The following is a 41,119-nucleotide window of genomic DNA, read 5'->3' as shown; positions in this document are numbered from 1 at the left end:
GGGGTCCTGCATGCGGGTTGCATGCAGGACCCCCGCCGTTGAAGTCCCGATCAGCCGTTGATGACCTGGGGGACGCCGAGCGCTTTGAGGCCTTCGACGCCGAACTCCACGCCGTAACCGGACTGCTTGGCTCCGCCGAAGGGGATGCGCGGATCAACGGCGCCGTGCCGGTTGATCCACACCGTGCCGGCCTGGATCCGGGCTGCGACGTCGCGGGCGGCCTTCAGGTCCGGGGACCAGACGGAGGCGCCCAGTCCGACGTCGAGTCCGTTCGCCTTCTCCACTGCTTCGTCGATGGTGCTGTAGCGGATGATCGGCAGGGCCGGGCCGAACTGTTCCTCGGCCACCAGCGGGTTGTCGTTGTCGATGTCGGCTACCAGGGTGGTGGGGTAGAAGTAGCCGGGCTGGCTGGTATCCGGGTCGCCGCCCAGCAGGACGCGTGCTCCGGAAGCCTTCGCTGCCTCCACGAGGTTCGCCACGACGTCGTACTGGGCCTTGTTCTGCAGCGGGCCCAGGACGTTGTTCTCGTCCAGGCCGTTGCCCATGGGCATCGCCTTCGCAACCGCCACAAGTTCCTCGCAGACGGCGTCGTAGATGCTGTCGTGGACGTAGAGGCGCTTGAGCGCGGCGCAGGTCTGGCCGGTGTTCAGGAACGCGCCCCAGAAGATGTCCTGGGCGATGGCTTTGGGGTCGGCGTCGGGCAGGACGATGCCGGCGTCGTTGCCGCCCAGTTCCAGGGTGAGCCGCTTGACGGTGTCCGCGGAGGACTTGATGATGGCGCGGCCGCCAGCGGTGGAACCGGTGAACATGATCTTGCCGATGGCGGGGTGGTCGGTGAGCCGGGCGCCCACTTCGCGGCCGCAGGAAACCACCGAGAGGATGCCGTCAGGGAGTTCCTCGTTGAGGACCTTGACCAGGGCCAGGACGGACAGCGGCGTGTTACCCGAGGGCTTGACCACCACGGCGTTGCCCATGCGCAGGGCCGGGGCGAGCTGCCAGACGGCGATCATCATGGGCCAGTTCCAGGGGCCGATCGCGCCGACGACGCCGATGGGCCGGTAGTGCAGCTCGGCACGGGTCTCGCCGTCGTCCACGATGGTTTCCGGTTCCAGCGGCAGGCCGGCGGTGGCGCGGAGCCACGCGACGCAGGCGCCGACTTCGAAACGGGCGTTGGGGCCGTTGAGGGGTTTGCCCTGCTCGCGGGAGAGCAGTTGCGCGAGTTCCTCGGCGGAGCGTTCGACGGCGTCGGCTGCTTTGAGGAGCGCGGCGGACCTTGCGCCGTGGCCCAGGGCGGCCCATGCCGGCTGGGCTGCGACGGCGGCGGAGACGGCGTTTTCCAGGTAGTCGAGGCCGTGGATGGGGGCTTCGCCCACGGCTTCACCGGTGGCAGGGTCAAAGATGGTCCGGCCGGTGCCGGTGGCGGGGGCGATGGACGCGAGAAGCGCATCATAGGTTTCCAAGGGATACTCCACTTCGAGTAGGCAAGGACGCCAGCCGGTCGGCGTAGCGGGTTACTCCCAGTGTGGGTTGCACCCCGTTCCAGGCTCTTGTCTTTGTGCGCAGGACTGTTGTGCTGGAGCGAACGCCGGCGGGTGTGTGTCACACTGGCCCACTTTTGGGCGATTAACGACTGCCCCGGGTTTCCGGAGTCCCGCAGTGATAACTGGGCCAGTTTGGGCGGTCTTATTGGGCCGCGTGGGGGTCGGCGATGCCGATGTATTGGGTGGTGGTGTATTCGGCGATGCCTTCGGAGCCGCCTTCACGTCCGAGGCCTGATTGTTTGACGCCGCCGAAGGGTGCTGCGGCATTGGAAATGACGCCGGCGTTGAACCCGACCATCCCGAATTCGATCTGCTCCGCCACGCGGAGCAGCCGATTAAAGTCGCGGCTGTAGAGGTAGGACGCGAGACCGTACTCGGTGTTGTTGGCGAGCCTGATCGCGTCTTCCTCGGTGGTGAAGGTGGTGACGGGGGCGACGGGCCCGAAGATTTCCTGGCCCAGGATGGCTGCATCGTTGGGCACGTTGGCCAGGACGGTGGGCTGGTAGAAGTAGCCGGGCCCGTCCACGGGGGCGCCGCCGGTGACGGCTACGGCCCCGGACTGGACGGCGTCGGTGACGAGGGTGTGGACGTCGTCGCGGGCGCCGGCGTCGATCAGCGGCCCGACTTTACTGTCCGGGTCGGTGCCGCGGCCGGTGGTCAGGGCTGCCATGGCGGCGGCGAACTTCCGGGTGAATTCCTGCGCCACGGCTTCGTGGACGAGGAAGCGGTTGGCCGCGGTGCAGGCCTCGCCCATGTTCCGCATCTTCGCCGCCATCGCCCCTTCAACCGCGGCGTCCAGGTCCGCGTCCTCGAACACGATGAACGGAGCGTTCCCGCCCAGCTCCATCGAGGTGCGCAGGACGTTCTGCGCGGCGTCGGCCATCAGGCGCTTGCCGACCGGGGTGGACCCGGTGAACGAGACCTTCCGCAGCCGGGAGTCCTTCAGCAGCGGCCCGGAAATCCCCGAGGCCGAGGACGAGGCGACGACGTTCAGCACGCCCGCGGGCAGGCCGGCGTCGAGCATGGTCTGCGCGAAGTACTGCGCCGTCAACGGCGTGAGCTTGGCGGGCTTCAGGACCATGGTGCAGCCGGCAGCGACGGCGGGGGCGACCTTGCGGGTGGCCATCGCCAGCGGGAAGTTCCAGGGCGTGATGAGCAGGCAGGGCCCGACGGGTTTGTGCTGGACCAGGATCTTGTTTTTGCCTTCGGGCGTGGTGAGGTAGCGGCCGTAGTCGCGGACGGTTTCCTCGGAGAACCAGCGCAGGAACTCCGCCCCGTAGGTTACTTCGCCGCGGGCCTCGGCCAGTGGCTTGCCCATTTCCAGGGTCATCAGCAGCGCGAAGTCCTCCGCCCGCTCAGTCACGAGGTCGAACGCCTTCCGGAGGATCTCGGCCCGTACCCGGGGTGCGGTGCGGGCCCAGGAGGCCTGGGCGGCGTCGGCCGCGTCCAGCGCAGCGATCGCGTCGGCGCTCGTGGCGGAGGCGAGGGTGGCGAGGACCTTCCCGGTGGCGGGGTCGTGCACATCGAACGTGCCGCCGTCGGACGCCTCCACCCACTCACCGTTAATCAAAAGACCTGTGGGCACGGAAGCAAGGAGCGCGGCTTCGCGCTCCGGTGTGAGGGCAGGGGGCAGCGCAGCAGTAACTGTCATGGGAAGTCCTTAGGAAGGGAGGGTCAGTAGCTGGGACGGGTTTCGTCAGGGCCAGCCGCCGGGTGCGGTATGTATTTTGCGGCGAGGGCTTCGGAGCCGCGGGCCAGTATGGCGACGTCGGCGCCCACCAGGATGAAGCCGGCGCCGTTCGTGAGGTAATGCTGGGCCGTGTCCGGGTTGAAGGCGTTCACACCGGCGGGCTTCCCGGCCGCTGCGGCAGATGACAGGCAGTGTTCGACGGCGGCGCGCACCTCGGGGTGTTCCTGCTGTCCCAGCAGGCCCATGGAGGCGGCGAGGTCGGACGGCCCAATAAAGACGGCGTCCACCCCGTCCACCTTCAGGATGTCCTCCACCGCTGCCACGGCGGCGGTGGATTCAATCTGGACCGTGACGCTGATGGTCTCGTTGGCCCGGGCCAGGTAATCGGGTACCCGGTTCCAGCGGGCGGCGCGGGCCAGTGCGGAGCCCACTCCGCGGACACCCTGCGGGGGGTAGCGGGTCGCGGCCACCGCGGCTTCAGCCTCGGCCACGGAGTTGACCATGGGGATCAGCAGGTTCTGCACCCCAAGGTCCAGGTACTGCTTGATCACCACGGTGTCGTTGACCGGCGGCCGGACCAGGGTGTGGACCGGGTAGCCGTGGACGGCCTGCAGCTGGGCGAGGATGGATTCGAGTCCGTTGGGGCTGTGCTCGGCGTCCACCAGGAGCCAGTCCAGGCCGGCGCCGGCGCAGAGTTCGGCGATCAGCGGGCTGCCGGAGCAGACCCACATCCCGGCGAGCGGACGGCCCGCTTCAGCCAAGGCGGAGCGGAAAGTGTCCTCTACTCGAAACGGCATGTCACAACTCCCAGGGGGCCGTAGTCAGCGTGCACGGTGTCGCCCTTGTAGACCCACAGGGGACGGGTGAAGGACCCCGCCAGGATGATATCCCCGGCCTTCAAAGAGTCACCATGGGCGGCGATCTTGTTGGCCAGCCAGTGGACCCCGTTGGCAGGGTGGTCCAGGACTCCGGCGGCCACACCGGTTTCCTCCACGGTCTGGTTCTTGTAGAGGATGGCGGAGACCCAGCGGAGGTCCACCGCGTCCGGCTTGACCGGGTTGCCGCCGATCACCATGGCACCCATCGCGGCGTTGTCCGAGATGGTGTCCACGATGGTCCGGCCCTCCATCTCGATCCTGGAGTCCAGGATTTCGAGGGCCGGAACCACGTAGTCGGTGGCCTTCAGGACATCGAAGATGGTGACGCCCGGGCCCTTCAGCCCGTCTTTCAGGACGAACGCCAGTTCCACCTCCACCCGCGGATGCGTGTACCGGTCCCACTCCACGGAGCAGCCGGTTTCCAGCACCATGTCGTCGAAGATGGCGCCGTAGTCCGGTTCGGTGATGCCGGTGGCGGCCTGCATGGCCTTGGACGTGAGGCCGATCTTGCGCCCCACCAGGGTCCGGCCTGCGTCCTCGTTCCGGCGGCGCCACAGCTGCTGCACCGCGTAGGAGTCCTCCACCGTCATCTCGGGGTAGCGGGCGGTCAGGCGGGGGACAGGGGTGCGGGTCCGGCCGGCTTGCACCAGTTCGTCCGCGATGGCCTCAATCGTCGTCGGCTCCAGCATGGTTAGACCTGGACTCCCAGCTTGAAGCCCTCGGCAGCTTCACCCTCCGGCTTGCGGGTGTAGGAGAAGCCGTCGGCGCCCACGGTCACGGCCATCTCGGACTTTTCCTCGCGGACGATGACCGGCTGCGGGTTGCCGTCCAGGTCCAGGACCAGGGAAGCCTCGGTGTACCAGGACGGGACCACGGGGTTGCCCCACCAGTCGCGGCGCTGGTTGTCGTGGACGTCCCAGGTGATGGTGGGGTTGTCCGGGTCGCCGGTGTAGTAGTCCTGGGTGTAGATCTCGATGCGGTGGCCGTCCGGGTCCAGGATGTAGAGGTAGAAGGCGTTGGAGACGCCGTGCCGGCCGGGGCCGCGTTCGATCCGGTCGCTGATGCGCAGGGCGCCCATCTTGTCGCATATCTGGATGATGTTGTGCTTCTCGTGGGTGGCGAACGCGACGTGGTGCATGCGCGGGCCGTTGCCGCCGGTGAGGGCGGTATCGTGGACGGTCTGCTTGCGGTGCATCCACGCGGCGTAGGTGACGCCGTCGGAATCCTTGATGTCCTCGGAGACGCGGAAGCCAAGGTCCTCCAGGTACTTGCGGCCCTTGGGGACGTCCGGGGTCACCTGGTTGAAGTGGTCCAAACGGACCAGTTCACCGGCGGAGTAGAGGTCGTAGCGCTGGGTGAGGCGCTCCACGTGCTCCACCTCGTAGAAGAACTCGTAGGGGAAGCCCAGCGGGTCCTCCACGCGGACGGAGTCGCCGATGCCCTTGGTGAAGCCTTCCTTGCGGCGCTCCACCCGGCAGCCGAGCTCCTTGTAGTAGGCCTCGGCGGCGTCCACCTCGGCGGGGGACTTCACGCGGTAGGCGAAGGCCGCGACGGCGGCGATGGGGCCCTTGCGCAGCACCAGGTTGTGGTGGATGAACTCCTCCAGGGAGCGCAGGTAGATGTTGTTCTCGTCTTCCTCGGTGACGTGCAGGCCCAGGACGTCCACGTAGAACTCACGGGACCTGGCGAGGTCCGTGACCACGATTTCCATGTAGGCGCAGCGGACGATGTCCGGTGCCGGGACGGTGGGGGTGGGGACGAAGTTGGTCATTGGATTCTCTCTTCTTTGAAAGGTGGGTGGGAGCGCTTAGGCGCCGAATTTGGGGGTGTGGACGGTACCGAGCGTGATGTGCACGGCCTGCTGGTCGGTGTAGAAATCGATGGAGCGGTAGCCACCCTCGTGGCCCAGCCCGGAGGCCTTGACGCCGCCGAACGGGGTGCGCAGGTCCCGGACGTTGTGGCTGTTCAGCCACACCATGCCGGCCTCGACGTTCTGCGAGAAGTTGTGGGCGCGGGTGAGGTTCTGGGTCCAGATGTAGGCGGCCAGGCCGTACTTGGTGTTGTTCGCCAGGGCGAGGGCCTCGTCGTCGTTCTCGAACGGGGTGATGGCCACGACGGGTCCGAAGATTTCCTCCTGGAAGATCCGGGCGTCGGGGGCGACGTCGGCAAACACCGTGGGTGCGATGTAGTTGCCTTCGGGCAGGTGGTCGGGGCGGCCGCCGCCGGCCAGGAGCCGGCCTTCGGACTTGCCGATCTCCACGTAGGATGCCACCTTCTCGTAGTGCTCGGGGTGGACCAGGGCGCCCACCTGGGTCTTGGGGTCGTGCGGATCGCCCACCACGATGTTCTGTGCGCGGGCGGCGTACTTCTCGCAGAACTCGTCATAGATGGCGCGCTCAACCAGGATGCGGGAGCCGGCGGTGCAGCGTTCGCCGTTGAGGGAGAAGACGCCGAACAGGGCGGAATCGATGGCGGCGTCCAGGTCGGCGTCCGCGAAAACGACGCACGGGGACTTGCCACCAAGCTCCATGGAGAGGCCCTTGAGGTTGGCGGCGGCGTTCCGGAAGATCGTCTGGCCGGTGGTGGTCTCGCCGGTGAAGGAGATCAGCGGGACGTCCGGGTGCTTCACCAGCGCGTCGCCGGCTTCCTCGCCCAGGCCGTTGACCAGGTTGAAGACGCCGTCGGGAAGGCCGGCGTCCTTGAAGATGGTGGCCCACAGCGACGCGGAGAGCGGCGTGAACTCGGCCGGCTTGAGGACCACGGTGTTGCCGGTGGCCAGCGCGGGGGCCAGCTTCCAGGACTCGAGCATGAACGGGGTGTTCCACGGGGTGATGAGGCCCGCGACGCCGATCGGTTTGCGGTTCACATAGTTGATCTGCGAGCCCGGGACCTTCATGGCGTCATCAAACTGGGCCACGATCAGGTCAGCGAAGAAGCGGAAGTTCTCGGCGGCGCGGAGGGCCTGGCCCTTGGCCTGCGTAATGGGCAGGCCGGTATCGAAGGTTTCGAGTTCGGCGAGGCGGGCTTCCTGGGCCTCGACGGCGTCGGCGATCTTGTTCAGGATCCGGGCCCGTTCGCGGGGCTTCATCTTCGGCCAAGGGCCATTCACGAACGCTTCGCGGGCTGCGGCGACGGCGAGGTCGATGTCTTCCTTTTGGCCGGCCGCGGCGGTGGCGTAGTTCCGGTTGGACACCGGGTCCAGGACATCGAAGGTCTTGCCGCCCACGGAGTCAACGAACTGGCCGTTGATGTAGTGCTGGATGTGGGTGGGCAGGTCCTCAGGGACGTAGTGCTTGGAAGTTTCTACTGAGGTCGTCATCGTTGAAGTCCTTACTGGTGCTTTGCTTGGGCGAGATATGCGTCAAGGGTTGCCGAGCGGTGGAGCCTGGCGGCTTTTTCGATCTGCTCTGCGTCGGCTCCCGTTTCGATGAGCTTCAGCAGGTTTTCGTGTTCATCCACGGACTCGCGGGCGCGGCCCGGGACGAAGCGGAACGTGGAGGACCGGATGGCTGCGAGCCGGTTCCAGCCGCGGTGCACCAGGTCCAGGATGTGCGGGTTGGGGCAGTGCTCGAACAGGACGCTGTGGAAGTCCTGGTTGAGCTGCGTGAACCGCACGGGGTCGAAGTGGTCCAGGCACGCGCGCATCTCTTCGTTCACGGCGCGGGCCCTGGCCACGGCTGCGGGATCGATCAGCGGGGCGGACAGCGCTGTGGCGGCGCCTTCCACGATGCTGAGGGTCTGCATGGTGTAGAGGTATTCGGTGGGATCAATGCCGGCCACGGTGGCGCCCACGTTGCGTTCGAACGTCACCAGGCCTTCGGCTTCCAGCCGGCGGATGGCTTCGCGGACGGGGACCACGCTGAACCCCAGGTCCTTGGCGATGGAGCCCAGGACCAGCCGGTAGCCGGGGGTGTAGGTGCCTTCCACGATCCGGGCCTTGACGGCCTGGTAGGCCTGCTCGGACTTGCTGCCGGCAACCATGGTGGCCTCACTCATTGGTGCCTGCCCATTCGTTGTACTTTGCCTGCCATTCGGCGTTCATGGGGTAGAGGCCGTCCACGCTGTTGCCCTGCTTGACCATCTCGAAGATAAAGGTTTCTTCCTTCTCCTGCTGGATGCAGTCCTCCACCAGTTCGTCGGCGATGGCCGGGGGGATCACCAGGATGCCGTCGGAATCGGCCACGATGATGTCGCCGGGCTGGACGGTGGCTCCGCCGCACGCGATGGTGATGTCCGTGTCCCACGGGATGTGGCGGCGGCCCAGCACGGCCGGATGCGGATTGGCGAAGTAGGTGGGCATCTCCAGGTCCGCCACGGCGGAGTAGTCGCGGACGCCGCCGTCGGTGATGATGGCCGCGGCACCGCGGACCTGGGCACGGAGGGCCAGGATGTCGCCCACAGTGCCGGTTCCCTTTTCACCGCGGGCTTCCATGACCAGGATTTCGCCTTCGTTCACGGAGTCGATGGCCTTCTTCTGGGCGTTGAAGCCGCCGCCGTGGGTCTTGAACAGGTCCTCGCGGTTGGGGACGTAGCGGAGAGTGCGGGCCAGGCCCACCACGCGGCGGTCCGGGCGGGTGGCCTGCAGTCCGTCGATGCTGACGTTGTTAAGGCCCCGCTTGCGCATCTGGGAGGACAGGGTGGCGGTGGCGACGGACTCCAGCTTGGCTTTCAGCTCCGGGGTCAGGACAGGCCCGACGGCGGGAAGCCCCGCGGCTTCACGGGAGCCGTAGGCTTCCTCCCGCTGCAGGTCATCGACCTTGGGCCGGGCACCAAAGTCCGCGAACGCCGTCGTGCCTTCCTCAACGGTGGTGACCAGCCGGCCGGTGGACAGGCCGCCGTCGATCGTCCCCACTTCCACTTCCAGCACGTCGCCCGGCTTGGCGACCGAGGCGCCGGCCGGGGTGCCGGTAAGGATGATGTCACCTTCCTCGAGCGTGAGCAGCTGGGACAGGTCCGCGACGAGCCGGGCGAACGGGAAGAGCAGGTCCCCGGTGGTGTCGTCCTGGACCAGGTCCCCGTTGTGCCAGGTGCGGATGCGCAGCTTGGCGGGGTCGACGGCGTCTGCCGGGATCAGTGCCGGGCCCACGGGGGTGAACCCGTCGCCGCCCTTGGACCGGAGGTTGGAGCCCTTGTCCGCGTAGCGGAGGTCGTACACGCCGAGGTCGTTGCTGGCGGTGACGGCCGCGACGTGGTTCCAGGCGTCCTCAATCGAAACACGGCGGGCGGCCTTGCCGATCACCAGGGCGATCTCACCCTCGTAACCGAGCAGTTCGCAGCCGGCGGGCCGCTCAACGGGGCTTCCGCCCAGTGCCAGCGAGCTGGAAGGCTTGAGGAAGTAGGACGGCTGCGCCGGGGTGCGGCCCCGCTGGGCGGCCCGGCTGGGGTAGTTGATGTGCACTGCGATCACTTTGCGTGCTGCCGCCAGGGTGTCGCCGTTGACCTGCTCCAAAGCCTTCTCCTCATCAGGTACGAAATCGTATACGATCACTATCACCCATCAGGCGCGGTCCGTCAACCCCTGGTTTTCCGGGCTTTTGACGAGCAGGCCGAGGGCACTTGTCGCCCGGATCACATCGGGCGTACAGTGGAAGCCAGATTTACAGTTTCGATTATCGAATCGCGTGTTCTGATATAGAACATGCTTTAGCCCCGATAGTCATCCACAATGAAGTGAGGAAAGCCCGTGCAGTTCCACCACCACGGATACGTATCCGGTGACCCGCGTGTCCAGCCGGCGGCCGGCGTCGGCCTTAACCGCCCCGAGGAACTTCCCGACGAAGTGGACGTCCTCATCGTGGGCACCGGGCCTGCCGGCATGCTCGCCGCGGCCCAGCTGTCCATGTTCCCCAACGTAACCACCCGCATCATCGAACGCCGCCCCGGCAGGCTCGCCATCGGGCAGGCCGACGGCATCCAGGCGCGCAGCGTGGAGACGTTCCAGGCTTTCGGTTTCGCGGAGCGGATCATCGCCGAGGCGTACCGCATCACCGAAATGGCATTCTGGAAGCCGGATCCGGCCAACCACGCGAACATCATCCGGACTGCCCGGGCCGTGGATGACGAGATGGGCATCAGCGAGTTCCCGCACCTGATCGTCAACCAGGCCCGCGTGCTGGACTACTTCGCGGAATTTGCCGCGAACTCGCCCACACGCCTCAAGCCTGACTACGGCTACGACTTCGAGGGCCTGACGGTGACCGGTCAGGGCGACTACCCCGTCACCGTGACCCTCCGCCACACCGCCGGACCCAACGAAGGCCAGGAGCGGATTGTCCGCGCCAAGTATGTGGTGGGCGCGGATGGTGCGCGCAGCAAGGTGCGCCAGGCCATCGGCTGCACCCTTGCCGGCGACCAGGCCAACCACGCCTGGGGCGTCATGGACACGCTGGCCGTCACCGACTTCCCGGACATCCGGACCAAGTGCGCCATCCAGGGCGCCGAGGGCAGCATCCTGCTGATCCCGCGCGAAGGCGGCCACCTGTTCCGCATGTACGTGGACCTGGGCGAAGTGGACCCGAACAGCCAGCACTCGGTCCGCAACACCACCATCGAGGAGATCATCGCCAAGGCCAACGCGATCCTGCACCCCTACACGCTGGACGTCCGGAACGTCGCGTGGCACAGCGTCTACGAGGTGGGCCACCGGCTCACGGACAGGTTCGACGACGTCCTGCCGGCCGAGCGCGGCACCCGCACCCCGCGGGTGTTCATCACCGGGGACGCCTGCCACACCCACAGCGCCAAGGCCGGCCAGGGCATGAACGTCTCCATGCAGGACGGGTTCAACATCGCCTGGAAGCTGGGGCATGTCCTGGAGGGCCGCAGCCCGGAGAGCCTGCTGAGCACCTACTCCGAGGAGCGCCAGGTAGTGGCGAAGAACCTCATCGACTTCGACAAGGAATGGTCCACCATGATGGCCAAGAAGCCGGAGGAGTTCGAACACCCCTCCGACCTTGAAGACTTCTACGTGCAGACCGCCGAATTCCCTGCCGGCTTCATGACGCAGTACACGCCGTCCCTGATCGTTGGCAGCACCGACCACCAGGACCTGGCCACCGGGTTCCCGGTGGGCAAGCGCTTCAAGTCCGCACCCGTGGTCCGGGTGGGGGACACCAACCCCCTCCATCTTGGCCACCACGCCACCGCCGACGGCCGCTGGCGGATCTACGTCTTCGCCGACCCCGCCCTGCCGGGCACCAACTCGGCAACGGACATGCTCGCCGAGTGGTTCGCGAACTCGCCGGAGTCCCCGCTGGCCGCCACCCCTGCCGGCGCCGACCCGGACGCGTGGTTCGACCTGAAGGTCATCTACCAGCAGCCGCACACCGCCGTCGACATCAATGCCGTGCCCGCCGTCTTCAAGCCGCTGGTGGGCCCGTTCAAGCTGACCGACTACGAGAAGGTGTACGCCACGGATCCCAAGGCGGACATTTTCGACCTCCGCGGCCTGGACCGCAGCGGCGTGGTGGTGGTGGTCCGCCCGGACCAGTACGTGGCCAATGTCCTGCCGCTGACGGCAACCGCGGAACTGGGCGCGTTCTTCACGCCGCTGCTGAAGGCCGCCCCCGCGGCACCGCGTCAGGCCGTGGCGGCGGCGAGCCGGTAGTCGGCCGCGGCGTACACGCCGAGGATCCGCACCTCGGTGGTGAAGAAGTCCAGTTCCTCGAGGGCCAGCTTCAGCGGCAGGTCCTCGGGGTGGCCTTCGACGTCAGCCATGAACATGGTGGCGGCAAACTCGTTGCCCACCATGTAGCTTTCCAGCCGGGTCATGTTCACGCCGTTGGTGGCGAAGCCGCCCAGTGCCTTGTACAGGGCGGACGGGACGTTGCGCACGCGGAACACAAAGCTGGTGACTGCCGGTCCGGGAAGTTCGTCCCGGGCCGGCAGTGCCTTTTCGCGCGCCAGGACCACGAAGCGGGTGGTGTTGGAGGGGTCGTCCTCCACCCGGGAGGCCAGGACCTTCAGGCCGTAGATGTCGGCGGCCAGCGGGGGAGCGAGGGAGAGCTTGCGGGGATCGTTCCATTCCGCCACCTCCCTGGCCGAGCCTGCGGTGTCGCCGGCGATGACGGGCTTGAGGCCGTGCTCGCGGATCAGCTTCCGGCACTGGCCCAGCGCGTGGATGTGGCTGTGGACCTCCGTGGCGCCTTCAATGGTGCTGCCCGGGATGCCCAGCAGGTCGAAATGGATGGGCAGGAAGTACTCGCCCACGATCTGCAGGTTGGACTGCGGCAGCAGGATGTGGATGTCCGCCACCCGGCCGGCGATCGAGTTCTCGATGGGGATCATGGCCAGCTCTGCCTCGCCGCTGGTCACCAGCTCAAAGGCATCCTCGAAACTCGCGCACGGCACGCTTTCCATGTCCGGGAACATCTGCTGACACGCGATATTGGAGTTGGCGCCGGGCTCACCCTGGTACGCAATCTTGGAGGCCATGATCCGTATGGTTTCACGCCCCGGTGCCAGGTCCCAATCTCAGGCCCCCGGTTACTGCGGCGTGACGCGCAGCCAGAGGTATTGCCGGGGGAGGAGGGTGACGCCGTCGTCCAGCTGCATGGCTGCTTCGGAGAGAAGGTCGACGGCGGCAGGGGAGAATCCGCCGAACGTTTCCGCCGGGAGGGTCTGGGCGGAGTCGCTGAAGTTTGCCAGGGCCAGGATGGTGGGACCGCCCTCCGCCGCGCCCGGCCGCTGGTAGCCGAGCACCGCGCGGTTGTTGGTGCCGAAATCAATCAGCGTGGTCCCCGCCAGTTCGGGGGTGCTGGTCCGGACCTCAATCATCCGCTTCAGCCCGGCGTACACGGCTCCTTCCGGCGTGGCCGGGTCCAGGCGGCGGGCGTACTGCTCCGCGGGGAAATGCGGCCGGTGCACCCAGCGGCTGTCCTCCTCGTGGCCGGGCTCGGACGCGTACCCATAGTCGTTGACCTGCCCCACCTCGTCGCCCAGGTACAGCAGCGGGACGCCGCCGGTGCTGAACGGCACCGAATGGGCCAGGAGGATCCGTTCCACCGCCTCAGCCGGGTCCACCTCCATGCCGCAAAGGGACGCCGTCGTGCCTGAAATCCTGCAGTCGCCGGTCTTGGGGTTGTCCTGGAACGGGACGCCGCGGGCAAAGCTGCCCGGGAAACGGTTGACGTAGAAGGAGTTCAGGAAGCGGCGGTGGTCGAAGCCGTTGATGCCCAGTTCGGCGGCGTCCTCGTCGGCGAAGGTCCAGCCGATATCGTCATGGCTGCGGACGTAGTTCACCCACGCCGTGCCGTCCGGGATGTTGTGCCGCCGGTGCAGTGCCTGGGCCAGGAGCGAGACATCCCTGGTGGCCAGGGATTCCCAGATGAGTGCCATCTGCAGCGGGTTGTAGGAAAGCTGGCATTCCCTGCGGTCGATATAGAGCGCTACCTCGTCCGGGTGCACGATGGCCTCGGACTTGAACAGCAGCGCCGGCGCCGCCAGCCGGCACACCGCGTTGAACGCCCGGAGCAGTGTGTGCGCCTGCGGCAGGTTCTCGCAGGGGGTGCCCAACTGCTTCCAGATGAACGCCACCGCGTCCATGCGCAGGATGTCCACCCCCTGGTTGGCCAGGAACAGCATTTCGCCCGCCATGGCCCGGAAGACCTCGGGATTGGAGTAGTTCAGGTCCCATTGGTAGGTGTGGAACGTGGCCCAGACCCACCGGCCGTCCGCCATCTGGATGAAGGACCCGGGATGGTTCTCGGGGAAGATCTCCCGCACGTCCGCCTCGAAGGCGTCCGGCAGCGTCCGATCCGGGAAGATCCAGTAGTAGTCGCTGTAGTCCGGGTCCCCGGCGGCTGCCTTCCGCGCCCACTCGTGCTCGTCCGAGGTGTGGTTGAAGATGAAGTCCACCACCAGGCTGATGCCGTTGTCCCTCAGTTCCGCTGCCAGGGAGCGCAGCTGCTCCATGGTGCCCAGCTGTGGGTTGACCTGGCGGTAGCTCGAGACCGCATACCCGCCATCCGAGTGTGGTTCCGGCGCCAGGAACAGCGGCATGAGGTGCAGGTAGGTGAGGCCCAGTTCCTTGAAGTACGGGATGCGGGCGCGGACCCCTTCGAGGCTTTCGGCGTAGCGGTCCACGTAGCAGACGCCGCCCAGCATCCGGTTGGACTGGAACCAGTCCGGGTCCGCCTCCCGTTCGGCGTCCAGGGCCTTCAGCTCCTGCGGGCGTTCCTGCCAGGAAGCCGCACTCTGCACCACCAGCGCGGAGAGCTGCTCCAGCCAGTCCGTCCGGTCACCGTACAGGGAATGGAAGAGGCTGCGGAGGGTGGGAAAGTGCCCGTGGAGGCGCCGGTCGAAATCAGGGTCGGGGCGCAGCCCCCGGCTGCGCTCAGCCGCCAGCACTGCCAGGACATGCCGCCGGGCCTCTTCGTCCTCGTTGACGAATTCCTGCATGGCCACCTGCCCCTTCAGAACGTCCCGCCGGAACGTCCGGCGCGCTTGTACGGAAGTATTCCACGTCACATGCCCAGGGCGTTCGACGGCGGTGCGCCCGTTTGCTTCCCCGGAGTGGGGAGGCCGATCGTCCGGTACGGTTCCTCCCGGAACCCAACCACTATCTTTAAGCTTTACGCACCGCACCAACCAACGAATGATTGGACAGCCATGACCCGTACCTACACCATCGATTCGATTCCCGGTGATGGCATCGGCGTGGACGTCACCGAGGTGGCCATGGGGTGCGTGGATGCTGTGGCCGGGCTGCATGGCTTCGCCGTCAACTGGCGTGTCCGTGACTGGAACAGCGACCTCTACGTCAAAACCGGCCGGATGATGCCCGTTGACGGCATCGAGCAGCTCGGCAGCGGCGACGGGATCTACCTGGGAGCGGTGGGCACCCCCGACGTCCCCGACGACGTGACGTTGTGGGGACTGTTGATTCCCATCCGCCGGGAGTTCGACCAGTACGTCAACCTTCGCCCCATGAAGCTGCTGCCCGGGGTCAAGGGAGCGATGCCGGGCCTTGAGGACCTGGACATCGTGGTGGTCCGGGAAAACGTTGAAGGCGAGTACTCGCAGATCGGCGGCCGCTTCGGTGCAGGGACGGACGCTGAATTCGCCGTCCAGGAGAGCGTCTTCACCAAAGCCGGCATCAGCAGGGTGGCCCGCTACGCGGCAGAGGCTGCAACGAAACGCGGCGGCATCCTGGTCTCTGCCACCAAATCCAACGGCATCATCCACACCATGCCGTTCTGGGACGAAGTGGTGGCCCGGACGGTGGAACAGTTCCCCGGCGTCACGGTGGACAAGGTGCTCATCGATGCGCTCGCGGCCCGGCTGGTCATGAAGCCCACCAGCGTCCGGACCATCGTCGCATCCAACCTGTTCGGAGATATCCTGTCCGACCTCGTGGCCGGAGTGGCCGGTTCCATCGGCATCGCCCCGAGTGCAAACCTGAACCCCGAGCGCCGGCGCCCGTCGATGTTCGAGCCCGTCCACGGTTCCGCCCCGGACATCGCCGGCAAGGGCATCGCCAACCCCGTCGGCGCCCTCTGGGCTGCGGCCATGATGCTGGACCATTTGGGCGAGGCGGCGGCCGCCCAGTCCCTTACCGGTGCTTTCGAATCAGCGCTGGCAGGCGGCATCGCCACACCGGACCTGGGCGGTTCGGCCACCACGCTGGAATTCGCGCAGGAGGTGCGGACCCGGCTGCGCTAGCCGCGCCTGGACACGACGGCTAGAGCACGTTCCGGATGGCCTGCTCGAAACTGGTGACGTGCTCCAGGGCGAGCTTGCCGGCCCGGTCCGCGTCGCCGTCGGCCACTGCCTCCAGCAGTTCAACGTGCTCGGCAATGTGGGACGCAACGGACGGTACCTTTTCCAGCACCATGCACCAGATGCGCGTGGCCAGGTTGTCGTAGCGGATCAGGACGTCCTCGAGGTGCGCGTTGGCGGCGGCCCGGTAGATCAGCCGGTGGACCTTGATGTCGTACCGCATGAGGTCGTAGGGATCATCGTCATCGCCCATGGTGGAAATCGCTGCCGCGGTCTCCCGGATTTCCGCCCGCAGCGCGGGCGTTGCCAGTTTGGCGGCGCGGCGTGCGGCCAGGGGTTCCAGGGATTCGCGCAGCTCTGAGACGTCTGCCAGTTCAGTGATGTCGACGATGGTGGCGAACGTTCCGCGCCGGGGATAGGACACCACCAGGTGGTCACTTTCCAGCCGCTTGAGGGCTTCCCGGACCGGCGTCCGGCCGATCCCGAGTTCGGCGGCCAGCTTGGCGTCGTTGATCGCCTCGCCCGGCCGGATGTCCAGCATGATGAGCCGGTCCCGCAGGTGCCGGTAGGCCTGTTCGGAGAGTGAGAGGTCCCCGTCGCCGGCCAGGTGGTTCTCTAATGTGACGCTCATTTCGAGCCTTCCCAGGAGTGCTATTGACGTCCAAGTGATCTGGAACATACTATTACGACAGTTCTAATATATCAGTTACAGATCAGTTATAGGTCAGTAACTCCCAAGGGTTCATAAGGAGAACAATGCAGGACGTACTGAACGCCTCGCTTGCCACGGTCGACGCCGACGTCGCCGCCGCTGTGGCACAGGAACTGCACCGCCAGCAGTCCACCCTGGAAATGATTGCGTCGGAGAATTTCGCTCCGACCTCCGTTATGGAGGCCCAGGGCTCGGTGCTCACTAACAAGTACGCCGAGGGATACCCGGGCAAGCGCTACTACGGTGGCTGCGAGCACGTGGACGTCATCGAGCAGCTGGCCATCGACCGCGTGAAGGCACTCTTCGGCGCCGAGTTCGCCAACGTGCAGCCGCACTCAGGCGCCCAGGCCAATGCCGCCGCCATGTTCGCCCTGCTGAACCCGGGCGACACCATCCTGGGGCTCTCCCTGGCGCACGGCGGACACCTCACGCACGGCATGAAGATCAACTTCTCCGGCAAGCTCTACAACGTGGTTCCCTACCACGTCCGCGAGGAAGACCTCCGGATCGATATGGCCGAGGTGGAAGCCCTGGCCCTGGAGCACAAGCCCAAGCTGATCGTGGCCGGCTGGTCCGCTTACTCCCGCCAGCTGGACTTCGCCGAATTCCGCCGCATCGCCGACCTCGTTGGTGCCTACCTCATGGTGGACATGGCGCACTTCGCCGGACTCGTCGCCGCCGGCCTGCACCCGAACCCCGTCCCGTACGCGGACGTGGTCACCACCACCACCCACAAGACCCTGGGCGGTCCGCGCGGCGGCGTCATCCTGGCCAAGGAGGAATACGCCAAGAAGATCAACAGCGCGGTGTTCCCGGGCCAGCAGGGTGGTCCGCTGGAGCACGTTGTGGCAGCAAAGGCCGTGGCATTCAAGCTCGCTGCCGCCCCCGAATTCAAGGAACGCCAGGAGCGGGTGCTGCAGGGCGCCAAGCTGCTGGCCGAGCGCCTCCTCAAGGACGACGTCGCAGCCGCGGGCATTTCCGTAGTCAACGGCGGCACCGACGTCCACCTGGTCCTGGTTGACCTCCGGAACTCCGAACTCGACGGCCAGCAGGGTGAGGACGCGCTCCACCAGATCGGCATCACGGTCAACCGCAACGCCGTCCCCTTCGACCCCCGCCCGCCGATGGTCTCCTCCGGCCTCCGGATCGGCACCCCCGCCCTGGCCGCCCGCGGCTTTGGCGCCGCCGAGTTCACCGAGGTTGCGGACATCATCGCGACAGCGCTGATTGCCTCCGCCGGCACGGGCACCCTCCCCGGGGACACCGCCGTCGAACTCCGGGAACGCGTGACGGCCTTGGCCGGCAAGTTCCCCCTCTACCCGCACCTTTCCGCCGACGCCAACCTGGCCGGCATCGAGGCAGACCTGATTGGAGCCGCCCAGTGAGCACCCAGCACCTTCCGGAGCACCCGGACTTCCTCTGGCGGAACCCGGAACCCAAGTCCTCCTACGACGCCGTGATCGTCGGCGGCGGCGGGCACGGCCTGGCCACGGCCTACTTCCTGGCCAAGAACCACGGGATGACCAACATCGCCGTCCTGGAAAAGGGCTGGCTCGCCGGTGGCAACATGGCCCGCAACACCACCATCATCCGCTCCAACTACCTCTGGGATGAGAGCGCGGCCATCTACGAGCACGCCCTCAAGCTCTGGGAAATCCTGCCCGAGGAACTCGAGTACGACTTCCTGTTCAGCCAGCGCGGCGTGATGAACCTGGCCCACACCCTGGGCGACGTGCGCGAAAGCATGCGCCGCGTGGGTGCCAACAAGCTCAACGGCGTGGACGCCGAATGGCTTGACCCGCAGCAGGTCAAGGAACTCTGCCCCATCCTGAACATCCGCGACAACATCCGCTACCCCGTGATGGGCGCCACCTACCAGCCCCGCGCCGGCATCGCCAAGCACGACCACGTGGCGTGGGCCTTCGCCCGCAAGTGCGACGAAATGGGCGTGGACATCATCCAGAACTGCGAGGTGACCGGCTTCCTCAAGGACGGCGACCGCGTGGTGGGCGTCAAGACCAACCGCGGCACCATCAACACCGAAAAGGTGGGCCTCTGCGCCGCAGGCCACAGCTCGGTCCTGGCTGAAATGGCGGGCTTCCAGCTCCCCATCCAGTCCCACCCGCTGCAGGCCCTGGTCTCCGAACTGCACGAGCCCGTCCACCCCACGGTGGTCATGTCCAACCACGTGCACGTCTACGTCTCCCAGGCGCACAAGGGCGAACTGGTCATGGGCGCCGGCGTGGACTCCTACAACGGCTACGGCCAGCGCGGCTCCTTCCACGTGATCGAGCAGCAGATGGCGGCCGCCGTCGAACTCTTCCCCATCTTCGCCAGGGCCCACGTGCTCCGGACCTGGGGCGGCATCGTGGACACCACCCTGGACGCCTCGCCGATCGTGGGCACCACTCCGGTGGAGAACATGTTCGTGAACTGCGGCTGGGGAACCGGCGGATTCAAGGGCACCCCCGCCGCAGGCATGACCTTCGCGCACACCATCGCCACCGGCGCCCCGCACAAGCTGAACGCGCCGTTCTCGCTGGAACGCTTCGAAACCGGCGCCCTCATCGACGAACACGGCGCCGCCGCCGTGGCCCACTAGCCGCCGCCACCAGAAAAGGACTAACGCACATGCTGCTGATCCCATGCCCCAACTGCGGCCCGCGGGACGAAACCGAATTCCACTACGGGGGACAGGCCCACGTCCCGTACCCCGAGAACCCCAACGAGCTGAGCGACTCGGAGTGGTCCCGCTACCTCTTCTACCGCGAGAACCCCAAAGGCATCTTCGCCGAGCGCTGGGTCCACAGCACCGGCTGCCGCCAGTGGTTCAACATGCTCCGCGACACCGTGAGCTACGACATCAAGGCTGTCTACCCGATGGGGGCGAAGCGGCCCGACCGCTCCCCGGACGGCGCACCCGAAACCGGGACCGCCAGCACCGGCCCTGACAGCACCACCACGGGAAGTGCCGCACCCAGCACCTCCACCACGAGCATCCTCAGCACCACCGCCCCGGAAGGAGCGACCAAGTGACTTCCCAGAACGCCCGCCTGGCTACCGGCGGCCGCATCGACCGCACCATCTCCTGGCGCTTCACCGTGGACGGCGAGGAGTTCACCGGCCATCCCGGTGACACCCTGGCCTCGGCGCTGCTGGCCAACGGCCGCATCGCCGCCGGCAACTCCCTGTACGAGGACCGTCCCCGCGGCATCATGTCAGCCGGGGTGGAGGAGGCCAACGCCCTGGTCCGTGTGGAAGCCCGCTTCCCCGGCCACGTGGCGGAATCCATGCTTCCCGCCACCACCGTTTCCCTGGTGGACGGACTCCAGGCCACCCTGCTCAACGGCCTGGGCAAGCTGGACCCGGAGGACGACCGCGCCGAGTACGACAAGAAGTACGTCCACACCGACGTCCTGGTCATCGGCGGCGGCCCCGCCGGGCTCGCCGCAGCCCGCGAGGCTGTCCGCACCGGCGCCAGGGTCATGCTGCTCGATGACCAGCCCGAACTCGGCGGCTCGCTGCTCTCCGGTTCCACGGCTCCGGGCCTTGCCGAGACCATCGAAGGAAAGCCCGCCCTGGAATGGGTGGCCGACGTCGAAGCCGAGCTGGTATCCGGCGCCGAGTCCACGGTCCTGAACCGCACCACCGCGTTCGGCGCCTACGACGCGAACTACGTCATCGCCGTCCAGAACCGCACCGACCACCTCACGAGCCCTGCCGCCCCCGGCGTCTCCCGCCAGCGGATTTGGCACATCCGTGCCAGCCAGGTGGTCGTCGCCCCGGGCGCCCATGAACGCCCCCTGGTGTTCGAGAACAACGACCGCCCCGGCATCATGCTCGCCTCCGCCGTGCGCAGCTACCTGAACCGTTACGGCGTGGCCGCCGGCAAGCGCGTGGTCATCAGCACCACCAATGACAGCGCCTACGCCGTCGCCGCCGACCTCGCCGCCGCCGGCGTCAAGGTCGCCGCCGTGGTGGACGCCCGTCCGACCCTGACCGCAGCGGCGACTGCCGCCGTCGAATCCGGGATCCGGGTGCTGATCGGCAGCGCGGTGGCCAACACCTCCGCCGGCGCCGACGGCCGCTTGGACGGTGTGACCGTCCGCAGCATCAACGACGACGGCGAGCTGACCTCCGGCGTTGAGCAGATCGCAGCAGACCTGCTGGCTGTGTCCGGCGGCTGGAGCCCGCTGGTCCACCTGCACTCCCAGCGCCAGGGCAAGCTGCGCTGGGACGAGGAGCTGGCAGCCTTCGTGCCCAGCACCGAGGTCCCCGCCCAGCAGACCATTGGCGCCGGCCGCGGCTCCTTCGCCACCGAAGACTGCGTCGCGGAGGGCATCTCCGCCGGCGCGAAGGCGGCCATCGCCGCAGGCTTCGAATCCGCCGTCGAACCGTCCGTGTTCGGCGACCCGAAGGCCTCCGCCCCCACCCGCCAGCTGTGGCTGGTGCCGGGCGAGAGCGGCACCCCGGACGACTGGCACCACCACTTCGTGGACTTCCAGCGCGACCAGTCCGTGGCGGACGTCCTCCGCTCCACCGGAGCCGGCATGCGCTCCGTGGAACACATTAAGCGGTACACCTCCATCAGCACCGCCAACGACCAGGGCAAGACCTCCGGTGTCAACGCCATCGGCGTCATCGCCGCGGCCCTGCGCACCGCCGGCGAAGCCTCCCGCGGCATCGGCGACATCGGCACCACCACCTACCGCGCCCCCTTCACCCCGGTGGCCTTCGCGGCACTGGCCGGACGCCAGCGCGGGGAACTGTTCGACCCCGCCCGCGTCACATCGATCCACCCCTGGCACGTGGCCAAGGGTGCGCTGTTCGAGGACGTTGGACAGTGGAAGCGGCCCTGGTACTACCCGCAGGCCGGGGAGGACATGGACGCTGCCGTGCTGCGCGAATGCGCCGCCGTCCGCGAATCCGTGGGCTTCATGGACGCCACCACGCTGGGCAAGATCGAAATCCGCGGCAAGGACGCGGGGGAGTTCCTGAACCGGATGTACACCAACGCGTTCAAGAAGCTCGCCCCGGGTTCGGCACGCTACGGCGTCATGTGCACCCCGGACGGAATGATCTTCGACGACGGCGTGACCCTCCGCGTCGACGACGAGACCTACTTCATGACCACCACCACCGGCGGTGCCGCCAAGGTGCTGGACTGGCTGGAGGAATGGCTGCAGACCGAGTGGCCGGAACTGGACGTGCAGTGCACCTCCGTGACGGAACAGTGGAGCACCATCGCCGTCGTCGGGCCCAAGTCCCGTGAGGTCATCGCCAAGGTGGCACCCGAACTGGCTGCCAACGGCGGCCTGGACGCGGAGGCCTTCCCGTTCATGACCTTCCGCGAAACCACCCTCGCCTCCGGCGTACGCGCCCGGATCTGCAGGATTTCGTTCTCCGGTGAACTTGCCTACGAGATCAATGTGCCGGCCTGGTACGGGCTGAACACGTGGGAATCCGTTGCTGCCGCCGGGGCCGAGTTCAACATCACCCCCTACGGCACCGAAACCATGCACGTGCTGCGCGCCGAAAAGGGCTACCCGATCGTCGGGCAGGACACCGACGGCACCGTCACCCCACAGGACGCCGGCATGGAATGGATCGTCTCCAAGGCCAAGGACTTCATCGGCAAGCGCTCCTACACCCGGTCGGACGCCCAGCGTGAGGACCGCAAGCACCTGGTCAGCGTCCTCCCCGTGGACGGCACGCTGCGGCTGCCCGAAGGCACCCAGCTGGTGGAAAAGGGACGCTCGACCAACCCCGCCTACGGCCCCGTGCCGATGGAAGGGTTCGTCACCTCCAGCTACCACAGCGCAGCGCTGGGCAGGTCGTTCGGCCTGGCCCTGATCAAGAACGGACGCAACCGCATCGGCGAAACGCTGGTGGCAGCCGCCGGCGACCAGCTGGTGGACGTGGTTGTCGCAGAAACAGTGCTTTTTGACTCTGAAGGGACCCGTAAAGATGGCTGAAACAGCAGCATCCCCGACCTCCGCTAAGACCAACGCCGAGAAGAACCTCGCCGCCCGCGTCAGCCCGGCGCGTCAGCTGGCGGAAGAATTCGCGGCCGGCTCCCTGGCCGGCACCGTTGAAATCGCCGAGGTGCCCTTCCTGACCATGGTGGGCCTCCGGGCCCTCGCAGGATCCGCCGCGGCGGAGCGCCTGGCCGGTGTCACCGGCGGACTCCCCGCCGGCTCAGGCGCCGTGGCAGGCAGCGGCGACGTGTCCGTCCTGTGGCTCGGCCCCGCCGAGTTCCTGGTGGTTGCACCTACCGAGGCGCACGAATCCCTGGGAGGGGACCTCATCCCCGCGCTCCGGGACGCGCTGGGCGGTGACGCGGGCCAGGTGGTGGACCTGTCCGCCAACCGGACCACGTTCGAACTGACGGGCCCCCGGGCGCGCGCCGTCCTGGAAAAGGGCTGCTCGCTGGACCTGCACCCGCGGGTCTTCAAGGCCGGCACCGCCTTCTCCACGGAAATCGCGAACATCCCTGCCATCCTGTGGAAGACCGGTGACGAGTCCTTCCGGATCTTCCCCCGCGCTTCCTTCGCCGAGTTCCTGGGCCGGTGGCTGCTGGACGCCATGCGGGAGTACGCCTCGCCAGAGGTCCCCTGATGGCGCTCAGCGTCCTTGACCTCTTTTCCGTCGGCATCGGGCCCTCGTCGTCACACACGGTGGGCCCGATGCGGGCGGCCAAGCTGTTCGCCGACGGGCTGAAGGGCGACGGCCAGCTGGCCGCCACCGCCCGGGTGCAGGCCGAACTGTTTGGCTCCCTCGGCGCCACCGGCCGCGGGCACGGCTCGGATAAGGCAGTGGTCCTGGGGCTGAAGGGCCTGGACCCGGAAACCGTGGATACCTTCACCGCCGACGACCAGGTGGCAGCCGCCGCGCTGGACGCCGAACTCCACATCGCGGGGGCGCACCGGGTGGACTTCAACTGGGAAGAGGACGTGGTGCTCCACCGGCGCAAGTCCCTCCCGGCGCATCCGAACGGCATGACCTTCCGCGCGCTGGACCACACCGGAGCGGTGCTGAGCGAACGGAGCTTCTACTCGATCGGCGGCGGCTTCGTGGTGGACGGCGACGCCGAGGGCGGGGACAAGGTGGTGCCGGATGACACCGTCCTGCCCTACCCGTTCTCCACCGGCGACGAGCTGCTGCAGATCTGCAGCCGGGAAGGCATGTCCATTTCCGACGTCATGCTGGCCAACGAGCTCACCTGGCACAGCGAAGCGGAACTCCGGGAGAAGCTGCTGGGGCTGTGGGCCGTCATGCGTGAATGCGTGGAGAACGGCTGCAACGCCGAAGGCATCCTGCCGGGCGGCCTGAACGTCACCCGGCGGGCGCCGTCACTGTTCCGCACCCTGACCGCCTCCGCGGCAAGCGCCGAAGCCGCGGCAGCAACGCCGTCGCCCGTCCAGGCGCCGGCGGACCCGCTGCTGGCGATGGAATGGGTCAACCTGTTCGCGCTCGCCGTGAACGAGGAAAATGCCGCAGGCGGCCGGATCGTCACCGCGCCCACCAACGGCGCAGCCGGAATCGTGCCGGCCGTGCTGCACTACTACATCAAGTTTGTTCCGGGAGCCGACGACGACGGTGTGGTCCGCTTCCTGCTGGCGGCGGCCGCCGTCGGAATCCTCTTCAAGACGAACGCCTCCATCTCCGGTGCCGAAGTGGGCTGCCAGGGTGAGGTGGGCTCCGCCTGCTCCATGGCGGCGGCCGGGCTCTGCGAAGTGCTCGGCGGAACGCCCGCGCAGGTGGAAAACGCCGCAGAGGTGGGGATCGAGCACAACCTGGGCCTGACCTGCGACCCCGTGGGCGGCCTGGTGCAGATCCCCTGCATCGAGCGGAACGCGATCGCCAGCGTGAAGGCGATCAACGCGGCCCGGCTGGCCCTGCACGGGGACGGCAGCCACAAGGTCTCGCTGGACAAGGCCATCAAGACCATGCGTGACACCGGAGCCGACATGAAAACCAAGTACAAGGAAACCTCCCGAGGAGGCCTCGCCGTGAATGTGATCGAGTGCTGAGCCATGACTGTTACTGAAACCCATATCCCCGCATCAAAAGCGCCCACCACCGTGGAACACGTCCTGACCCTGGACTGCCCCGAGGGGCCTGGCATTGTGCACGCCGTCTCCGGGTTCCTGCTGGAGCACGGCTGCGACATCATCGACAACAAGCAGTTCGGTGAGCGCTCCGAAGGCCACTTCTTCATGCGCGTGCACTTCGTCTCCGAAGGCGATGAGTCCACGCTGGACGTTTTGCGGTCTTCGTTCGCCCCGGTGGCCGAAAAGCTCGGCATGCGCTGGCAGCTGGAACGCCACGGGTCCAAGCGCAAGGTGCTGATCATGGTGTCCAAGTTCGGGCACTGCCTCAACGACCTGCTCTTCCGCGCCCGCATCGGCGAATTGCCCGTGGACGTGGTGGCCGTGGTGTCCAACCACCGGGACCACCAGGCGCTGGTGGAGTGGCACGGCATCCCGTTCCACCACATCCCGGTCACGGCGGAGACCAAGCCCTCAGCGGAAGCTGCGCTGATGGAACTGGTGGACGGGCTCGACGTCGAACTGGTGGTGCTGGCCCGCTACATGCAGGTGCTCAGCGATGACCTGACCCGCCAGCTCGATGGCCGGGCCATCAACATCCACCACTCGTTCCTGCCCAGCTTCAAGGGTGCCAAGCCGTACCACCAGGCCTACGCCCGCGGCGTCAAGACCGTCGGTGCCACCGCGCACTACGTCAACGCGGAGCTGGACGAGGGGCCCATCATCTCCCAGCAGGTGGTGGACGTGGACCACACGTACGGGCCCGAGGACCTGGTGGCCGCCGGCCGCGACACAGAATGCAAGGCCCTCTCCAACGCCGTGAAGTGGCACTGTGAGGGCCGGGTCATCCTGCAGGGCAACCGCACCGTGGTGCTCCGGTAGCGGTTCTCAACTAAAAACCGTCAGCGCGGCAGGCTGCCTTCCGGGCAGCTGGCCGCGCTTTCGTTTGCCCGGAGGGTCCTAGCCGCTCTGTGCTCCCCGCCGCAGGAGAACCGCCTGGTGCACTTCCTCCAGGGCGGCAGCGATCTCCTCCCGCCCCACGCCCGCGAGGTACTGCAGCACCAGTCCATCCAGCGCGGCGAACAGTGAGCGGGCCACCACGTGGACGTCACACTGGACGCCGAAAGCCTCAAGCCCCTCCGACAGCGCGCCAACGTAGCTCTCGTACAGCCTGGCTACCGGCCCCGCCAGCTCCGGGCGGCGCCGGGCCTCGAGGATCATCTCGTACTGGAACACCTGCAGCCCCGGATCTTCAAGCAGCAGTTCCAGCAGCGCCTCCGTGAAAGTCCCGCCGTTTTCGGCTGCTTCCCGCAGCCGTGACGCGCCGATGGACTGCTCCGATGACCACAGGAGCGCTGCCTCGATCAGGGCGTCCCGGGTCCCGAAATGGTGGGCGACCAGGCTGTTGTTGACGCCCGCCGCCTCCGACACCGCACGGTATGTGAGTCCGCGCAGGCCCTTCTGCGCCACCACATCCACCGCGGCCCGAAGCAGGGCTTCACGGCCCTTGCCATATCTGGGCGCGGCGGGACGGTCAGGGGACGCGGTCATAGCCCGATTCTAGCCATCCGCCGCCGGGCAAAAAGCAGCCCTTGACTTAAAACTAAGCAATTGCTTAGATTGCTTCCACGCGGTGATGCCCGTCACAGGACCGCCGCCATTTCACACATCCCGCGGCGTGACCGTTCCCCTGCCGCGCCTTCCCCTCTGGAGTACCCATGACCACCACCCCGTCCTTCACCGCGTCCGCTTCCCTTGACCCCGGCAGGAATGAGCCCTTCGAACTCGGCAAAGTACAGTGGGTGCGCCGCTTCGGCGAAGGTGGCAGGCCTGCGCTGGCCTGCGGCTACTGGCACGTCAATCCCACAGAAGCCCCCGAACCCTTCAATCTCGTCATGGAAGCCGACGAGACCATCCACATCATCGAAGGCCACCTCCGGATCGAGGTGGAGGGCGGCGTCAGCTATGACCTCACCGCCGGCGGCGCCGCCTCCTTCAACAAGGGCGCCCGCACCAGGTGGGCTGTGCTGGCCCCCACCGTCGAATTCTTCGTCTACTCCTAAGGGTCCGGGGATGGCACAGCACAACAGCGCCGTGGAGCAGGACCTGGACGTCGTCATCGTGGGTGCCGGGTTTGCCGGCCTCACCGCCGCCCGCGAACTCACCCGTCGTGGACTGGCAGTCCGCCTCGTTGAAGCGCGGGACCGCATCGGCGGCCGGACCTGGCTGGACCACCGGCTGGGCCGCGACCTGGAGATCGGCGGCACATGGGTCCACTGGACCCAGCCGTACATTTGGGCGGAGTTGAAGCGGTATGGCATCGGAACCGTCGCCAGCCCGGAGCCCGAGCGGGCTTTCTGGTGGGCCGACGGCGGCCGCCGGGAAGGCGACCCCGGAGCCTTGCTTGACGTGATCGGCCGGCACAACGGCGAATTCACCAAGGAGTCCCGGACCTACTTCCCCGAACCGTTCAGGCCGTTGGCGACGGATGCGTTCAAGGGCATCGACCACATCTCGGTGCAGGACCGGATCCGGGAACAGTTTCCCGCCGGCGACGCCCGGGACATCCTCGAATCCTTCTGGACCTTGAACTTCAACGGCCCCCTGGAGGACGCGGCACTGACCCAGGCCCTCCGCTGGGTGGCCCTGACCAACGGTGACTGGACCGTCAACTTCGAAGCCTGCGCCACGTACAAGATCCAGGGCGGAACCGCCGCACTCGCCGAGGCCATCCTTGAGGACTCCCGTGCCGCCGTCGACTTTGGTTTCGCCGTGGCAGGCATGACGGACGACGGCGGGAGCGTCACCCTGCGGAGCGCGGACGGCCGGGCCATCAGCGCCAGGGCCGCCATTGTCACGGTCCCCCTTCCCGTCCTGGGAACCATCGACTTCCAGCCGCCGCTGCCGCCGGCCAAGACGGAAGCCGCGAAGCGCGGACAGGTTTCCAGGGGCGTCAAGGTGTGGATCCGGCTGCGGGGTGAGCACGCGCCGTTCGTGGCGTTGGGACAAGCGGACTGGCCCCTGAACTTCTTCCAGGCCGAGTACACGCTCGACGGCCACACGATCGTCGTCGGCTTCGGCCCCGACGCAACAAGAATTGACGCGTCAGACGCAGCAGCAGTCCAGGAGCAGCTGGCCCGGCTGGTCCCCGGCGTTGACGTGCTGGACGTGGCCACCCACGACTGGGTGGCGGACCCGCTGGCGGGGGAGACCTGGCCGATGCACCGGACGGGTTTCCTGGGCGACTACCTGGCCGTCATGCAGTCCGGGCACGGCAACCTGCTTTTTGCCGGCTCCGATATTGCCAACGGCTGGGGCGGCTTCATCGACGGTGCCATTGAGAGCGGCATGGAAGCGGCGCAGGCCGCCGCGTCGCTGCTTGGCCCCCGCTCCGCCGCCCGCCCGGCCGCCCAGGAACCAGTGCCGCAAAATCCTGCACTGCGCTGACAATCAACAACTCGTCGCTGGTGGACAAAGGGCTTCGGCGCCCCGCTGCCAAGCTGGATTCCACAGCAATTTTCCCGAACTCATGACCGTTAAGAAGGATCAAATGAGTATTTCGAATTCTGAGCCCCGGACCACTGACGCTCCGGCCAAGGAGCATTCAACGGCACTGCGCGCCGGCAGCATCGGCGTCCTGGGCATCCTCTTCTTCGTCCTGTCGGCGCAGGCACCCCTCACCGGGATCGTGGGCGCTTCGCCGCTGGCCGCAGCGCTCGGCAACGGTGCCGGCGCACCCGGCGCATACCTGATCGTGGGCATTGTCATCGTCATCTTCGCCGTCGGATTCGTGGCGATGAGCCGCAAAATCCAGGCCAACGGCGCTTTCTACGCCTACGTCACCGCAGCCTTTGGCAGGAAGACCGGCGCCGGCGCCGCCTGGCTGGCCCTCCTGGCCTACAACACCGTCCAGGCTGCGATGTACGGGCTATACGGTGCGGCGTTCTCGGGCCTGCTCGCCTCGATTGGGCTGGAGGTTCCGTGGTGGCTGCTCGCCCTGGCCACCATGGCCGGCGTCCAGGTGCTGGGCTCCCTGAACATCGAACTCGGTGCGCGCGTGCTGGCCCTGCTGGTGGGCCTCGAGGTGGCCATCCTGCTGCTGTTCGGCTTCACCGTCTTGCTCCACGGCGGCGGCCCGGAAGGCATCAGCGTGGCCGCGTCCTTCTCGCCCGAGGCCATCGGGGCCGGCGCGCCGGGTGTGGCCATCATGTTCGCCGTGGCTTCGATGTTCGGTTTCGAATCCACGGCCATCTATTCGGCCGAGGCCAAGGACCCGCATCGCACGGTAGCCCGGGCCACCTACCTGTCCGTGGGCGTCATCTCCGTCTTCTTCTCCTTCATCTCCTGGATGCTGGTCAGCTACTACGGCCCGTCCCAGGTCATGGACGCCGCCGGGGCAGCCCTCGAATCAGGCGACGCCACGTCCTTCGTGCTCGGTCCCATGGTGGAGCTGTTCGGACCATGGGCGGGCGTGGTGGCAGGCATCCTGCTGGTTACCTCGCTGCTCGCCGGCATCATCGCCTTCCACAACGGCATCAACCGCTACCTGCACTCCCTGGCCCTGCGCGGTTCCATGCCCGCCGTGCTGGCCCGGACCAACCGGCACCGCGCCCCTGCCTTTGCCGCCTGGATCCAGACCGCCACCGCCGTCGTGCTGGTGCTTCCCTTCGCCATCCTGGCCCTGGACCCGGTCCTGACCCTCTTTTCCTGGTTCAGCGGCCTGGCCGTGGCGGCACTGCTGGTGCTCTACATGCTGTGCTCGGTGGCGGTGGTCAGCTTCTTCCGCCGCGAACGTGCAGGGGCGCAGCTGTGGCAGACGCGCATCGCCCCCGTCCTGGCAACGGCGCTCCTCGCCTGGGTCCTGTTCCTGGTGGTCAGCAATTTCACGGCCCTGATCGGCGGCAGCGCGGAAACAGCCATCGCCCTTCTCGCCGCGGTCCCCGTGGTCTTCGTGGCAGGGGTGCTGGTGGAAACCGCCATCGAGCGCCGGCACCACGCCGCCACCCTGGGACACGCGCTTACCTAGCGCTCACGGCTTCCCCTTCACTGGCCCGGCGCGGACTGGCAGGTCCGCGCCGGGCCAGAACGCGTGCTGCAAGGAAAACCCCGGCCAGGAAGGCTGCTGCCACCCACGCCGCCCAGGCGCTGCGGGGCCATACGCCGGACAGGCCCAGGAACGCGGGAACAGTGGCAGTGACCTGGCTGGCCAGCACCAATGCCCAGCCGGTGAACAGGTCCAGCCGCACCGCGCCGAATGCGGCGGCGAACAACAGCCCCCACAGCACCGACCAGCACACCCAGAGCACCGCGAGCAGCGGATCCGTCCCGATCCACGCGCCCGCCAGCAGCAAACCGAAAAACGCCACCATGCCGCAGAACCAGCCCAGGCCCTTCGAACCCAGGGCCAACAAAACATCCAGTCCGGCATAGGCGTACGTCAGCCCGAACAGGAACATGCCGGCGGCCGTCAAGAGGTGTTCAGTGCCGGTATTGCCGGTGGAAAGATGGACGACGCCGAGCACCAGCTGGGTGCCGCCGAGCAGCAGGCTGAAGGTGGCGGCGTCGCGGCGGGGGAGACGCCCCAGCGTCGCCAGCCCATTGACCAGCAGCGCGGCACCGGAGAGAAGCAGGCAAATGAAGGGCATCAGCGCGTCTCCGGTGTGCAGGAGGGATGCGCCAAAACTATCGCAATGTGGAATATCTGTGTCACATTACGGAGATTAGCCGAACCTGACCCACCCGCCTACTGCTCCCCGGTCGTAATCCGATAAGTTGAAGAGTAAACCTATGGGGCGACGTTGCTTTTGCGCTGTCCCTCGTTTCGGCTCAGAGGTAAGGAACAGTTCATGGACGCACGGCTCGAAGCCATCAAGGACACCGTCCTCGCGCGGAATCCCGGTGAAGCGGAGTTCCACCAGGCAGTGGTGGAGGTTTTCGAAAGCCTTGGCCCGGTCCACGACAGGCACCCGGAATTCCTCGAGGCTGCCATCCTGGAACGCCTTTGCGAGCCCGAACGCCAGATCATCTTCCGTGTGCCGTGGACGGACGACTCCGGACGCGTCCAAATCAACCGCGGCTTCCGGGTGGAGTTCAACTCCGCGCTGGGCCCGTACAAGGGCGGACTGCGCTTCCACCCGTCCGTCTACCTGGGCATCGTCAAATTCCTCGGCTTCGAGCAGATCTTCAAGAATGCCCTGACCGGCATGCCCATCGGCGGCGGCAAGGGCGGTTCCGACTTCGATCCCCGCGGCCGCAGCGATGCCGAAGTCATGCGGTTCTGCCAGTCCTTCATGACCGAGCTCTACCGCCACATCGGCGAATACACGGACGTCCCGGCCGGCGACATCGGCGTGGGCGGCCGCGAGATCGGCTACCTCTTCGGCCAGTACAAGCGCATCACCAACCGCTACGAATCCGGCGTGCTCACCGGCAAGGGCATCTCCTGGGGCGGCTCCCTCGTCCGGCCCGAGGCCACCGGATTCGGCACCGTCATCTTCACCCAGGAAATGCTGAAAACCAGGGGCACGTCCTTTGACGGCCAGCGCGTGGTGGTGTCGGGCTCCGGCAACGTGGCCATCAACGCCATCGCCAAAGCCCAGTCCCTCGGTGCCGCGGTGGTGGCCTGCTCCGACTCGTCAGGCTACGTGGTGGACGAGGCAGGCATCGACGTCGCGCTCCTCCGTGAGGTGAAGGAAGTGCAGCGCGGCCGCCTGAAGGATTACGCCGAACGCCGGGGCGGCGTTACCTACGTGGACGGCGGTTCGGTGTGGGACGTCGACGCCACGGTGGCACTTCCCTGCGCCACGCAGAACGAGCTCGACGGCGCCGCTGCCGCCCGCCTGATCCGCAACGGCCTGGTTGCCGTCGGAGAGGGCGCCAACATGCCCTCCACGCGTGACGCTGTTGCGGTGTTCCAGGAGGCGGGCGTCCTCTTCGGGCCGGGCAAGGCCGCCAACGCCGGCGGCGTGGCAACCTCGGCCCTGGAAATGCAGCAGAACGCCAGTCGTGATTCGTGGTCCTTCGAGCACACGGAGGAGCGGCTCACGGAGATCATGGTTGGCATCCACGACCGCTGCGCCGCCACCGCCGAGGAGTACGGCGAACCCGGCAACTACGTGCTCGGCGCCAACATCGGCGGGTTCGTCAAGGTGGCCGATGCCATGCTGGCCCAGGGGCTGATCTAGGAAACGCAGCCGGGTTCAGCCCCGGCGCCATTCGGTGGGTGAGACGCCAAAAGCATCCCGGAACGTGCGGCTGAAATGGGCGGCATCCAGGAACCCCCAGCGGGCAGCCACCGTGCCGACGGATTGCCCGGCGTGCAGCGGGTCGCGGAGGTCACGGCGTGCACCTTCGAGCCGCTGTGTCCGGATCCAGCTGGCAACGGTGGTCCCCGACTCGTGGAAGACGTTGTGCAGGTGCCGGGTGGAGATGAAGTGCGCGGCGGCGATGCTTGCCGGTGACAGCAGGGGGTCGGCCAGGTTCGCCTCGATGTACTCGCGGACCGAGACCGCCAGCAGTGCCTGCGGCTTCATGCGGTCCGGCGTGATGTCCATTTCCGCGTGCAGCATGGTGGACACCAGGTCCAGGGCGTTGGTGGCGAGCCGCGAGCCGCTGGGGCCGTTCAGGACGTCCAAGTTCGCAGACAGTTCGCGAATGAACTGGCCCACGATTCCGCTGAGGCCCCCGCTGCCCATGCGCACCGCGGCGAGCTGCCCCACGTAGTCCACCGGCAGGGAGAGGGCGTCGCAGGGGAACATCAGGACCATGATCCTGGTGCTGTCCTCGAAGGCAAGGGTGTAGGGCCGGTTGGTGTCGTAGATTGCCAGGTCGCCGGGCTGGAGGACGGCTTCGCGGTTGTCCTGGATCAGCAGGCCCGTGCCTTCCAGCTGCAGATTCAGCTTGAAATAGCGCTCATGGGCCTGGGCGATCAGCGCGGGGGTGCGGTGGACCTCGTGGGAGGTGGCGGTCACTTCCACGATGGACATCCGGTCCAGTACCCGGGAACGCATCCGGCCCTGGAAACCCTCCACGTCCGCCGTCCGAGCGGTGAGGGGCACGAAGGATTCGGCCACCAGGTGTTTCCAGTGGTCAAATGATGTGGCAACGCTGGAGCTGAGGTCCTGGCGTGGGGTCAGGGCTGTTGCTCCGCTTGCTGCAGCTGCTGGCATGATGTTCCTCGCGACGGATGGCCACTTCACGTTCCCCCCGGGTTGTGTCCTGCGACACAGTCCATTCAGGTTAGCGGCACGCCAATCTTTTTTCAACGGTTGGCGAAAATAAGGCGAATTGTCTTTCCAGCCGCAGCCCAGCCTCGCGTGCCATGATCGGGCCATGAAGTCCATGACGGCTCCCGGCGACCACCACCGGAACTTCAACTCCCGCGCCCACCATTCCCGGCTCCGCTTGCTGGTGATGCTTGCCGTCGGCCTTGTCGCGGCGCTGGCGGTTGGCACCTTTGGCACCTGGACGTATGCCCCGGCACTCGGCTGGGCCGCTGCGTCGGCCACCTACCTCATCTGGGTCTGGAGCGTCATCGGACGCCTGGGTCCTGCAGCCACCGCTGCGCATGCGCGGAGGGAGGATCCCGGCAGGATCTTCTCGGACACGCTGGTCCTGGGCGCCACCGTGGCCAGCTTTGCCGGGGTCGCCCTGATTTTGCTTGATGCCTCCAGCGAGCAGGGTGGCGCCAAGGACGCAACGGTGGCCATGGCGCTGGGCAGCATTGCCCTCTCATGGTTCCTGGTCCACACCCTGTTCACCCTCCGCTACGCAGCGATCTACTACCGCGACGGCACGGGTGTGGATTTCAACGAAGGGAGCCAGCCCCGGTATTCGGATTTCGCCTACCTGGCCTTCACTGTGGGCATGACGTTCCAGGTATCGGACACCGACCTGAAGACCACTGCCATCCGTTCCACCGTCCTGCGCCAGGCGCTGCTGTCCTATCTGCTCGGTGCCATCGTCCTCGCCACCACCATCAACCTGGTTTCGGGGCTGATCCACTAAGCGGGCCTATTCTGGGCCCATGGCTGAGATAAGAGTTAACTGGCACCGGCGGCACAAAGAGGGCCTCAGTACGGGCGACAAAGCCGCCGACGCCCTTCGAAACGGCATGGGCAGCTGGCCTTTCGTGGGGATGTTCTTGGGTTTCATGGGATTGTGGGCCCTGGTGAATTCCTACGCCCTCGCCAACAACGCATGGGACCCCTACCCCTACATCCTGCTGAACCTCTTCCTGTCCATGCTGGCCGGCCTGCAGGGCGCCATCCTGCTCATTGCAGCCAAGCGCCAGGACGCCATTGCCTCGGCCATGGCGCAGCATGATTACGAAACTGACGTCCGGGCCGCGGCGCAGATCGAGATGCTCATGAACATGAACGCCGAGCAGTTGAAGCTGCTGCAGGAACTGCGGGACATGCGGGACCGGCCCTGAAAACGCCAATGGGTGCAACTCCGGCTGGAGTTGCACCCATTATGCGAGCGTTGTCTAGTCCTTCTTGAAGGCATCCTTGACGTGCTCGCCGGCCTGCTTGAGGTCCGACTTTGCCTGGTCAGTCTGGCCTTCAGCCTTCAGGCTCTCGTCGCCCGTGGCGTTTCCGGCAGCTTCCTTGCCCTTGCCGCCGAGCTTCTCTGCAGCGTTGCCGATCTTGTCATCCAAACCCATGGAGATGCTCCTTACAGTTCGTGCTCGCTCCGGCATCCGCCAGAACCTGACCCCTCAATAGTAAGCATACTTTCGAGTTTGGCGCTCATTTCCGGCCGGGAATTTTGCCCAGGAGGGAAATGTACCCCTCGAGTTGGGCCGCGTGGCCAAAGTCTGTTTGGCCGGCCGGTGCAAGGGCTGCCTCGATCTGGGCCCCCAGCAGCATGTTCAGCAGCTGCCCGGCAAGGATGGGATCATCGACGGCGGCACGGACGTCGCCGCTGTCCCTCGCCTCTGCCAGGAAACGGCGGATTGCCACCAGCCACTCATTCATCGACTGCTGGTGGATCGCCGCCTTCCGGGGGTCGTTGATGGCCCTTTGCCAGAACGGGACCACGATTCGTGCCTCGTTGACGCGCTCTTCATCGAGGGGGAGGACCTCGAGGCAAAAGGCCCGCAGCGCGTCCAGGCCCGTCCGCCCGGCCGTGACCTCCGCGATGCGCAGGTTGGTCCTGTTGAACACATGGCTGAAGGCGAATTCGAGCAGGGTGTCCTTGGTGGGGAAGTAGGGTTTCAGGGCGCCGTTGGCGAAGCCTGCCTCCGTGGCGATCTCCCGCATGGTGGCGCTCTCCAGGCCCTGACGGGCAATGATCCGCCAGGTGGCATCCACGAGTTCCAGGCGGCGCTCATCATGGTCAACTATCTTCGGCACCGCGGCCACTCCCCGGAAATATTTCGCTCAGACTCTTGTGAGCCATGTTACGGACGTTTATTCTCTACAACTATAGAAAATAAACCAGTGGCCGGCGACGGCCCGGACAAAGGCTCTTCCCATGACACTTGCACGAACCGAAACCGCATCGGCCTTCCACCTGGCAACGGCGGAGGAAATCCTGGACGTCCGCGCCATCCTGCAGTCGGAAGGCCACCTGGACGCCCGGCACCGCATCGCCTACCTCGGCCTGCTGGATCCGGTCCGGGGAGCGCAGCCACAGGCTGTGGACCGCCGATTCCGGGTCTTCATCCACGACGTCTCGGGGGCTGCGCCGCGTGACGTCGTGGTCTCCATTACCCAGCAAAAGGTGCTCTCCGCCGTCGAACTCGACACCGCGGTGACCGGCGAACTGCCGGTGCTGGAGGAGGAGTTCGAAGTGGTGGAATCCCTGCTGGCCACGGACGACCGCTGGCTCAAGGCGCTCGCCGACAGGGGGCTCGAGGTCGAAAAGGTCCGCGTTGCCCCGCTGTCTGCCGGTGTTTTCGAATACGGCGAGGAGAAGGGCCGCCGCATCCTCCGAGGCCTGGCGTTCGTGCAGGAATTTCCCGAGGACAGCGCCTGGGCGCACCCGGTGGACGGACTGGTGGCCTACGTGGACGTGGTCAGCAAGGAAGTCACCCAGGTCATCGATCTCGGCGTGATGCCCATCCCGGCTGAGCATGGCAACTACACCGATCCGGAACTCACCGGGCCTGTCCGCGACACCCAGAAGCCCATCAGCATCACCCAGCCGGAAGGGCCGAGCTTCACCGTCACCGGCGGCAACCACGTGGAATGGGAAAAGTGGAGCGTGGACGTCGGCTTCGATGTCCGGGAAGGGGTGGTCCTGCACAACCTGGCCTTTCAGGACGGCGGCCGGAAGCGGCAGATCATCAACCGGGCGTCCATTGCCGAAATGGTGGTGCCGTACGGGGATCCCTCACCCATCCGGTCCTGGCAGAACTACTTTGACACCGGCGAATACCTGGTGGGCCAGTACGCCAACTCGCTGGAACTTGGCTGCGACTGCCTGGGCGAGATCACCTACCTCAGCCCGGTCGTCAGCGACGCGTTCGGCAACCCGCGGGAAATCCGCAACGGCATCTGCATGCACGAGGAGGACTGGAGCATCCTCTCCAAGCACTCCGACCTCTGGAGCGGCGTCACCTACACCCGCCGCAACCGCCGCCTGGTGATCTCCTTCTTCACCACGATCGGCAACTACGACTACGGCTTCTACTGGTACCTCTACCTGGACGGCACTATCGAATTCGAGGCCAAAGCCACCGGCATCGTGTTTACCTCGGCGTTCCCGGAAGGCGGCTCGGACAACATCTCCCAGCTGGCGCCCGGCCTGGGTGCACCCTTCCACCAGCACCTCTTCAGTGCCCGGCTGGACATGGCCATCGACGGGTTCACCAACCGGGTGGAGGAGGAGGATGTCATCCGCCAGGCCATGGGGCCGGGCAACGAACGCGGCAACGCCTTCTCCCGCAAGCGCACCGTCCTGGCGCGTGAATCCGAAGGCGTCCGGGAAGCCGACGCCCGGGCCGGCCGGACCTGGATCATCTCCAACCCGGAATCCCGCAACCGGCTGGGGGAGCCCGTGGGCTACAAACTGCACTCCCACAACCAACCCACGCTGCTGGCAGACCCGGACTCCTCCATCGCCCGCCGCGCCGCCTTTGCCACCAAGGACCTGTGGGTCACCCGGTACGCCGAGAACGAGAAGTACCCCACGGGCGACTTCGTGAACCAGCACGCCGGCGGAGCGGGCCTGCCCGCCTACGTCGCACAGGACCGGGACATCGACGGCCAGGACATCGTCGTCTGGCACACGTTCGGCCTGACCCACTTCCCCCGGGTGGAGGACTGGCCCATCATGCCCGTGGACACCGTCGGCTTCAAGCTGCGGCCGGAGGGCTTCTTCGACCGCAGTCCGGTCCTGGACGTTCCCGCCAACCCCAACAAGCAGGAATCCTCCTGCCACAGCGAGGGCGGCAGCGGTGGCTGCCACTAGCCTCGCCCCCGCCACGGCAGGGAGTACGACGGCGGCGGGACGGGCGCGTGCCAACGGCCCCGTCCTGCATCCCCGCGTCGTCGCCGTGGCCACCGCCGGTTCCTGCGTTGCCCACGTGTGGCTGGCGGCGTCGGGACACCACGGCGCGTGGCTGAGCGTCCTCATGCTGGCGCTCGCCGCCGTCTGCGTTCCCTGCACGGTCCACATCTGGCGGCAGAGCCGGGTGGCCGCACTGCAGCAGGTCACCGCTGCTGCCGTGGTGATGGCCGCCCTGCACGCCGTCCTGCTGCTGGCCGCCGGGGGTGCCGGGCACGCCCATGGCGGCCAGCCGGCGTCGTCCGCTGTTGTTGATTCGGGCAGCACGGACCTGCTGCTGGTTGTCGCCCTGGAACTGGGGACGGCACTGCTCGCCGCAACCCTGGTGGCCCGGCTGCGGCGGTTGCGCCGGTAGGCCTTCGGGGCTCAGCCGGCCGGGACGCCGAGCGGGCGGGCGACGTGCAGCTGTTCGTGGTCAACAAGCCACTGGATGGATTCGAAGATGGCCTGCTCCGGTTCGTACCGCGGCGCGTAGCCGAGCACGGAGGCCGCTTTTTCAATGCTGAAGCACTGGCTGCGGTAAAGGTGGTTCCAGCTCGCATCTGCGTGCTCGCGGGAGGTGTTCTCCCGGAAGCGGTCCCAGGGAACCGTCTCCAGTACCGCAGCGTGCCCGAACCAGGCGGCGGCGATGTCCGCGTAACCGCGGACCGTGAGCGCCGTGGGGGCAACGATGTTGAAGTCCTCACCGGTGGCCGCCTCCCGCCGGGCAATGGCCTTCTCGAAGGCCTGGGCGACGTCATCGGCGTGCACGTGGTGCATCAGCTCCGAGCCGCTGCCGGGAATCCGGAGGGGCTGCCCTGCGGAGATCGTCTGCCAGACGGCGGGATCGAGGTTTCCCAGCGGACCAACGGGCTGCCAGCCCGGCCCGACAATGTGGCCGGGATGCAGGGAGGTGGTGGCCAGCCCGCCGCTGGCGGTTTCCTCCTGCAGCATCAGGGCAATCCTGTTTTTTTGGATGCCATATTCGCCAAAGGGGGGTGCGGCTGAATCCGATCCTTCCCTGATGGGCAGCTTCAGGCTTTGGCCGTACCGCCAGACGGAGCCGCAGTGCAGCAGGTGCCCCACTTCGCCCCGCAGCCGTTGCACCAGCGCTGCCGCCGATTCGAGGGTGAAGCAGACCAGGTCCACCACGACGTCCGGCTTGAGGGCAGCCACCCGGTCAGGGAAGGTTCCGTCCTGGTCCTCCGCCTGCCGGTCTGCGGTGACGTTCTGCACCTGCTGCCAGGCAGGCGCGTCCGTGTAGGGCTTGCTGGTGCCGCGGCTGATGTTGGTGACCTCGTGGCCGGCCTGGACCAGCCGGGGGATCAGGAACGAACCGATGTGGCCGCTGCCGCCGATGACGGTGACTTTCATTGCTCTCCGATCGTTGCGTTCCCTCCACGGTAGGGCCGCGGCAGCAGGAAAGGGAGGCCCTGCCGGACCTCCCTTTCCTGGCGATAGGTGTGGAACCGAAGGGTCAGGCGGGCTTGGCGTACTCTGCCGCGCTCATGACCTCGTAGCCAACAAACGTCTCATCGCCGTCCACCCAGGCGTCGTGGCCTGCCGGGATGGAGTACGCGTCGCCGGCCTGGATGGTCATGCCGGTTCCGTTGTCCAGCTGGACGGTCAGGGTGCCGGAGGTGCAAAAACCAAGGTGATTGTTCTGGCAGCTGTCCGTATGGACAACCGTCTTGACGGTTTCTGACCAGCGCCAGCCGGGCTCAAACGTGAACCGGCCCAGGGTGGCGCCACCAATGTTCACCACGTCCACTTGGGTCTTGGGCGGACGGCGCTTTTCATCGGGTTGGTCAAAGGATTTGGACTCCAGGTCCTTCACCGTTACTGCGGGCATTTCTGGCTCCTTGGTAAGGAGTGGTTATTGAGTTCGTCCGGCGCGGGAGCACCGGGAAATAGGGCCGGCAGGGCGGGATGTGCCCCGTCCAGAACCTGCCTGGCCTCGTGTGCGACGATCCCAATCTGCTCTTATGCGTACCTGATGTCAATGACGCTTTTCTGCCTCGAACCACTCCAGGGTCGGGTTGGTCACCGAGGGGGCGGAACGGTCAATCCCGGGCTGTGCAGCCCACCGGACCCCGTTGGCCAGGACCCGCTGGACCTGCGGATGGTGGTACACCGGGTACTCCTGGTCGCCGGGGCTGAAGTAGAAGATGCGGCCCTTGCCGCGGGTGAAGGTCACGCCGGAGCGGAACACCTCGCCGCCGGCAAAGGAGCTGATGAAGATCAGGTCGTCCGGGTCCGGGATGTCGAACAATTCGCCGTACATCTCCTGCTCCGGAATGACGATGGGGCTCTCCACGCCGTCCGCGATGGGATGGGAGGGCTTGACGGTCCACACCAGCTCGCGGCCGCCGTCGTTCCGCCAGGCCAGGGAGCAGCTGGTGCCGAGCAGTTTGGTGAAGATCTTCGCGAAGTGCCCCGAGTGGAGCACGATCAGCCCCATACCGCCCAGCACATGCCGGTGGACGCGTTCGACGACGGCGTCCCCCACCTCGGCGTGCGCGATGTGGCCCCACCACAACAGGACGTCCGTCTCCGCGAGCACCTCCTCGGCAAGGCCGTGTTCGGGATCCGTGGCCAGGACCGCCGTCGTGATCGCCGCGTCCGGAAGGTGGGAGCGCAGGCCCACGGCGATGGCGCCATGGATGCCGTCCGGGTACATATCCCCGATGTGGGACGGCTCGTTGTTGGCTTCGTGGACGCCTTCGTTCCACACCAGGATCCGCAGGTTGCCGTCCATCAGAGCCGAACCTCCCTCTGCTCGCGGGCGGACTGGTAGCACGCGTCGATGACCTGGGCGCGGTACAGTGCCAGGGATCCGTCATGGTTGGCCCAGACCTGGGCGCCGCCGCGCACGGCGGTGACGAAATCCTCCACCACTGCATCGTGCGCGCGGCCCGGCAGGACCGGGGGCAGGTAGTCCGCGGACCCGCCGTCCTTGTCCGTGAACACCCGCAGCCGGCCCACCGGCGGGAACGGTGCCCCGTGCACCCTGAGCTCGGCGCCGCCGTCGGTACCGTACACCGTGAAGTCCAGCTGGTCATCGGTTTCCCGATAGGCCGCCCAGCTCGCCTCGACCAGCAGGGTTGCGCCGCCGTCCAGCCGGAGGAATGCCGTCGCGAAGTCCTCCACTTCGAAGGCATGGCTGGTGGCGTGGGCGGAGAACCGGCTGCCGCCGCCCCGCCCCTGCGGCCCCAGTTCGGCGTGGGTGGCTGCGGAGACCGCCACCACCTTGGGCTCGCCGAGGAGGTAGAGGGCGAAGTCGAGCACATGGACGCCGATGTCCGCCAGCGGCCCGCCGCCGGCGAGCTCCGGGTTGGTGAACCAGCTGCCCAGCGTGGGAATGCCGGCGCGCCGCAGCCATGACGCCTTCGCGTAGTAGGGCCGGCCCAGGCCGCCGTGGTCGATGACCTCCTTGAGCGCCTTGATGTCGCCGCGCCGGCGGTGGTTGAAGGCGACGTCCAGGACGCGTCCGGCCTCGCGGGCCGCGTCCACCATGGCCCGGCCTTCCGCGGCGTTGCGGGCAATGGGCTTCTCGCTCAGCACATGGATACCCCGTTCCAGGGCCGCGATGGAGATCGGGGCGTGCAGGAAGGTGGGTACTGCCACGCTGACTGCGTCCAGGCCGCCGTGGTCCAGCATGTCCTGCCAGTCGGCGAAGGCGTTCGGAATGGCGTATTCGGCCTGCAGGGAGTCCCGGAGGTCCTGCTCCATCCCTGCCACCGAGACGATGCTTACTCCGTCCAGCGCTGAGTAGGCCTTGAGGTGCTGCTGGCCGGCCCAGCCGATGCCCACCACCCCCACCCGCAGGTCACTCGGCGGTACAGGAGGGGATTGCTGGCTGTTCAAGGGCTGGCTCCTTCGGCGTGGCTGGCTGCCCGGACGCTTTCCAGCCTAATACGAAAGTAGGGTTCGTCAGGCTGCGGTGACCGGGGTGATGGTGACATTGAAGCCGAGGTTGTTGAGCTTTTTGATCGCGTTGTTTTTGGCTTTGATCGGGTCCAGACGGGTGAAGTGGT

Annotated in this window: 38 protein-coding genes; 18 read left to right on the top strand and 20 right to left on the bottom strand. The window is 66.9% G+C overall.

Annotated elements, in window-relative coordinates; translation table 11 throughout:
* Positions 1-50 precede the first annotated feature (50 nt).
* The 8 genes from ACWRN3_RS21210 to ACWRN3_RS21175 all read right to left on the bottom strand — a co-directional run bounded on the left by ACWRN3_RS21210 (position 51) and on the right by ACWRN3_RS21175 (position 9,558).
* Positions 51-1,460, bottom strand: a complete 1,410-nt coding sequence (locus ACWRN3_RS21210; RefSeq protein WP_476741828.1) for an aldehyde dehydrogenase family protein — start codon at positions 1,458-1,460, stop codon at positions 51-53.
* A 223-nt stretch (positions 1,461-1,683) separates the two neighbouring features.
* Positions 1,684-3,192 (bottom strand): NAD-dependent succinate-semialdehyde dehydrogenase, encoded by a 1,509-nt coding sequence (locus ACWRN3_RS21205; RefSeq protein WP_476741827.1) that lies wholly within the window; start codon positions 3,190-3,192, stop codon positions 1,684-1,686.
* A gap of 23 nt (positions 3,193-3,215) precedes the next feature.
* A complete protein-coding gene (locus ACWRN3_RS21200) occupies positions 3,216-4,028 on the bottom strand; it encodes an HpcH/HpaI aldolase family protein (protein WP_476741826.1) in 813 nt (270 codons plus the stop codon).
* Positions 4,013-4,798, bottom strand: coding sequence for a 2-oxo-hept-4-ene-1,7-dioate hydratase (gene hpaH, locus ACWRN3_RS21195; RefSeq protein WP_255173516.1), 786 nt, complete (start codon positions 4,796-4,798; stop codon positions 4,013-4,015). The genes ACWRN3_RS21200 and hpaH overlap by 16 nt, the downstream gene beginning before the upstream one ends.
* Before the next feature lie 2 nt (positions 4,799-4,800).
* Positions 4,801-5,880 (bottom strand): 3,4-dihydroxyphenylacetate 2,3-dioxygenase, encoded by a 1,080-nt coding sequence (hpaD, locus tag ACWRN3_RS21190; protein ID WP_324643336.1) that lies wholly within the window; start codon positions 5,878-5,880, stop codon positions 4,801-4,803.
* Positions 5,881-5,916: 36 nt separating this feature from the next.
* Positions 5,917-7,428 (bottom strand): 5-carboxymethyl-2-hydroxymuconate semialdehyde dehydrogenase, encoded by a 1,512-nt coding sequence (gene hpaE, locus ACWRN3_RS21185; protein ID WP_476741825.1) that lies wholly within the window; start codon positions 7,426-7,428, stop codon positions 5,917-5,919.
* 11 nt (positions 7,429-7,439) lie between these two features.
* Entirely contained in the window at positions 7,440-8,105 is a 666-nt protein-coding gene (locus ACWRN3_RS21180; RefSeq protein WP_255173513.1) for a GntR family transcriptional regulator, read from the bottom strand.
* Entirely contained in the window at positions 8,098-9,558 is a 1,461-nt protein-coding gene (locus ACWRN3_RS21175; RefSeq protein WP_476741830.1) for a fumarylacetoacetate hydrolase family protein, read from the bottom strand. The genes ACWRN3_RS21180 and ACWRN3_RS21175 overlap by 8 nt, the downstream gene beginning before the upstream one ends.
* Positions 9,559-9,792: 234 nt before the next feature.
* Here ACWRN3_RS21175 and ACWRN3_RS21170 point away from each other — a divergent pair, with 234 nt between their 5' ends.
* Complete coding sequence (locus tag ACWRN3_RS21170) at positions 9,793-11,715, top strand: FAD-binding monooxygenase (RefSeq protein WP_476741824.1); 1,923 nt, start codon at positions 9,793-9,795, stop codon at positions 11,713-11,715.
* On the opposite strand, the gene ACWRN3_RS21165 is transcribed toward ACWRN3_RS21170, so the two are convergent.
* Positions 11,688-12,542 (bottom strand): prephenate dehydratase, encoded by an 855-nt coding sequence (locus ACWRN3_RS21165; RefSeq protein ID WP_255173511.1) that lies wholly within the window; start codon positions 12,540-12,542, stop codon positions 11,688-11,690. The genes ACWRN3_RS21170 and ACWRN3_RS21165 overlap by 28 nt on opposite strands.
* A 51-nt stretch (positions 12,543-12,593) precedes the next feature.
* Positions 12,594-14,507, bottom strand: coding sequence for an amylosucrase (locus tag ACWRN3_RS21160; protein ID WP_476741823.1), 1,914 nt, complete (start codon positions 14,505-14,507; stop codon positions 12,594-12,596).
* A 210-nt stretch (positions 14,508-14,717) separates the two neighbouring features.
* Between ACWRN3_RS21160 and ACWRN3_RS21155 the strand changes: the two genes are divergently transcribed.
* On the top strand, positions 14,718-15,770 hold the full coding sequence (locus ACWRN3_RS21155) for a tartrate dehydrogenase (RefSeq protein WP_476741822.1): 1,053 nt from the start codon (positions 14,718-14,720) through the stop codon (positions 15,768-15,770).
* A gap of 19 nt (positions 15,771-15,789) precedes the next feature.
* On the opposite strand, the gene ACWRN3_RS21150 is transcribed toward ACWRN3_RS21155, so the two are convergent.
* Positions 15,790-16,458 (bottom strand): GntR family transcriptional regulator, encoded by a 669-nt coding sequence (locus ACWRN3_RS21150; protein WP_476741821.1) that lies wholly within the window; start codon positions 16,456-16,458, stop codon positions 15,790-15,792.
* A gap of 125 nt (positions 16,459-16,583) precedes the next feature.
* On the opposite strand from ACWRN3_RS21150, the gene glyA reads away from it, so the two are divergent.
* From glyA to purU, 7 genes are read left to right on the top strand one after another with little or no spacing between them, the layout of a single operon-like run.
* Complete coding sequence (gene glyA, locus ACWRN3_RS21145; protein ID WP_324643329.1) at positions 16,584-17,924, top strand: serine hydroxymethyltransferase; 1,341 nt, start codon at positions 16,584-16,586, stop codon at positions 17,922-17,924.
* Positions 17,921-19,141 carry a sarcosine oxidase subunit beta family protein gene (locus ACWRN3_RS21140; protein WP_255173507.1) on the top strand — a complete coding sequence of 407 codons (1,221 nt, stop codon included), beginning with the start codon at positions 17,921-17,923 and terminating at the stop codon, positions 19,139-19,141. Before glyA ends, ACWRN3_RS21140 begins: the two co-directional genes overlap by 4 nt.
* Before the next feature lie 29 nt (positions 19,142-19,170).
* Positions 19,171-19,575 (top strand): sarcosine oxidase subunit delta, encoded by a 405-nt coding sequence (locus tag ACWRN3_RS21135; RefSeq protein ID WP_476741820.1) that lies wholly within the window; start codon positions 19,171-19,173, stop codon positions 19,573-19,575.
* Positions 19,572-22,514, top strand: a complete 2,943-nt coding sequence (locus ACWRN3_RS21130; RefSeq protein WP_476741819.1) for a 2Fe-2S iron-sulfur cluster-binding protein — start codon at positions 19,572-19,574, stop codon at positions 22,512-22,514. The genes ACWRN3_RS21135 and ACWRN3_RS21130 overlap by 4 nt, the downstream gene beginning before the upstream one ends.
* Positions 22,507-23,157, top strand: a complete 651-nt coding sequence (locus ACWRN3_RS21125) for a sarcosine oxidase subunit gamma (protein WP_255173505.1) — start codon at positions 22,507-22,509, stop codon at positions 23,155-23,157. The genes ACWRN3_RS21130 and ACWRN3_RS21125 overlap by 8 nt, the downstream gene beginning before the upstream one ends.
* Positions 23,157-24,572: an L-serine ammonia-lyase gene (locus tag ACWRN3_RS21120; RefSeq protein WP_476741818.1), complete on the top strand. Its 1,416-nt coding sequence runs from the start codon at positions 23,157-23,159 to the stop codon at positions 24,570-24,572. The genes ACWRN3_RS21125 and ACWRN3_RS21120 overlap by 1 nt, the downstream gene beginning before the upstream one ends.
* A gap of 3 nt (positions 24,573-24,575) precedes the next feature.
* Entirely contained in the window at positions 24,576-25,472 is an 897-nt protein-coding gene (purU, locus tag ACWRN3_RS21115; RefSeq protein ID WP_476741817.1) for a formyltetrahydrofolate deformylase, read from the top strand.
* Positions 25,473-25,550: 78 nt separating this feature from the next.
* On the opposite strand, the gene ACWRN3_RS21110 is transcribed toward purU, so the two are convergent.
* Positions 25,551-26,141: a TetR/AcrR family transcriptional regulator gene (locus ACWRN3_RS21110; protein WP_476741816.1), complete on the bottom strand. Its 591-nt coding sequence runs from the start codon at positions 26,139-26,141 to the stop codon at positions 25,551-25,553.
* A gap of 167 nt (positions 26,142-26,308) precedes the next feature.
* On the opposite strand from ACWRN3_RS21110, the gene ACWRN3_RS21105 reads away from it, so the two are divergent.
* The 3 genes from ACWRN3_RS21105 (at position 26,309) to ACWRN3_RS21095 (ending at position 29,616) form a co-directional block, all read left to right on the top strand.
* A complete protein-coding gene (locus ACWRN3_RS21105; RefSeq protein ID WP_476741815.1) occupies positions 26,309-26,653 on the top strand; it encodes a cupin domain-containing protein in 345 nt (114 codons plus the stop codon).
* 10 nt (positions 26,654-26,663) lie between these two features.
* Positions 26,664-28,037, top strand: coding sequence for a flavin monoamine oxidase family protein (locus ACWRN3_RS21100; RefSeq protein ID WP_476741814.1), 1,374 nt, complete (start codon positions 26,664-26,666; stop codon positions 28,035-28,037).
* Positions 28,038-28,140: 103 nt separating this feature from the next.
* The gene (locus ACWRN3_RS21095; RefSeq protein ID WP_476741813.1) at positions 28,141-29,616 is read left to right on the top strand and encodes an APC family permease; all 1,476 of its coding nucleotides are present in this window, start codon (positions 28,141-28,143) and stop codon (positions 29,614-29,616) included.
* Here the strand turns inward: ACWRN3_RS21095 and ACWRN3_RS21090 are convergent.
* The gene (locus ACWRN3_RS21090) at positions 29,609-30,235 is read right to left on the bottom strand and encodes an AmiS/UreI family transporter (RefSeq protein ID WP_476741812.1); all 627 of its coding nucleotides are present in this window, start codon (positions 30,233-30,235) and stop codon (positions 29,609-29,611) included. The genes ACWRN3_RS21095 and ACWRN3_RS21090 overlap by 8 nt on opposite strands.
* A 201-nt stretch (positions 30,236-30,436) precedes the next feature.
* Here ACWRN3_RS21090 and gdhA point away from each other — a divergent pair, with 201 nt between their 5' ends.
* The gene (gdhA, locus tag ACWRN3_RS21085; protein ID WP_224023367.1) at positions 30,437-31,774 is read left to right on the top strand and encodes an NADP-specific glutamate dehydrogenase; all 1,338 of its coding nucleotides are present in this window, start codon (positions 30,437-30,439) and stop codon (positions 31,772-31,774) included.
* Between the two features lie 15 nt (positions 31,775-31,789).
* On the opposite strand, the gene ACWRN3_RS21080 is transcribed toward gdhA, so the two are convergent.
* The gene (locus ACWRN3_RS21080) at positions 31,790-32,758 is read right to left on the bottom strand and encodes an AraC-like ligand-binding domain-containing protein (protein ID WP_255173496.1); all 969 of its coding nucleotides are present in this window, start codon (positions 32,756-32,758) and stop codon (positions 31,790-31,792) included.
* A gap of 163 nt (positions 32,759-32,921) precedes the next feature.
* Between ACWRN3_RS21080 and ACWRN3_RS21075 the strand changes: the two genes are divergently transcribed.
* A complete protein-coding gene (locus ACWRN3_RS21075) occupies positions 32,922-33,596 on the top strand; it encodes a DUF1345 domain-containing protein (protein ID WP_255173495.1) in 675 nt (224 codons plus the stop codon).
* Between the two features lie 19 nt (positions 33,597-33,615).
* Positions 33,616-34,023, top strand: coding sequence for a DUF1003 domain-containing protein (locus tag ACWRN3_RS21070; protein ID WP_476741811.1), 408 nt, complete (start codon positions 33,616-33,618; stop codon positions 34,021-34,023).
* A 54-nt stretch (positions 34,024-34,077) separates the two neighbouring features.
* Here the strand turns inward: ACWRN3_RS21070 and ACWRN3_RS21065 are convergent, their stop codons facing one another.
* Complete coding sequence (locus ACWRN3_RS21065) at positions 34,078-34,254, bottom strand: CsbD family protein (protein ID WP_018770044.1); 177 nt, start codon at positions 34,252-34,254, stop codon at positions 34,078-34,080.
* Between the two features lie 85 nt (positions 34,255-34,339).
* Positions 34,340-34,945, bottom strand: coding sequence for a TetR/AcrR family transcriptional regulator (locus ACWRN3_RS21060; protein WP_476741810.1), 606 nt, complete (start codon positions 34,943-34,945; stop codon positions 34,340-34,342).
* A gap of 121 nt (positions 34,946-35,066) precedes the next feature.
* On the opposite strand from ACWRN3_RS21060, the gene ACWRN3_RS21055 reads away from it, so the two are divergent.
* Positions 35,067-37,007: a primary-amine oxidase gene (locus tag ACWRN3_RS21055; protein ID WP_476741809.1), complete on the top strand. Its 1,941-nt coding sequence runs from the start codon at positions 35,067-35,069 to the stop codon at positions 37,005-37,007.
* The gene (locus ACWRN3_RS21050) at positions 36,994-37,458 is read left to right on the top strand and encodes a hypothetical protein (RefSeq protein ID WP_476741808.1); all 465 of its coding nucleotides are present in this window, start codon (positions 36,994-36,996) and stop codon (positions 37,456-37,458) included. Before ACWRN3_RS21055 ends, ACWRN3_RS21050 begins: the two co-directional genes overlap by 14 nt.
* Positions 37,459-37,469: 11 nt before the next feature.
* Here ACWRN3_RS21050 and ACWRN3_RS21045 read toward each other — a convergent pair whose 3' ends face one another.
* From ACWRN3_RS21045 to ACWRN3_RS21030, 4 genes are all read right to left on the bottom strand, one after another.
* Positions 37,470-38,456 carry an NAD-dependent epimerase/dehydratase family protein gene (locus ACWRN3_RS21045; RefSeq protein WP_476741807.1) on the bottom strand — a complete coding sequence of 329 codons (987 nt, stop codon included), beginning with the start codon at positions 38,454-38,456 and terminating at the stop codon, positions 37,470-37,472.
* 103 nt (positions 38,457-38,559) lie between these two features.
* Positions 38,560-38,934 carry a cupin domain-containing protein gene (locus tag ACWRN3_RS21040; RefSeq protein ID WP_476741806.1) on the bottom strand — a complete coding sequence of 125 codons (375 nt, stop codon included), beginning with the start codon at positions 38,932-38,934 and terminating at the stop codon, positions 38,560-38,562.
* 147 nt (positions 38,935-39,081) lie between these two features.
* Complete coding sequence (locus tag ACWRN3_RS21035) at positions 39,082-39,840, bottom strand: ThuA domain-containing protein (RefSeq protein WP_476741805.1); 759 nt, start codon at positions 39,838-39,840, stop codon at positions 39,082-39,084.
* Positions 39,840-40,949 carry a Gfo/Idh/MocA family protein gene (locus tag ACWRN3_RS21030; RefSeq protein ID WP_476741804.1) on the bottom strand — a complete coding sequence of 370 codons (1,110 nt, stop codon included), beginning with the start codon at positions 40,947-40,949 and terminating at the stop codon, positions 39,840-39,842. Before ACWRN3_RS21030 ends, ACWRN3_RS21035 begins: the two co-directional genes overlap by 1 nt.
* Before the next feature lie 76 nt (positions 40,950-41,025).
* Here ACWRN3_RS21030 and ACWRN3_RS21025 point away from each other — a divergent pair.
* A partial coding sequence (locus ACWRN3_RS21025; RefSeq protein WP_476741829.1) for a hypothetical protein occupies positions 41,026-41,119 on the top strand: 94 nt, incomplete at its 3' end.

The organism is Pseudarthrobacter sp. rb (genome assembly GCF_056389225.1).
The sequence above is the reverse complement of the archived record's forward strand: the minus strand, read 5'-3'. Positions and strand labels throughout refer to the sequence as shown.

Excerpts from the sequence above, each read along its gene's own strand:
- ACWRN3_RS21205 (WP_476741827.1), bottom strand. The coding sequence starts at position 3,192 with ATGACAGTTACTGCTGCGCTGCCCCCTGCCCTCACACCGGAGCGCGAA.
- ACWRN3_RS21200 (WP_476741826.1), bottom strand. The coding sequence starts at position 4,028 with ATGCCGTTTCGAGTAGAGGACACTTTCCGCTCCGCCTTGGCTGAAGCG.
- hpaH (WP_255173516.1), bottom strand. The coding sequence starts at position 4,798 with ATGCTGGAGCCGACGACGATTGAGGCCATCGCGGACGAACTGGTGCAA.
- hpaD (WP_324643336.1), bottom strand. The coding sequence starts at position 5,880 with ATGACCAACTTCGTCCCCACCCCCACCGTCCCGGCACCGGACATCGTC.
- hpaE (WP_476741825.1), bottom strand. The coding sequence starts at position 7,428 with ATGACGACCTCAGTAGAAACTTCCAAGCACTACGTCCCTGAGGACCTG.
- ACWRN3_RS21180 (WP_255173513.1), bottom strand. The coding sequence starts at position 8,105 with ATGAGTGAGGCCACCATGGTTGCCGGCAGCAAGTCCGAGCAGGCCTAC.
- ACWRN3_RS21165 (WP_255173511.1), bottom strand. The coding sequence starts at position 12,542 with ATGGCCTCCAAGATTGCGTACCAGGGTGAGCCCGGCGCCAACTCCAAT.
- ACWRN3_RS21160 (WP_476741823.1), bottom strand. The coding sequence starts at position 14,507 with ATGCAGGAATTCGTCAACGAGGACGAAGAGGCCCGGCGGCATGTCCTG.
- ACWRN3_RS21155 (WP_476741822.1), top strand. The coding sequence starts at position 14,718 with ATGACCCGTACCTACACCATCGATTCGATTCCCGGTGATGGCATCGGC.
- ACWRN3_RS21150 (WP_476741821.1), bottom strand. The coding sequence starts at position 16,458 with ATGAGCGTCACATTAGAGAACCACCTGGCCGGCGACGGGGACCTCTCA.
- glyA (WP_324643329.1), top strand. The coding sequence starts at position 16,584 with ATGCAGGACGTACTGAACGCCTCGCTTGCCACGGTCGACGCCGACGTC.
- ACWRN3_RS21135 (WP_476741820.1), top strand. The coding sequence starts at position 19,171 with ATGCTGCTGATCCCATGCCCCAACTGCGGCCCGCGGGACGAAACCGAA.
- ACWRN3_RS21125 (WP_255173505.1), top strand. The coding sequence starts at position 22,507 with ATGGCTGAAACAGCAGCATCCCCGACCTCCGCTAAGACCAACGCCGAG.
- ACWRN3_RS21120 (WP_476741818.1), top strand. The coding sequence starts at position 23,157 with ATGGCGCTCAGCGTCCTTGACCTCTTTTCCGTCGGCATCGGGCCCTCG.
- purU (WP_476741817.1), top strand. The coding sequence starts at position 24,576 with ATGACTGTTACTGAAACCCATATCCCCGCATCAAAAGCGCCCACCACC.
- ACWRN3_RS21110 (WP_476741816.1), bottom strand. The coding sequence starts at position 26,141 with ATGACCGCGTCCCCTGACCGTCCCGCCGCGCCCAGATATGGCAAGGGC.
- ACWRN3_RS21105 (WP_476741815.1), top strand. The coding sequence starts at position 26,309 with ATGACCACCACCCCGTCCTTCACCGCGTCCGCTTCCCTTGACCCCGGC.
- ACWRN3_RS21100 (WP_476741814.1), top strand. The coding sequence starts at position 26,664 with ATGGCACAGCACAACAGCGCCGTGGAGCAGGACCTGGACGTCGTCATC.
- ACWRN3_RS21095 (WP_476741813.1), top strand. The coding sequence starts at position 28,141 with ATGAGTATTTCGAATTCTGAGCCCCGGACCACTGACGCTCCGGCCAAG.
- ACWRN3_RS21090 (WP_476741812.1), bottom strand. The coding sequence starts at position 30,235 with ATGCCCTTCATTTGCCTGCTTCTCTCCGGTGCCGCGCTGCTGGTCAAT.
- gdhA (WP_224023367.1), top strand. The coding sequence starts at position 30,437 with ATGGACGCACGGCTCGAAGCCATCAAGGACACCGTCCTCGCGCGGAAT.
- ACWRN3_RS21080 (WP_255173496.1), bottom strand. The coding sequence starts at position 32,758 with ATGCCAGCAGCTGCAGCAAGCGGAGCAACAGCCCTGACCCCACGCCAG.
- ACWRN3_RS21075 (WP_255173495.1), top strand. The coding sequence starts at position 32,922 with ATGAAGTCCATGACGGCTCCCGGCGACCACCACCGGAACTTCAACTCC.
- ACWRN3_RS21070 (WP_476741811.1), top strand. The coding sequence starts at position 33,616 with ATGGCTGAGATAAGAGTTAACTGGCACCGGCGGCACAAAGAGGGCCTC.
- ACWRN3_RS21065 (WP_018770044.1), bottom strand. The coding sequence starts at position 34,254 with ATGGGTTTGGATGACAAGATCGGCAACGCTGCAGAGAAGCTCGGCGGC.
- ACWRN3_RS21055 (WP_476741809.1), top strand. The coding sequence starts at position 35,067 with ATGACACTTGCACGAACCGAAACCGCATCGGCCTTCCACCTGGCAACG.
- ACWRN3_RS21045 (WP_476741807.1), bottom strand. The coding sequence starts at position 38,456 with ATGAAAGTCACCGTCATCGGCGGCAGCGGCCACATCGGTTCGTTCCTG.
- ACWRN3_RS21040 (WP_476741806.1), bottom strand. The coding sequence starts at position 38,934 with ATGCCCGCAGTAACGGTGAAGGACCTGGAGTCCAAATCCTTTGACCAA.
- ACWRN3_RS21035 (WP_476741805.1), bottom strand. The coding sequence starts at position 39,840 with ATGGACGGCAACCTGCGGATCCTGGTGTGGAACGAAGGCGTCCACGAA.